The sequence below is a fragment of the Sphingomonas sp. NFR04 genome, from assembly GCF_900114095.1.
Taxonomy (GTDB): Bacteria; Pseudomonadota; Alphaproteobacteria; order Sphingomonadales; family Sphingomonadaceae; genus Sphingomonas.
The window spans coordinates 395,805-451,267 of sequence record NZ_FORV01000003.1; the positions used below are offsets into that span (position 1 = coordinate 395,805).

Sequence of the window (55,463 nt, forward strand, 5' to 3'; positions counted from 1 at the left end):
TTCGCCGGATCGATCAGCGCCATCGTCTCGGCGGCGCGGCGGATCGCGGCGGCGCTGATCTCGTTGGCATGGGCAAAGGCCGTCGTCTCGCCCGAGACCGCGCGCAGGCCGAAGCCGGACTGCGTGTCATAGGCGGCGGTCTTCAGCCGGCCGTCGTCGAAGCCGAACGCCTCGGACTTGCGATATTGCAGATAGAGCTCGCCATCCTCGGCCTGGCCCAGCGCATCGGCGGTCAGGCGAACGGCAGCGTCGGGATCGAGCCCGTCACGATAGAGGAAGGCGCGGGGATCGGTGGGAATGCTCATTCTGACGATATAGGAGGCGCGTGCGCAGAGTCACGCGCTCCCGCGACGATCAGATGCTGGCGCCTGCCGGATGGTCGGGCAGCTGGCTCTGGTCGGCGCCGTCGGCGGGGCCGCCGATCAGCACGAAGCGGCGGTCGCAATAGCCGCAATCGACATAGCCAGTCTCGTCGATCTGCAGATAGACGCGCGGGTGGCCGAGTGCGGCGGGCAGGCCGGGGCCGGTGCCGTCACAGGCGACGCGGGCGTGGGCGGTGCGGATGACTTCGGGCGGGGCGATCATGCCCTGCGCCTTAGCAAAGCGCGCGGGGGCTCGCAATCGGATGCGCGGGGTCTTAAAGCTGCGCCCCATGACCCAGGCTGCGATCGCGATCGACACTCTCTGCAAGACCTATCAGGGCGGCAAGCGCGCGCTGGACGGCGTGACCTTCGAGGTGCCGCGCGGGCAGATCTTCGGGCTGCTCGGCCCCAATGGCGCCGGCAAGTCGACGCTGATCAACATCCTGGCCGGGCTGGTCAACAAGACCGACGGCAAGGTGTCGATCTGGGGCTTCGACATCGACGCGCACCCGCGCAACGCCAAGGCGAGCATCGGCATCGTCAACCAGGAGATCCTGTTCGATCCCTTCTTCACGCCCAAGGAGACGCTGGAGATCCAGGCGGGCCTGTACGGCGTGGCGAAGGACAAGTTCGACGCGATGGCGCTGCTCCGCGCGGTGCATCTGGAGGACAAGGCCAACGCCTATTCACGCACGCTGTCCGGGGGCATGAAGCGGCGGCTGATGGTCGCCAAGGCGATGGTCCATTCCCCGCCGATCATCGTGCTCGACGAGCCGACCGCGGGCGTGGACGTGGAGCTGCGCCAGCAGCTCTGGGCCTATGTCAAGCAGCTCAACCAGCGCGGCGTGACGGTGGTGCTGACGACGCACTATCTCGAAGAGGCCGAGGAGCTGTGCGACCGCATCGCGATCATCAACCACGGCCAGCTGATCGCCAACAAGCCGACGCGCGAGCTGGTCGGCATGGCGCAGGAAAAGGTGGTCGAGGTGACGGTGGACCGCGACATCGCGGCGGCGCCCGACAATGCCTGCTTCCAGAAGGTGGAGCTGAAGGGCGAGCGGGTGCTGGTGATCACCTACCGCAAGGACCAAGCCAACGCGGGCGAAGTGCTCGGCGCGGTGCAGGCGGCGGGGCTGGGGATCGTCGACGTCTCGACCCGCGAGGCGGACCTGGAGGATGTGTTCCTGAATCTGACGCGGGCGGCGTAAGGGGCTCAGCCTAAGCCTGACGATCTCGCATTTGCATTGGTCGCAGCCTCCGGATTTTACGGGCGGCACCATGGGGCAGGCGTGTTTCGAATGCGCGGAGCTCTGCCGCCGATTCTCGCGAGCCGGCATCCGCCGCGTGTCGCAGCCATCGCCGATAATCGGCTAGATTGTTGCGGTTGAAATTGCTTGCTGCAATATTGGCGGCAGCGCGCTCGTTCCCACTTTTCCAAGCGCGCCGGTACAGGCCCGCAGCACTGAACGGATCCGCGGGTTTTCCGAACCTGCGAAGGCTATCGCCATCCGAAATCCAGTCGGCCAGTTCTATCATGGCATCGGCATGTCGTCGCAACGCGAGATGCCACAGGATCGGCCTCCAAAGTCCGCTCTCGCGTTCATAGCGAATGCGAAGCGCCTTTTCGTACAAGCGGTCTTCTCTCGAAACGTCCACTGTCCGGCGCATCTGAGCATATTCGCACACCGGCCTTGGGCGTACAATTGCCAGGTGCTGGACTACCACTGCCGGATGTTAGCAATTTCAAACTACCGGCGATGTGTCGAGAAGAACGCCCACATCGCCTCGTTGTCCGCTACCCAGACATGGCCGGCGCGATGCTTCACCCGGCCGGCCACGTCCGCGTCGGCGGAGCAGCGGGTAAAGCGCTCTTCCTTCACCTCCGGCGACACCTCGCGCTCCACCGGCCCCACCCGGCACCCGTTCAGGTCTGCCCAGCGGACCAGCGCGGTGTGCATCGTGTACTGCCAATAGCCCGCGCCGCCGCCCTGAATCGGGTTGGTGGTGTCCGCATCGCCGGCGAAGGCCAGTACCGGCATCGGACGCGACGGCGTGCAGGTCGCCGGATCGGGGACGCGCGGCGTTTCCTTCAGCGGGTTGCCCGCGCGCAGGCCGACCACCGGGGCGATTGCGGCGAAGCGATCCGCCGCAACGCAGCCGAGCCACGAGGTCATCCGTCCGCCGCCCGAATAGCCGGTGGCGTAGACGCGGGCGCGATCCACGCAGCCCTTGGCCGCCAGCTGGTCGATCGCGGTCTTCACGAAGACGACGTCGTCGGCATCGTCCGGGCCGGGCACCTTGCCGGTCACCGTCGGCACGCCGGGGATGTTCCACACGAAGCCACCTTCCGCCGGGATGCCGCCATCGGGTGCGGCGAGGAGGAAGCCGTGGCGGTCCGCAGTCGCTTCCAGCTTCGATTGGGCGAGGATGTCGCGGCCCTTGCCGGTGCTGCCGTGGAACACGAACACCAAAGGCAGCCGCGCGGCGCTGCGATCGGCGGGCACATGCACCAGCATCGACCGACCGGTGCCTTCGATCGCTACGGAAGCCGTCGTCCCCGGCGTGCCCAACCGGCACACTGCCGCCTGCGCCGAACCGCTGCCGAACAGCGCCGCCACTCCGATCCACCAGCCCAACCGCATCTGCTTCTCCTCTCGCTAACCCCTTATGCCCAAGGGTAGGGATTGCGGAACCCGCCGCTTGCGCGCTTTAAGCGCCGCAAAGGAGTGCCTCTTTGTCCGACACTACCCACCAAAGCGATGTCCTGGTCCTCGGTTCCGGCGCGGCGGGGCTCACCACCGCGCTCCATTTGGCGGACAAGTTCAAGGTGACGGTGCTGGCCAAGGGCGGCTTTGCCGAGGGCTCGACCGCCTGGGCGCAGGGCGGGATCGCCGCGGTGCTGGAGGACGGCGACACCTTCGAAAGCCATATCGACGACACGATGGTCGCCGGCGCCGGCCTCAACGACCGCGCGACCGTCGAGATGGTAGTCGAGAACGCGCCCGCCGCGATCGAGCGGCTGGTCCAGCTCGGCGTGCCGTTCAACACCGAGGGCAATGCGCTGCACCTCACCCGCGAGGGCGGCCACAGCCACCGCCGCATCGCGCATGTCGACGATGCGACGGGCCTGGCCGTGCAGACCGCGCTGCTCCGCGCGGCGCAGGCGCATCCGAACATCACGCTGGTCCCCGACATGGTGGTGATCGACCTCGCCACCAGTCGGCACGAGCTCCGCTATTCGGGCGCGGGCAATGTCTGGGGCGTCTATGCCTTCAACCGCGCGACCAACCGCGTCGAGCTGTTCACCGCCCGCGCGACCGTGCTGGCGACCGGCGGGGCGGGGCGGACCTATCTCTTCTCCACCGCCCCGCGCGGCGCGACCGGGGACGGGATCGCGATGGCATGGCGCGCGGGTTGCCGCATCTCCAACATGGAGATGATGCAGTTCCACCCGACCTGCCTCTACAATCTCGACGTCAAGAACTTCCTGATCACCGAGGCGGTGCGCGGCGAGGGCGGGCATCTGCTGCTGCCGCCCGAGGCCGGCGACGAGGCGGGTCACCGCTTCATGCCGGATTTCGATGCGCGGCTGGAGCTGGCGCCGCGCGATATCGTCGCCCGCGCCATCGACCATGAGATCAAGCGGCTTGGCCTCGATTATGTGCACCTCGACATCAGCCACATGGGGCCCGAGTTCGTCCAGCACCATTTCCCGACCATCTACCACCGGCTGCTCGATCTCGACATCGACATGACCAAGGCGCCGATCCCGGTGGTCCCCGCCCAGCATTACACCTGCGGCGGCGTGATGATCGATCGGGACGGGCGCACCGACCTGCCGGGGCTCTATGCCGCGGGCGAGGTCAGCCAGTCGGGGCTGCACGGCGCCAATCGCCTGGCGTCCAACTCGCTGCTCGAATGCTTCGTGTTCGGCGAGGCGGTGGCGAATCACATCGGCGCGCATTGGGGTGACCTGCCGCCGCCGCCGGCGATCCGGCCCTGGGACGAGAGCCGGGTGACCGATTCCGACGAGGAAGTCGTCATCAAGCAGAACTGGACTGAGATCCGGCGCTTCATGTGGAACTATGTCGGCATCGTCCGCACCACCAAGCGGCTCGAGCGCGCGGCACACCGGATCAAGCTGCTGCGCGAGGAAGTTGCCGACTATTACGGCCATTTCCGCGTGACCCCCGACCTGATCGAGCTGCGCAACCTGCTGGAGAGCGCCGACCTGATCGTCCGCTCGGCGCTCCACCGCAAGGAGAGCCGCGGCCTGCACTATACGCTCGACTATCCGGAGACGCTGGCGGAGGCGGTCGACACGGTGCTGGTGCCTTGAAATGGCGTCATTTCCTGTCCCGAGAGATGCGCCCTTCTACCCGTCATCCCCGCGGAGGCGGGGATCCATTCGCCTTTGCGGTCGAGGCAGGAGCCGCAGCGGCATGGGCAATGGGTTCCCGCCTGCGCGGGAATGACGAAGGGTGTGGGGTGAGCGTGATCCCACCTTCACGCCTCGTCGCTCCCCCGACTCGCTTCGTCGCATTGCGGGAATCCCTTGCTTTGCCGCCCCTAGGGGCAGACGCATGATGGATGTGGGCAAGAGGTTGGTTGCGGTGCGTAAAATCCGGTTTTCGAAAGTCGAGCGTGCGCTGACCGTGGCGGGGCTTGGGCCCGCGGTGCTGCTGGGCTGCGCCGTGCACGAGCATCCCGAACTCGCCGCCTATCTGCCCGCGCCGAACTATGGCGTGCTGATGCCGATCCCGCGTGCTCAGGCCGCGCCCCGCCCGGAAGTGCCGCCGCCCGCAGGCCTGGTGAATCGCCTCTCGGACATCGCCCATAATTTCGACGGCGTCGTCGGCATTGCGGTGACCAGCGTCGACCGCAACTGGACCGCCTCACAGGGCGGCGCGCGCAAGCTGCCGCAGCAGAGCGTCTCCAAGCTGTGGGTGGCGATGACCGTGCTCGACCAGGTCGACCAGGGCCGGATCAGCCTCAACGACCCGCTCGTCATCACCCGCGCCGATTTCACCCTGTTCCACCAGCCGGTCGCCTCGCTGGTCAAGAGCGACCAGGGCTATCAGAGCACGGTGGGCGAGATCCTGCGCCGCGCGCTGACGATGAGTGACAATACCTGCAACGACAAGCTGCTCCGCCTGGTCGGCGGGCCGCCGGCGGTGCGCTCGTTCATCGCGCGCAATGCGCTGGGCTCGATCCGCTTCGGACCCGGCGAGAAGCTGCTCCAGCTCGGCACCTCGGGGCTGACCGCGTGGAAGCCCGAATATTCGATGGGCAATACCTTCGCGGTCGCCCGCGCCCAGCTGCCGCGCGAGACCCGCGTCGCTGCCTATCAGCGCTACGTCGCCGATCCGCCCGACGGCGCGGCGCCGCTCGCCATCGCAGGTGCGCTCGCCCGGCTGAAGCGCGGCGAGCTGCTGTCTCCGGTCTCGACCCAGTGGCTGATCGCGACGATGCAGGCCTCGCACACCGGCAAGTACCGCCTGCGCGGCGCGCTGCCGCCCGGCTGGCAGCTCGCCCACAAGACCGGCACGGGCCAGGACCTGTTCGGCCGCACCGCCGGCTATAACGACGTGGCGCTGCTCACCGCACCGGACGGCCGCGCCTATGCGCTGGCGGTGATGATCGGCGACACGCCGCGGCCGATCAATGAGCGCCAGCTGCTGATGCAGGGCGTGGTCCGCGCGGTCGTCGCCGAGCATCAGCTGGGCGCCTGAAAACTAGGGCCTAAAACAAGGGCTCCGGCGGGATGACGGCGGCGCACCGCGCTGCTATCTCCCGCCCCATGCCCCATCTCTATCTCGTCGACGGCTCCAGCTACATCTTCCGCGCCTATCACCGGCTGCCGCCGCTGACCAACAAGCATGGCGAGCCGGTGGGGGCGGTTTACGGCTACACCTCGATGCTGTGGAAGCTCGCCGACGAGCTGCACAAGGCCGACGGGCCGACGCACATGGCGGTGATTCTCGACAAGTCCGAGCATACCTTCCGCAACGATCTCTACGACAAATACAAGGCGCACCGCCCGCCCGCGCCCGAGGACCTGGTCCCCCAGTTCCCGATGATCCGCGACGCGACCCGCGCCTTCAGCCTGCCCTGCATCGAGGAGCTGGGCTGGGAGGCCGACGACCTGATCGCCAGCTATACCAAGGCGGCACTGGCCCAGGGCTGGGCGGTGACGATCGTCAGCTCGGACAAGGATCTGATGCAGCTGATGACCGATCCGTCGGTCGACATGCTCGACACGATGAACAACCGGCGCATGGGCCCGGACGACACCCGCGAGAAGTTCGGCGTCGGCCCGGAGAAGCTCGGCGAAGTGCTCGCGCTGATGGGCGATAGCGTCGACAATGTGCCCGGCGTCCCCGGCGTCGGCCCCAAGACCGCCGCCAAGCTGATCCTCGAACATGGCGATCTCGAATCGGTGCTCGCCGCCGCGCCGAGCATGAAGAAGGGCAAGCTGCGCGACAATCTGATCGAGCATGCCGATCTCGCGCGGCTGAGCCACAAGCTGGTGACGCTCGCCTGCGACGTGCCGCTGCCCGAGCCGCTCGACGCGCTGGAGCTGCAGGGGATCCCCGACGCACCGCTCCGCGCGTTCCTCGAGCATCACGGCTTCAAGACGCTGCTCTCGCGCCTGTCTACGGTCGCCGATGCGCCGGTGGAGGTGCACGAGGCGCCCGGCGTCGAGGAGGACCCGCCCTGCAACCATGACGGCTACGAGACCGTCACCGATCTCGATGCGCTCGATCGCTGGATCACCGTCTCGCGCCACCAGGGCTGGGTGGCGATCGACACCGAGACGACCGGGCTGGATGCGACCCAGGCCGATCTCGTCGGGGTCAGCATGGCGCTGGCGCCCAACCTCGCCTGCTATATCCCGCTCGGCCATGGCGGGACGGACATGTTTGCCGAGAAGCCCGAGCAGATCGACCGTGCCGAAGCGCTCGCCCGGCTGAAGCCGCTGCTGGAGGATCCCGCCGTCCTCAAGATCGGGCACAATCTGAAGTACGACATGATCGTGCTCGGCCGCGCCGGCATCCGCGTCGCGCCTTATGACGACACGATCGTGATGAGCTTCGACCTCGACGCCGGCCTGCACGGCCACGGCATGGACGAACTCGCCGCCACCCATCTCGCCCATAGCTGCATCGCCTACAAGGACGTGGTCGGCACCGGAAAGAGCCAGCTGAATTTCGGCCAGGTCGATCTCAAGGCGGCGACCCGCTACGCCGCCGAGGATGCCGATGTCACGCTGCGGCTGTGGCGGCGCCTCAAGCCCCGGCTCGCCTATGAGAGCGTGACGCGGGTGTACGAGAGCGTCGATCGTCCGCTCGTCGCGGTGCTCGCCGAAATGGAGAGCATTGGCATCAAGGTCGATGCCGGGGTGCTGGCCAAGCTCTCGTCCGACTTCGCGCAGCAGATCGCGGCGCTGGAGGAGGAAATCCACGCCATCGCCGGCTTCAAGTTCACCATCGGCAGCCCCAAGCAATTGGGCGACGTGCTGTTCGACAAGATGGGGATCAAGGGCGGCCGAAAGGGCAAGTCGGGCGTCTATTCCACCGACGTCAACGAGCTGGAGCGCATCGCCGCCGACAAGGATTCGCCCGGCCGCGAGATGGTGCTGAAGGTGCTCGACTGGCGCCAGCTGTCCAAGCTCAAGTCGACCTATACCGATGCGCTGCAGGCGCAGATCAACCCGCATACCGGCCGCGTCCATACCAGCTACAGCCTCACCGGCGCGCAGACCGGGCGGCTCTCCTCGACCGATCCGAACCTGCAGAACATCCCGATCCGCACCGAGCTCGGCCGCCAGATCCGCGACGCGTTCGTCGCCGAGCCCGGCAACGTCATCCTGTCGGCCGACTATTCGCAGATCGAGCTGCGGCTGGCTGCGCATATCGCGGACGTGCCGGCGCTGCGTACCGCCTTCGAGAATGGCGACGACATCCACAGCATGACCGCGATGGAGCTGTTCGGCGAAGTGAACCGCGACACGCGCGGGCGCGCCAAGACGATCAACTTCGCGATCCTCTACGGCATCTCGCGCTGGGGCTTGGCCGGCCGGCTCGACGTCACCCCGGACGAGGCGCAGGCGATGATCAGCCGCTATTTCGAGCGCTTCCCCGGCATCAACCGCTACATCGCCGATACCCTGCGCGAAGCGAAGGAGCGCGGCTACACCACCACGTTGTTCGGCCGGAAGACCCACTTCCCGCGGCTCAAGGCGTCCAACCCCAACGAGCGGGCGGGCAGCGAGCGCGCGGCGATCAACGCGCCGATCCAGGGCACCAGCGCCGACATCATCAAGCGTGCCATGGCCCGCATGGTCCCGGCGCTGCGCGAGGCGGGGCTGCACAACGTCCGCATGCTGCTCCAGGTGCACGACGAACTGGTTTTCGAACTACCCGAGGGCGATGTCGAGGCTGCGCGGCCGATCATCGAGCAGGTGATGGCCACCGCCGCCGAACCCGCGATCAAGCTCACCGTGCCGCTGGGCGTGGAGATCGGTGTCGGCCCCAGCTGGGGCGCCGCGCATTGAGCGAGGGGGAAGCGTCCCAAGATATCAACGCGCTTGCCAAGGGCGGGCGCACCAACATGCTGGGCTTCATCATCCGGCTGGTGGCGCGGTTGCCGTTCCTGTTCATCGCCGGGCGCTCCTATGGCCCGGAGATCGTCGGGCGGTACGCGATCGCCGTGCTGGTCATCGAGTTCGTGGCCCTCGTCGCGACGCTCGGGCTCAAGCGGGGGCTGGCGCAGGCGCTGTCGAGCACCGAGCGGCCCCACACCCATGTGGTGTGGGACGCGATGGTGGTCGCCTTCGTCGCGGCGCTGATCGCCAGCGGCATCATGATGGTCTTCCCGCAGGCGATGTTCCCCAACAGCCCCGTGATGGGGCTGGAGCGGTTCCTTTCCGTCGCGGTGATCGCCATCGCGTTGTCCGACGTGTCGCTCTCCGCCTTGGCCTATCGCCACAATATCGGCGCGGCGGTTACCGCGCGGGCGATCATCGAGCCCTGGACGATCAGCATCGCGGCCTATGTCTTCTCCTTCGTCTCGTCGCGCGATGGGCTGCTGATGGCCTATGTGCTGTCGATGAGCGCGGCATTGGTCGCCTCGATCGTGCCGTTCGTGCGCGAATATGGCCTGCCGGTCGGCTGGCGGCCGCAGCCGGCGGCGATCTGGGGGCTGGCGCGGCTCAACGCCCCGCTGGCGGGGGCCGACGCGATCGAATGGGCGACGCGCAACGTCGATCGCTTCATCTTGGGGCTGTTGTTCGCGCCGTCGGTGGTCGGCATCTATTACATGGCGCAGCAGGTCGCCTCGGTGCCGCAGCGGCTCAAATCGAGCTTCGATCCGATCCTCGGGCCAGTGATCACCCAGAGCCTGGCGGCGGGCGACCGCCCGGCGGTCGCGAATCAGGTGCGGCAGGTGGGTTTCTGGATTCTCTGCGCGCAGGCGGGACTTGCAGTGATGTTCTCGATCCCCGCCGAGGGTATCATGGGGCTGCTCGGCCGCGAGTTCGTGATCGGCTCGGCGGTGCTGTGCATCCTGCTCTTTGCCGAGGTGCTCGCCTCGCCCGGCGCGGTGTGCGAGACGGCGCTGATCTACATCGCCCGGCACACCAATCTGGTGATCTCGATCTGCGTATTGATGCTCCAGATCGCCTTGAGCTTCGTGCTGATCTTCGCGGCGCGCGGGCAGGGCTGGCCGGTGCCGGTGCAGTCCGCGGCGCCCGCAGTGGCGCTGGCGCTTTCGCTGACGATCGGCTCGGTGGCCAAGGGCCTGCTGCTCCAGGCCAAGCTCGGCGCGCCGGTGGTGAGCATCCGCCCGAGCTTCTTCGCGGCGATGGCGGTGGCGGGGCTGGTCGGCGCCGCCTTCACCTCGCTGCCGCACCGGTTCGAATGGGCGGAGATGAGCCTGGGCATGCCGGCGATCCTGATCACCTTCCTGTTCGTGATCATCCGCTTCGGCTTCGGGCCCGAGGACCGCGCCCTGTTCCGCAAGGTACCGCGTACCAGCGAGACAGCCTGAGCATTTCCTCCCTCGGCGAAGCCGGGGGAGGGGGACCGCCGCCGCAGGCGGTGGTGGAGGGGGCGCCCTCCACCGTCATTCCCGCGAAAGCGGGAATCCATTCGCCTAAACGTTCGGGAAAAGAACCACAGCTCCAGCGCCAATGGACCCCCGCCTCGCGGGGGTGACGGGTAGTGTGTCGCAACGCCGCGCCTCCATCGGAAGCGCGGTGCGGGTGCCTCAATGCCGGAAGTGGCGCATGCCCGTGAACACCATCGCCAGCCCGGCTTCGTCGGCTGCCGCGATCACTTCATCGTCGCGGATCGAGCCGCCCGGCTGGATCACCGCGGTCGCGCCGGCTTCCACCGCCGCCAGCAGGCCGTCGGCGAAGGGGAAGAAGGCGTCCGAGGCCACGGCCGAGCCGATCGTGCGCGGGGTCGCCCAGCCGGCCTTGTCGGCGGCGTCCTTGGCCTTCCACGCGGCGATGCGGGCGCTTTCCAGCCGGTTCATCTGGCCGGCGCCGACGCCTGCGGTGCTGCCGTCCTTGGCATAGACGATCGCGTTCGACTTGACGTGCTTGGCCACCGTCCAGGCGAACAGGCAGTCTGCCAGTTCCTGCTCGGTCGGCTGGCGCTTGGTGACGACCTTGAGCTGGTCGCGGGTAACGATGCCGTTGTCGCGGCCCTGGACCAGCCAGCCGCCGGCAATCGACTTGGCGAACAGGCCAGCGCGCGCCGGATCGGGCAGCTCGCCGGTGAGCAGCAGGCGGAGGTTCTTCTTCGCCGCGAACAGCGCCAGTGCTTCTTCGTCGGCGTCGGGTGCCACCACCACTTCGGTGAAGATGCCGGTGATCTGCTCGGCGGTCGCCCGGTCGAGCGGCCGGTTGACCGCGATGATGCCGCCGAACGCCGAGACGGTGTCGCAGGCGAACGCCGCGGCATAGGCTTCGGCGAGCGTCGCGCCGCTCGCCACGCCGCAGGGATTGGCGTGCTTGACGATCACCGCGGTCGGCGGGCCATTGCGGAACTCGCTGACCAGCTCGAGCGCCGCATCGGCGTCGTTGTAATTGTTGTAGCTCAGTTCCTTGCCCTGCAGTTGACGAGCCTGGCCGATGCCGCGCGCCGATGCGCCGGTCGCGGCGTAGAAGGCCGCCTGCTGGTGCGGGTTCTCGCCATAGCGCAGCGCCTGGCCACGGCTGAGGGAGATATTGAGCGTCTCGGGGAAGGCCTCGCCCTGGTCGGCAAAGGCGAACCAGCTGGAGATCATCGCGTCATAGGCGGCGGTGGCGGCATAGGCCTTGGCGGCGAATTTGCGGCGCTGCTCCAGCGTGGTGGTGCCGCCCATTACCAGCGCGTAATCGGCAGGATCGGTGACGATCGCCACCGACTCATGATTCTTCGCGGCCGAGCGCACCATCGACGGCCCGCCAATGTCGATATTCTCGATGATCTCGACGCGGTCCGCGCCTTTGGCGACGGTCTGGGCGAAGGGATAGAGGTTCACCACCACGAGATCGATCGGCGCGATCTCGTGCTCGGACATCGAGGCCTGGTGCTCGGGATTGTTGCGCACCGAGAGCAGGCCGCCATGCACCTTGGGGTGCAGCGTCTTCACGCGACCGTCCATCATCTCGGGGAAGCCGGTGAGGTCCGAGATGTCGCGGACCTCCAGGCCAGCGTTGCGGAGCGCCGTGGCGGTGCCGCCGGTCGAGACGAGCTCGACGCCCTGGGCGGCCAGTGCCTGGCCGAGTTCGACGATCCCGGTCTTGTCGGAGACCGAGAGGAGCGCGCGGGTGATCTTGATGTCCATGGCCCGCCCCTCTCCCCAATCGGGGGCGTCGGGGCAAGCCCTATTTGGAGCGCCTATTTAGAACGGTGGAACACCCAATTCACGCTGGCGCCGCCCGCCGGCGTCTCGCCGTGGATCACCAGCTGCTGCGTGGCGTGCGGCCGGCCGCGCGCGTCGATCCACAGGCTCTCCTCGATGGCCAGCGTGCCGCCCTTGGCGCGGAACTGCCAGAGCATGCCCGAGGGCGCGCGCAGGATCGCCCCGTGCCCGTCGGCGGTGGACGACACCTCGACATGCGGCGCGAGGTGGAAGCGAACGGCGAACGACTTTGATTCGATGCGGCGCTTGCCCGAAGGCAGCAGCAGGTCTTCGCCGCGCAGGTCGCGACCATCGTGCGAGAGGGTAAGCTCGCGGCGGTGGAGCAGGCCGAAGCGGCGGACATAGCCGTCCTGCGCCGCCTCGATCCGGCTGGCATGCTCGGTCTCCTGTCGGACCAGCTCGACCTCGCTCACCCCGCGGCCGAGCGTGCCGTCGGCATGGATCGCGGTCGAGTTGCTGTCGTCGAGCGTCAGCGTCGAATGGGCCGCAGTGGTGCGCAGGCCCTGGACGAGCTCGGCGGGGAGCCGCGCATCGGCGGCGCGGCTGCCGCCGCAATTGACGACGATCCGGTCCGGGCCGTCCGAAAGCTCGAAGGCGAGGGTGGAGGCGCAGCCGGTCTGCGCCACCCGTGCGTCCGGCGGCGGCGCGGCGTCGAGGATCAGCACGGTGCCGGCACAGGCGAGCCGCTGATAGCCCCAGTCGCGCGCCTGCTTGAGCGGGCGGGTGCGGACGCCGGTTGCCTCGATCGCCTGCTCGATCCACTCGCCGCTGATCGGCGCGCAGCCCTGCCAGCTGGAGAGCCCGCCATCGCCGTGGCACACGCCGAGCAGTGCCGCGACCATTCGGTTGAGCGCGCCGAGCACGAAGGCGGGCGGCTCGATGCGGCGGGCGGCATAGGTTTCGCAGAGCAGGGTGATCAGCTGGATCGCGTCGAGCTGGCCGTCGGGCGAGCGGCCGACGGTGCCGCCATCCTCATAGACCGAGGCGGTGATCGCGCGGTTGAGCCCCGCTTCGGCAAAGCTGCGGCGCGGGTCCCCGCCCGGCAGCACGAGTCCCGCGACGGTGAGGCCCGCCCAGGCGGCGAGGCGCGGCACGCCGACCGGCACCTTGTCGGCGCTGCGGTCGAGATGCCGGGCGCCGCGGGCAAGCGCGTGCATCACGCCCGAGCGATAGACCTGGTCGGTCGAAGACAGGATCAGCGGCGCGTGCGCCACCCAGGCAAGGATGCGCCGGCCGACCAGATCGGGGCGCCAGGCCGGGTCGGCGACCTGCTCGCCATGGACCTTGAGCCAGCGGCGCATGAGGTCTTCGGCGATCGGCGCGCCCTGCTGCCGGGTGGCGACGCTGGACAGGTCGCGCAGCCAGGCGAAACCCTGGAGATGCTGGGTGAGGGCCGGCGACCAGTCCGGCTTGGCGAAGTCGAGGCTCTCGATCGCGCGGACCTCGCCGCACAGCCGCAGCTCGCCGTCGAGCAGCGCATTGCCGCGCTGCGGATCGCCGAAAAAGGGATCGTCGGCGGCGGTGAGCAGCTTGAGCGGGTGCCGCCCCTTCAGCCGCATCGCATAGAAGGGCGAGCGCCAGGCGAGGCGCTGGAAGCGATCGGCGATGCGGTCGGCCAGTGACAGGCCGCGGTCGCCGCCCACCCGGATCAGCCGCTTGCCTTCCTCGACCCCGTCGGCGGCGGAGTCCGGTGCGGGATCGGTCAAGCCCCGCGCAATGCCGCGATATTGGCGGCGTACTGGCTCGGGCCGCCGGCGAAGGTCGCGGTGCCTGCGACCAGCGCGTTGGCGCCCGCGGCGATCGCCTTGGGCGCGGTCTCGCGGTCGATTCCGCCATCGACTTCGAGGTCGATCGCCCGGCCGCTCGCCTCGATGCGGCGGCGCAGTTCGGTGATCTTGGGCAGCTGGCTCTCGATGAACTTCTGCCCGCCGAAGCCCGGGTTGACGCTCATCACCAGGATGAGGTCGACCAGGTCCATCACATAGTCGACCGCATCGACCGGCGTCGACGGGTTGAGCACCACGCCGGCGCGCTTGCCCAGCGCCTTGATCGTCTGGAGCGTGCGGTGGAGATGGGGGCCGGCCTCGGGATGGACCGAGATCGTGTCCGCGCCCGCCTCGGCAAACGCGGCGAGCATCGGATCGACCGGCGTGATCATCAGATGCACGTCGAAGTTCTTGGCCGAGTGCGGGCGCAGCGCCCTCACCACCGCCGGGCCGATGGTGATGTTGGGCACGAAATGCCCGTCCATCACGTCGACATGGATCCAGTCGGCGCCGGCGGCGTCGATGGCGCGGACTTCCTCGCCGAGCCGCGCGAAATCGGCCGAGAGGATCGAAGGGGCGATGCGGACGGACATGGTCGTCTCCTAGGGAAGGGGCGAGTCGGGCGCAACCGGAGGGGGCGGGTGCCCACCGGTTGCACACTGTTTCTCCACAGACTTATCCACAGCTTGCTGCACAAGCGGGACGAAGGGCCCCGCGCGTGCGATCAGCGGCGGCGGAAGCGGGCGATGAAGAAGCCGTCGAGCCCGCCCTGATCGGCCAGCATGCCCGGCAGCACGCGCACCGAACCGTCCTCGCGCGGCGCAATGCCGGCGGGAAGCTCCTCGGCCGTGGCGGGCACCAGTTCGAACTCCGGATGCGCGGCGAGGAAGGGGGCGAGATGCGCCTCGCCTTCCTTCTGTTCCAGCGAGCAGGTGGCGAAGACCAACGTCCCACCCGGCTTCACCCAGGCGGCGGCGCGATCGAGCAGCTTGGCCTGGAGCTCGGCCATCTCGGTGACCAGCGAGGGGCGGACGCGGTGGAGCACGTCCGGGTGGCGGCGGAAGATGCCGGTGGCGCTGCACGGCGCGTCGAGCAGCACGGCGTCGGCGGGGGCGGCGGGGCTCCACGTCAGCAGGTCGGCGGTGACGATCTGCGCCGAGAGGCCGGTGCGCTCCAGATTTTCACGCAGGCGGGCGAGGCGGTTCTCGGCGACGTCGACCGCGGTCACCTGCCAGCCGGCGGCGGCGAGCTGAAGCGTCTTGCCGCCGGGCGCCGCGCAGAGGTCGAGCGCGGTGCCGGTGCCGGTGCCCGCGCCGATCAGTCGGGCGGGGATCGAGGCGGCGAGGTCCTGCACCCACCAGTCGCCCTCGGCGAAACCGGGGAGATCGGGCACGCTGGTGCCGGGTTCGAGCCGGGCATGGCGCGGGGCGAGGCTGGCGGCGCCTTCCACCGTCACGCCGTCGGTCTTCAGGCTGAGATCGAGCGGGGGCGGCGTGGCGATCGCTTCGCAGGCGGCCTGGACCACCGCGTCGCCCCACAGCGCCTGCCAGCGCAGCGCCACCGGATCTGGGAGCATCGGCACGTCGGGCAAGGTGGCGTTGCCGCGCATCAGCGTGCCGAACACGCCGTGGACCAGCTTGCGCGGTCCGCCATCGACCAGCGGCAGCACCGTCGAGATCGCGGCATGGCCGGGTGTGCCGAGGGCAATCGCCTGGACCAGCGCGATGCGCAGCGCGAAGCGCGCCTTGGCGTCGTCGGGCAGGCGCTGGCGGGTGGCGGAATCGATCAGCGCGTCGAGATCGGGCAGGCGGCGCAGCGCCTCGGCGGCGATGGCATGGGCGAGGCCGCGGTCATTGGGCGCCAGGCCCTGGGCGGCGGAATCGAGCGCCTGTTCGAGCGCGAGGCCGCGGCGCAGCACGGCATCGAGCAGCTTGAGCGCGGCGCGGCGGGCGGGGACGCCGGGGGCGTCGGGCTCGCGCTCGGCCGGGCGGCGGGTGGACGGGCGGGCCATGGTCAGCGCGCTCCCATCGAAAGTTCTGCTCGTTCGTACGCTACCCAACCGTTCACTTGACCATGCTCCTTCGCGGGCCGACATGGGCCGGGCAACCAAGGAAGGCAATCCCGATGGGCAAGCGACCCGACCATGTGCAGCCCCCGGCCTATCTCTCGAAGAGCCCGCCGGTGCCCAAGCCCGAACCGATGCAGCGGCCGGACAAGGACCCGCTGGCAAAGGATCCCGTCCGCTATGGCGACTGGGAGCTGAAGGGCATCGCGATCGATTTCTGAGGGTCTGTCCCCCTCCCGCTTGCGGGAGGGGCTAGGGGTGGGTGCTAGAGGTCAGCCGGCGAGACGGCCGCGATGCGGCACCGCTTCTTCCAAGCCAGTCTTCTGCTTCCCGTCCACACCCTCCCCCTACCCCTCCCGCAAGCGGGAGGGGGGAAGAAGCGATCAGTGCGCCAGCTGGGGATAGGTCGAGCGGAACGCTGCGACCTTGGGCTGGTCCCAGCGCATGATGTAGGGGTGCGTCGGGTGCTTCCAGAAAAAGTCCTGGTGGTACTCCTCGGCCGGGTAGAAGCCGCCTGTCTCGAGCTTCGTGGTGATCGGCTTGGCAAACGCCTTGGCCTGGGTCAGCTGGGCGATATAGGCCGTGGCGACGCGGCGCTGCTCGGCGGTCTGCGGGAAGATCGCGCTGCGATAGCTGGGGCCGCGATCGGGGCCCTGGCCGCCTTTTTGCGTAGGATCGTGCGCGACCGAGAAGAACACCCGCAGCAGCGTGCCGTAGCTCACCCGCGTCGGGTCGTAGACCACCTTCACCGCCTCGGCATGGCCGGTCTTCTCGGTCGAGACCTGGTCATAGGTGGCGGTGTTCGCCGCGCCCCCGGCATAGCCGTTGGTGACCGACTGGACGCCCTTCACCGACTGGAACACCGCCTCCATGCCCCAGAAGCAGCCGCCGGCGAATATCGCGGTCTGCGGCTTCTTCGCCTTGGCGACGTCCATGGCGGGCGGCGGTACCGCGACGGCCTTCACCTTCTCGATGGGAATACCGCCCGCCGCAACCAGCAGCAGGGCGCCGCCGGCAAGGGCGGCAAGGGACAGCGGGAGCTTCAGCGTGTGTCGGGTCATGATACCCCCATATAGGGACGAGGAAGCCCCCGCGTTACAGGTCCCTCAGCGCAGGTCGGCGCAGGCCGTCTGGATGCGGGTGCAGGCTTCGCGGAGCAGCGCCTCGGAGGTCGCATAGCTGATCCGCATCGCCGGCGACAGGCCGAACGCCGCGCCGTGCACCGCCGCCACGCGGGCGTCGTCGAGGAAATAGCCGATCATGTCCTCGTCGGTGGCGATCACCTTGCCCTTGGGCGTGGTCTTGCCGATCAGGCCGCTGAATTCCGGATAGACATAGAAGGCGCCTTCCGGCGTCGGGCAGGTCATGCCGTCGATCTGGTTGAGCATGCCGACGACGAGATCGCGGCGCGTCTGGAAGGCGGCGGCGCGGTCCTTGAGGAAGCTCTGGTCGCCGGTCAGCGCCGCAACGGCCGCTGCCTGGGCGATCGAGCACGGGTTCGAGGTCGACTGCGACTGGAGCTTGGCGATCGCCTTGATCAGCGGCGCCGGGCCGCCGGCGAAGCCGATGCGCCAGCCGGTCATCGCATAGGCCTTGGAGCAGCCGTTGACGGTGAGCGTGCGCTCATAGAGCGACGGGCAGACCTGCGCGATCGTGGCGAATTCGAAGCCGTCGTACAGGATGTGCTCGTACATGTCGTCGGCGAACACCCAGACATGGGGGTGGCGCTCGATCACTTCGCCCAGCGCCTTGAGCTCGGCGGCCGAATAGGCGGCACCGGTGGGGTTGGACGGCGAGTTGAGGATCACCCACTTGGTCTTGGGGGTGATCGCCGCCTCGAGCTGGGCGGGGGTGATCTTGTAGGCCTGCTCGGCGCCGGCGGCGATGAACACGGGGGTGCCGCCCGCGAACTGAACTACGTCAGGATAGCTGACCCAATAGGGTGCGGGGATGATCACCTCGTCGCCGGCTTCCACCGTCGCGACGATCGCGTTGAACAGCGTGTGCTTGCCGCCGACGTTGATCGTGATCTGCTGGGCGGTGTAGTCGAGGCCGTTGTCGCGCTTGAACTTCGCGATCACGGCGTCCTTCAGCTCGGGCGTGCCGTCGACATTGGTGTACTTGGTCTTGCCGTCGCGGATCGCCTGGATCGCGGCTTCCTTGACGAAATCGGGCGTGTCGAAATCGGGCTCGCCCGCGCCCAGGCCGATCACGTCGACGCCGGCACGCTTCAGCTCGAACACGCGGCTGGTCATGGCGAGCGTGGCGGAGGGCTGGATGCGCTGGAGCGCGGCGGAGGTCTGCATGAGTCTGAGCGCCTTTTCCGGGGAAGATGCGCGCCTATAGGTCCGCTTCGGCGCCTTCCGCAACTGTAACGGCTGCAACCAGTCCGCGCAGCGCATTGCCGAGCAGAAATCCATTCGCGAGATCCTCCGGGCGGAGATCGCCTTCCACCGCACGGCCGGTGGCGAGCAGCTCGGCGCGGAGCACGCCGGGGAGCAGGCCGCGGGAGCGGGGCGGGGTCACCAGCACGCCGTCGCGCTCGACGAACAGCGCGGTGAAGCTGCCTTCGGTCAGATAGCCCTCGGCATCGGTGAACAGCACCTCCCAGGTGCCGGCGGCGCGGCGGGGTTCGTCATAAAGGGCGCGCCGCGTGGTCTTGTGCGCGAGGCGGAAATCGTCGCGCGGCACCGAATGGGGTACGATCCGGACCTTTACCGGCGCCGGCGGCGGGGCCGGGGGCGGGGAGATGCCGATCGCCACCGCGCCGGAGGGGCCGAGCAGCAGGCGCACCTTGGCGGCGTCGCGCAGCCGGAAGGTGGCGGCCTGCAGCTCGTTGCGAACGACATGGCGGTCGAAGGGGAAGCCGAAGGTGGCGGCGCTGTCGCGGATCCGCTCGAGATGGCGCTCGAGCAGCAGGATGCCTTCCTCGGGATCGAAGCGCATCGTCTCGACCAGGTCGAAGCCAGGTTCGTCCTTGGTCACGAACGCCCCCTTGGCGCGGCACTCCGCCCATTCACTGTCGGCGTAGGAGTCGGCGACGACGCCCGAGCCGAGGCCGAGGCTGGCGCGGCCGGCGCCGTCGATGGCCAAAGTGCGGATCGCGACGTTGAATTCTGCCCCACCATCGGCATCGATCCTCCCTATCGAACCCGTATAGACGCCGCGGGCATCGGGTTCGACTTCGGCGATCACCTGCATTGCACGGATCTTCGGCGCGCCGGTCACCGATCCGCAGGGGAATAACGCGGCAAGGGCGTCGACGGCTCCGAGGCTTTCGTTCAGGCGCGCGGTGATCGTCGAGGTCATCTGGTGGACGGTGGGATAGGTCTCGACGTGGAAGAGCTGCGGCACCGCGACGCTGCCGGGCGTCGCGACGCGACCGAGATCGTTGCGCATCAGGTCGACGATCATCAGGTTTTCGGCGCGCTGTTTGGGATCCTCGGCGAGGTCGCGGGCGAGGGCCGCGTCGACCGCGGGATCGGAGTCCCGGGGCGCGGTGCCCTTCATCGGGCGGGCGGTGAGGGTGCCGTCCTCCAGCGTGAAGAAGAGTTCGGGCGACAGGCTGAGCAGCCAGTGTTCGCCCGTCGCGACCAGCGCGCCATGGCCCGCCGCCGCGCGGGCGCGGAGCAGCGCGTAGAGCGCCGCGGGGTGGCCGGCGACCGGCACCTCGGCGCGGAAGGTGAGGTTGGCCTGATAGATGTCGCCGGCTTCTATATAGGAGAGCACGCGCGTGAGGGCGGCATCATAGGCGGCGCGGTCGATCTGCGGGCGGGGGCGTCCGGCCCAGGCACCGGCGGGATTGGGGAGCAGTGCGGGGACCGCGTCCGGGGCGAGACGTTGGTGACTGTGGAAAAGGCCGAACCAGAGCAGCGGGCCTTCCGTCTCACGCGCAGGCGCGGCGGGCTCGAGCGCGGCACCGGCTTCATAGGCAAGCCAGCCGGCGGCATCGAGGCCCTCCGCCGCGGCACTGCGCAGCCGGTCCAGCGCCGGCGCGACCTCCGTCAGCCGGTGCGCGACGACGATCTCGACCGGATCCGTATAGAGTCGTGCGCCGCGCCCATCGGCACGCGCGTCGTCGAGCAGGACGAAGGGGGGACGCAAAACCATCAGCCGGTGGAAATGCAGAGCCGCGCCGCGAAGGGCAAGCCTTGGTTGCCGCGCGCGCGCCCGCGGGCTAGCGAAGGCGCATGGCTTCCGATCCCAACGCCGCCCAGCCGCCGCTCCGCGCGGCGATCGTGCCCGTCACGCCGCTCCAGCAGAATTGCACCCTGCTCTGGTGTACCCGCACGATGCGCGGCGCCTTTGTCGACCCGGGCGGTGATCTCGATCGGCTGCGCGCGGCGGCGACCCAGCACGGCGTCACGATCGAGAAGCTGCTGATCACGCACGGCCATATCGACCATTGCGGCTCGGCGGGCATCTTCGCCGAGGAGCTGGGCGTGCCGATCGAGGGCCCGCAAGAGGCCGACCGCTACTGGATCGCCAGGCTGGAGGATGACGGCCGCGCCTATGGCGTGCCCGGCAAGCCGTTCGAGCCGAATCGCTGGCTGGAGCAGGGCAACCAGGTGACGGTCGGCGAACTGGTGCTCGACGTCTATCACTGCCCTGGGCATACGCCGGGGCATGTGGTGTTCCACCATCCCAAGTCGCAGCTGGCGATCGTCGGCGACGTGCTGTTCCAGGGATCGATCGGGCGGACGGACTTCCCGCTGGGCAACCATCAGGACCTGATCGACGCGATCACCACCCGGCTCTGGCCGCTGGGCGACGAAACGGTGTTCATCCCAGGGCATGGCCAGCCGAGCAGTTTCGGCCAGGAGCGGCGCACCAACCCGTTCGTCGCCGATTCGGTGCTCGCGCGCGCCTGACGACTCAATGGAGCGGGTTCGAGCCCGTGTAGCCGAGCCACGCGGCATAGAGGCCGAGCCCGGCGACGATCAGGAAGGTGATTCCTGCGCCGATCTCGCGGCCGCGGCGCCAGCCGTCCATGCCGATACCGTGCACCACGCGGCCGAGCAGATATACCGCGGCCACCACCCAGAGGTACAGGCTGGTGCCCTGGGCCAGCTCGATCAGGCCGATCAGGATCAGCACGAAGGGCGTATATTCGACGAAGTTCATCTGCGCGCGCATGCGCGCGAGGAGGCGCGGGTTGCCGCCATCGCCGGTGAGCACCTTTTCGGCGTGGCGAATCTGGATGACGCGAATCGCCAGCCACAGGTTGAGCAGCGCCGCGGCGCCCGCACTGGTGAGTGTTACCGGCAGAAAAAACATGCGCGTCCCCCTGAAACCAAGGCGCGCAGCCCTGCCACGTGCGGCTTCTGCTTGCAACGCGGAGGAGAATCGCTATACGCGCGGGCTCGCTTCGTGACCTGCCTGCTGGTCCGGCGAGCGGCCGGCCTAGCCGTCGCTTGCCCGAACAACCCTGTGGGCGTATCGCGACTTATTGATTCATTAGCTTGTTGAAGGTGCCGAAATGGCCGTTCCTAAGAGAAAGACCTCGCCGTCGAAGCGCGGCATGCGTCGGTCGCACGATTCGCTGACCGTCGAATCGTTCCAGGAGTGCCCGAACTGCGGCGAACTCAAGCGTCCGCACAATCTGTGCAACGCGTGCGGCCACTATAACGGCCGCGAAATCGTTTCGGTCGAGGGCTGAACGACGTTCCGCAACGGGGGGTTGCCGGCATGACTGTTCCCTCGCGGATCGCCGTCGATGCAATGGGCGGCGATGAGGGGGTCGCCGTCATGCTCGCCGGCGCCGCACGTGCACGTCGCCGCTTCGAGGGGATGGAATTCCTCCTCGTCGGCGACGAGTCGCGCATTCGCGACGGCCTGAAGGCGCATCCGAATCTGGCAGCCGCGTCGGAGATCGTCCACGCGGCCGAAATCGTTGCGTCCGATGCCAAGCCGAGCCAGGCGATTCGCCGCGCCAAGACCACCTCGATGGGCATTGCCATCGATCTGGTGAAGCAGGGGCGTGCCGGCGCGGCCGTGTCCTCGGGCAATACCGGCGCGCTGATGGCGATGGCCAAGCTCTCGCTCCGCACCATGGCGGGGATCGACCGGCCGGCGCTCGCCGCGCTGCTGCCGTCGCTCGGCGACAACGATACGGTGATGCTCGACCTCGGCGCCAATACCGAGGTGGACGAGCGCAACCTTGTCCAGTTCGCGGTGATGGGCGCGGCGTACGCGCGCACCGCGCTGGATCTCGAGCGCCCGCGCGTGGCGCTGCTCAACATCGGCACCGAAGAGATGAAGGGCACCGACAGCATCCGCGACGCTGCCGCCCAGCTGCGTGCGGCCAAGCATCTGCCGCTCGACTTCACCGGCTTCATCGAAGGCAACCGGCTGTCGCGCGGCGATGTCGATGTGATCGTCTGCGACGGTTTCTCGGGCAACATCGCGCTCAAGACCGCCGAGGGCACCGCGCGCTTCGTCGCCGATCTGCTACGCCGCGCGTTCAGTTCCTCGCTGCGCTCCAAAGTAGGCTTCCTCATCTCGAAGCCCGCGACCGAGCTGCTGCGCCACCATCTCGACCCGAACAATCATAATGGTGCCGTTTTCCTCGGGCTCAACGGCATCGTCGTGAAGAGCCATGGCGGCGCGAACGAACTCGGCGTGGACACCGCGATTGGCTTTGCCGCCAAGATGGTGCGCGACGAACTGACTCGGCGTATTGCCGAGGATCTGGGGAACTTCGAGGCCAAGGCCGCGTAAGAGACGGGATAAGAAGGGGTCGCATGACCGTACGTTCGGTGATTCTCGGTACGGGTTCGGCCCTGCCGGCGCAGCGTGTTTCCAACGCGGAGCTGGCGGAGCGCGTCGATACCAGCGATGAATGGATCGTCGAGCGGACCGGCATCCGCTTCCGCCACATCGCCGGGCCGGAGGAAACGACGGGGACGCTTGCCGCCGATGCGGCGCGCGCCGCGCTCGAATCGGCGGGCGTCGAGGCATCCTCGATCGACCTGATCGTGCTCGCCACCGCCACGCCGGACCAGACCTTCCCCGCCACCGCGACGCGCGTCCAGAGTGCGCTCGGCATCCTCGATTGCGTCGCCTTCGACGTGGCGGCGGTTTGCTCGGGCTTTCTCTATGCCGTCCAGGTCGCCGATTCGATGCTGCGTGCGGGCGTCCACCGCCGCGCGCTGGTGATCGGTGCGGAGACCTTCAGCCGCCTGCTCGACTGGGAAGACCGCACCACCTGCGTGCTGTTCGGCGACGGCGCCGGCGCGATCGTGCTCGAGGCGCAGGATACGGACGGGGAGGCGCCGCAGGGCATCCTTTCCACCAAGCTCCATGCCGATGGCCGCTATAACGACCTTCTCTATGTCGATGGCGGGGTGTCCACCACCGGCACCGTCGGCAAGCTGCGGATGAAGGGGCGCGAGGTGTTCCGCCACGCGGTCACCAACCTCGCCTCGGTGATGAACGAATCGCTGGCGATGGCCGGGCTCCAGCCGAGCGACGTCGACTGGGTGGTGCCGCACCAGGCCAACGCCCGCATCCTCGATGCCACCGCGCGCAAGCTCGACCTCGCGCCCGAAAAGGTGATCGTCACCGTGGATCGCCACGCCAACACCTCGGCCGGCTCGGTGCCGCTCGCGCTCGATGCGGCGGTTCGCGACGGGCGTATCCAGCGAGGCGACCTACTCGTTTTGGAAGCGATGGGCGGCGGGTTCACCTGGGGTGCAGCCGTGGTGCGCTTCTAAGCGTTAGAGGCAATATGCCCATTTTGGACGAGTTACGTGTTTTTCCAGAATATGTCTGAGGCGTTACTGGCGCTTCAAGATCATTCTTGATAGCGCGTAACAATCTGATACGGGTAGCCCAGTACACGAAAGGAATTGCCGGAATGAATGCTGCGGGTACGCTGACCAGGGCAGACTTGGCCGAGTCGCTGCATCGCGAAGTGGGGCTGTCGCGCGCCGACGCCTCGCGGATCGTCGAGCAGATCCTGAAGCACATGTGCGAGGCACTGGCGAAGGGCGAGAACGTCAAGATCTCGGGCTTCGGCAGCTTCGTGCTGCGGGACAAGGGCGAGCGGGTCGGCCGCAACCCCAAGACCGGGGTGGAGGTGCCGATCGCACCGCGCCGGGTGCTCACTTTCCGTGCCAGCCAGATGATGCGGGATCGCATCGTCTCAGCCCGCTGAGGCCCGCGATGCCGGCGACCGAAAAGGCCGCCGGTGCGTTGCGGACCATAGGTGAGCTCGCCGCTGAAATCGGCAGGCCGCAGCATATCTTGCGCTATTGGGAAACGCGGTTTCCCCAGCTGAAGCCACTCACCCGTGCGGGCAACCGCCGGTATTATCGACCCGAAGACGTGGCGCTGGTGCGCCGCATCCACCATCTCCTCAGCGAGGAGGGCTATACGATCCGCGGCGTGCAGAAGCTGCTGGCGGAAGAGAAGGCGGCACGCGGCCGAAGCAAGGCCGCCGAGCTGCAGGCGATCCGGGACTCGCTGTCCGACGCCTTGGAAGAAGACCGCTAGAGCGTGAAGCTCTAGGCCTCAGCCATCGGGGCCGAGGCTGGAATCGAGATCGCGCGGACGCACGAACCGGACGAGTTCGGCGTCCGCGCGGGACGCCTCCGCCCAATGCGCAATATCGAAGCGCAGTTCGGCGAGCGTCGCGGTGGGGTATTTCTGCTCGACTTCGTCGCGCAACGGGCTGGCCGCGGACACGCGATCGAGCACCAGCTCCTCCAGCCCCGGATTGTGCCCGGAAAGCAGCACCACCTCGGCGGTATCGGGCAGTGCCTCGATCGCATCGAGCAGCGTGCCGAGCGAGGCGAGATAGAGGCGCTTGTCCCAGGCCGGCGCGATCGTCTCGCCATAGCCGTTGGAGACCTGCGCCAGCGTTTCCTCGACCCGCACCGCCGGCGAGGCGATGGCGTGGTCGAAGCGCAGGCCCTGCGCGCGCAAGTATCGACCCATCGCAACGGCGGCGCGCTGGCCCTTGGGGTTGAGCGGCCGATCGAAATCGCGCGCGACCGGATCGTCCCAACCGGACTTGGCGTGGCGGAGGACGAGAAGGGTCTTCATGCTTCCCCAATGTGGACGCTGGCGGCTTCGCCCGCCTCATGCCGCAAGCCGGCCCCCAAGGAAAGCCGAACCCGCTCGACCGCCTGGTCCAGCGTCGTGCGGGTGATCCGCGTGCCCGGCGGGAAGGCATCGAGCAGCCGCGACGGGGTGGCGGCGGAGAGCAGCACGAAGGCGCCGCGATCGTCGGCGCGGCGGATCAGCCGGCCGAACGCCTGGGCGAGCCGGGCGCGGACGATGCGGTCGTCATAAGCCGATCCCCCGCCGGCCAGTCGGCGCGCGGCGTGGAGCACGCTCGGCTTGGGCCAGGGCACGCCCTCCATCACCACCAGCCGCAGCGAATCGCCGGGCACGTCGACACCGTCGCGCAGCGCATCGGTGCCGATCAGCGAGGCGCGGGGATCGTCGCGGAAGATGTCGACCAGCGTGCCGGTGTCGATCGGGTCGACATGCTGGGCGAGCAGGGGAAGGCCGTCGCGGGCCAGCCGATCGGCGATGCGGGCATGGACAGCGCGGAGCCGGCGGATCGCGGTGAACAATCCCAACGTGCCGCCGCCCGCCGCCGCGATCAGCCGGGCATAGGCATTGGCGAGCGCCGCCATGTCGCCGCGCTTGACGTCGGTGACGATCAGCACCTCGGCCTGGTTGGGATAGTCGAACGGGCTCTTCGCCTCGAAACGCTGGGCGGGGCGCAGCAGATGGACGCTGCCGGAACGCGCCTCGGCCACGTCCCAGTCGCCGCCGGCGCGGAGCGTCGCCGAGGTGACGAGCACGCCGTGCGCGGGCTCCAGCACCGTCTTGGCGAGCGGCTTGGCGGGGTCGAGCCAGTGGCGGTGCAGGCCGATATCGAATTCGCGGCCCTCGACGCGGTCGACCGCCAGCCAGTCGACGAACTCGGGATCGGCCGGGCCGCCGATGCGCGCGATCAGCGCCAGCCAGGCGCCGACCGTGTCCACTCGCCAGCCGAGCGAGGCGATCGCGCCTTCGATGCGGGCCCGCGCCGGGCCGTCCATCCAGTCGGGCGCTTCGGCAAGCACCGCCTCGAGCCGGCGGCCGAGCACCACCATCGGGCGGAGCAGCGCGTCAAGCGCGGCGGTGGCGTTGCCGGCGGCCTCGACCAGCGCGGCATCGGGCTCGGTGAGTTCGGTCTCCAGCCCATAGCCCGCGTCCGCAGAGCCGTTGGTATCGCGGGCATAGACCAGGCCGCGTACGGCGGCGAGCAGCGTTTCGATCGGACCGAACGGCTCGCCTTCGTTCAGCCGCTGGAGCCAGCCGTCGCTGGGCAGCGCGCGGGCGGCGTCGACCGCCTCGGCAATGGCGCGGCCGCCGGCATCGTCATAGCTGGCGACATCAGACAGGCGCGCGGCCAGGCCCCGGCGACGGCCGCGCGAACCCGATTCGGGGCCGGTCAGCCAGCGGCGCAGCTCGATCGATTCCTGGCCCGTCAGCGCGACCGAGAACATCGCGTCGGCGGCGTCGAACAGGTGGTGGCCCTCGTCGAACACATAGCGGGTGGGGCGCGTCTGGTTCTCGCGGCCCCGCGCGGCGTTGACCATCACCAGCGCATGGTTGGCGATGACGATATCGGCATCGGCGCTGGCGCGGGCGGCGCGCTCGATGAAGCATTTCCGATAGTGCGGGCAGCCGGCATAGATGCACTCGCCGCGGCGATCGGTGAGCGCGGTCGATCCGTTGCGGCGGAACAGGGTGGGCAACCAGCCGGGCAGGTCGCCGCCGATCATGTCGCCGTCCGCCGTATACGCCGCCCAGCGCGCGACCAGCTGCGCGAGGATCGCCGCACGCCCGGCGAACCCGCCCTGCAGCGCATCCTCCAGGTTGAGCAGGCAGACATAATTCTCGCGGCCCTTGCGGGTGACGATGCGGGCGCGGCGCTGTTCGGCATCGGGGAACAGCCGCTCGCCTTCGTTGCCGAGCTGGCGCTGCAGCGCCTTGGTGAAGGTGGAGACCCAGACCGGCCCGCCCGATTTCTCCGCCCAGAGCGAGGCGGGGGCGAGATAGCCGAGCGTCTTGCCGATGCCCGTCCCCGCCTCGGCCAGCACCAGATTGGGCGTATCGGGCACGCTGCGCGGGGCGAAGGCCTGGGCGGCGGCTTCGGCATAGTCGCGCTGGCCCTGGCGGCGCTCAGCAGTGGCGCCGGTCAGCCGGGCGAGGCGTTCGGCGACGTCGGCAGAATCGAGCGTGATGGTGCGCGGGGCGGGGCGCGGCGCGCCTTCCTCCCATTCGGGCAGCTTGGAGAAGAGCCAGCGCTCGGCGCGCTCGGGCTTGGCGATGCGTTGGCCCAGCGCAGCGCTCCACGGCCAGCGGAGCCGCCCCAGCGACTGCAGCCCGTGCCACGCGCCCTCGCGCTCGGGCCAGTCGCCCTCGGCGAGCGAGAGCAGCGCGGCGGCGGCATCGCGCAGGAAGGCGGCGACCTGCGCGTCGTCGCTCGGCGGTTCGAGGCCGCAGGCGCGGGCCAGTCCCTTGGCGGTCGGCACCATGAAGCGCGCGGGGCGGAGAAAGGCGAACAGCTCGAGCAGGTCGAGCCCGTTGAGTTCCGGGTGCCCCAGCCGCTGGCCTACAAGTGGCGCGTTGAGCAGCAGCACCGGCGTATCGGCGGCGATCCGGATCGCCTCGCCGCGGCTCAGCCCGCGGGTCCCGTCGGACGTAGCGATCCACACGCCCGAATGGCTGGCGTGGAGGGCGGGATAGGGAAGCGGCGGCAGCATCGGACTGCGCTGCTTGTACACGATGCGTTCCGCTTTGACAGCGGCAATGCGGTGGGCGGTGGGTGCAACATCGACGGTGCTACGGCTACAGGCCCATTTAAACGGCCTTCGTCATTCCCGCGAAGGCGGGGATCCATTTGCCAGGATGCTGGGGGAAAGAGCCGCCGATTCAGCGCCAATGGATCCCCGCCTTCGCGGGAATGACGACATGAAAGAAAAGGTGGGGGCTATTCTCCGGACAGCCAGTCGGCCTCAATCCCCCGGCGTCTCTCGCTTCGCCTGGTCCAGCGTGCGGACCTTGCGTTCGGCCTCCGCGGCATCGCGCGCCTTTTCCCCCTTGGTGCGGCCGAAGCGGGCGCGGTTGGCCTCGGCTTCGGCCTGGGCGGTCGCTTTCGCTCTCGCTTTTCTCGCTTTGTTCAGGTTAAGGATGTCGGCCATAGCTGAGTCTTTCTAGCGCCCCTTCGCGCGGGCGCACCATCGTATATCGGAGTTTTTGCGGCATGGCGGGCAGCGTCAACAAGGTGATCCTCGTCGGCAATCTGGGGCGCGACCCCGAGAGCCGGGCGTTCCAGAACGGCGGCAAGGTGGTCGAGCTGCGCATCGCCACCTCGGAAAGCTGGAAGGATCGCAACAGCGGCGAGCGCAAGGAAAAGACCGAGTGGCACACGGTGAAGATCTTCAGCGAAGGTCTCGCCAACGTTGCCGAGCGCTATCTGCGCAAGGGCAGCAAGGTCTATCTCGAAGGCCAGCTGCAGACCCGCAAGTGGCAGGACCAGAGCGGCGCCGACCGCTATTCGACCGAGATCGTGCTGCAGGGGTTCAACGCGCAGATGGTGTTGCTCGACGGTCCCGGCGGCGGCCAGGGTGCGGGCGCGGGCGGCGGCCGTAGCAGCGGTGGCGACGATTGGGGTGCGGACGATTCGTTCGGCGGCGGCGGTGGTGGTGGCGGCGGCTTCGGCGGCGGTGCCCCGGCCGGTCGCGGCGGCGGTACCTTCAACGGCGGCGGCCAGCGCAGCGGCGGCGCCCCTGCCGGCGGCGGCGGCTTCGGCGGCGGCTTCCCGGACGATCTGGACGACGACGTGCCGTTCTGATCGTCTGTCGACGATTCGAACACGAGGTTGGAAGGGCTCGCGGGTAAACCTGCGGGCCCTTTTTTCGAATCGGCATAGATGGCATGCTGTATCTTGCTCGCGGAGGGGCGCGAGCAGGGGGATCAGCCATGCAAGAGATCATCGACTCGCCGTACAATGTCGGCGACTATGCTGCGCGATTGTTCCAGGAGGGCGTCCGCACCGTCATCCGCTACTATAATATCAAGAATTCCAGCACCTTCCTGTCCAAGTGCCTCACGGCGGCGGAATATGGGAAGCTGGTGGCCGCCGGCCTCGATCTCGCCGTCGTCTTCGAGCAGCGCGGCGGTGCCGGTGGGGCGATCGACGATTTCGGCAACGGCAAGGGCACGCGCGATGCGAAGCGTGCGCTCGAACTTGCCGGAACGGTCGGCCAGCCCAAGGACTCGGCGATCTATTTCGCGGTCGACCATGACTTCGCCCGGCCGGCCGAGCTGGCCCAGATCGAGCACTATTTCCAGGAGGTCAACGCCGCGCTGAACGGGCATTTCCGCGTCGGCGTCTATGGCTCGGGGGCGGTCTGCTCGCATCTCAAGGCCGGCGGCCTGGCGACCCTGTTCTGGCTGCCCGCCTCGATGGGGTGGACCGGATCGAAGGCATTCCTCGCCTCCCAGCAATGGACGCTGTTCCAGAAATTCCAGGGCCTCAGGGGGCCGTTCGGCAATTTCGACTATGACGGCAATCTGGCCAATCCCGCCTTCGCGGATTTCGGGCAGTTCGGCGCGGCACCGGCTGCACCCGTCCGGCGGCCGGAAGACGCAGTTGCGGTGTTCGAGGTCGCGGCGCGCAGCGGCCTTCGGGTCCGCGGCGGTGCGGGCGCGCAGTTCGACGTGGTGCAGAGCCTGCCGCTCGGCGCGGTGGTGCACGGTCTCGGCACCGAGGCGGACTGGGTGCAGGTCGACGTCAATGGCGACGGGGTCGCCGATGGCTATATGGCCCGGCAGTTCCTGAAGCCGCTCTCGGGTGGCCTGCCGCTGCCGGCACCGTCCACCGCGCCGACGACACCGTATGCGGTCGCGCAAGCGGAGCTCGCGCTGGGCGTGAAGGAAACGCCTGGCCGGCAGGACAATCCGCGGATCGTCCTCTACCACAGCACCACCAAGGGCGGGGAAGCGCCCGACGAGACGGCATGGTGCTCCTCCTTCGTCAATTACTGCGTCGAGAAGGCGGGGATGCAAGGCACCGACAGCAAATGGGCGCGCAGCTGGCACGATAGTGGCTGGGGGCACGACGTCACCAGCAATCCGCAGCCCGGCGACATCGTCGTGTGGAGCCGCAAGTCGCCCTCGGTCGATGGCGGCCATGTCGGCTTCTTCGTCGGCCAGGACGGCAAGGACCGGATCCGCGTGCTCGGCGGCAACCAGGGCAACCGGGTGTGCATCACCAGCTATCCGGTGGACGGATCGGTGGGCCAGACCAAGTACAAGCTGCTGTCGATCCGCCGCTGAGCCCCGACCCTGCGCGCCGTGCGCTCAGCCTTCGGGGTGCGCGCGCGGCGCCGGGCAGGGGCGCCAGAGTTCGAGCGATCGCTCCTCCCACCAGAAGGTCATGCGCGGCAGCGGCGTGCGGCAATAGCCGCCGCGATGCGCTGCCAGCCACCGCGCCGGGGCGGAAGGCGCGAACAGCGGCAGCACCGGGGCGACGAACCAGACACGTGCCCGCTCCCGCTCGGTCAGCCGCGACCAGACGACGTCGGGCCAGGTCGCGGTCGCCGGGTTGAGCCAGAGCAGCACCGGCGCCTTCGCCCCCAGTGCGGCGGCGACGCCGGGGCCGGTGCCGGACAGGTCGACCAGCAGCGCGCCAGCCGCCTTGCCCTGGGTGCCGTTGAGGAAGTCGGCGGTCTCCTGGTCGACCAGCAGCGGGCTGCCGGTGAGCGGGTGGCGTACCGGGATCGTCTGCGCGAAGATCGAGTCGGGCAGGCTGTAGGGCGCCGCTGCCGCCGCGAGCAGCAGCAGCGGCGGTGCGGCAAGGCTCAGCAGCGTTGCGGCGGCCCGGCGCCAGCGGAGGGGATCGTCGCTGGCGAGGCGGAACAGCGCGACCAGCGGGAAGGTCATGCTGAAATCGAGCTGCGCCCATTGGTTGTTGAAGGTGCCCAGTGCCACCGCGAATGGCGCGACCAGGAGCAGCGCGAGCAGTAGCAGGTCGCGCCGGGCAAAGAGCGCCGCATAGCCGGTCGCGATCAGCAGCAGCGCGAGCCCCGGGAATTCGGGGATGCCGCCGTCCAGCGTGTCGGGGATGGTCGACGCCAGATTGGCCAGGCCGAACGCCATGGCGCCATGGCCGAGCCAGTCAGCCCAGCGGGTGCGTCGCAACGCCAGCGCGCCGAGTGCGGCAAGCGCCGCCGCCCAGAGCAGCGGCGGCACCGCGGCCCAGTCGCCCAGCACCTTGATCGGCAGGTGCGTCGGCGTGTTGGGAAGTGCCAGAATATGCTGGCTCGCCGCGATCCGTGCGAGCAGGCCCGGGATGCGAGGTAGCGGCAGGAACAGCGCGATCAGCAGCATGGCCAGCGCCATCGCGCCGAGCAGTGCGATGCTCCGCCCGCGATTCCGCCGGAACGACCATGCGGCCAGGGCGACCGCCAACACGCTGCCCAGTGCGAACAGTGGCGGCTTGGCGAAGGCCGCGGCGCAGAGCCCGCAGGCGATCGCCAGGCTTGCCGCGGCGCGCACGGGAATAGCGCCGGCGCGCAGGAGCGTCGCTACCCCGGCCAGCACCAGCATCGCGCCGACATTCGCGGCGGAATTGTAGCTGGGGGTGACGATCCACGGAAAATAGATGACCAGCGCCGCCGCCGCGCCGAACGTCGCGAAGGGCAGGCGCAGTGCGCCTTCGGGGGCGAGCTGCCGGCCCAGCAACGCGCCCGCCGCCGCGGTGATCGCAAAGCCGACCAGCCGGTAGCGCGCCACATCGCCGCCGAGCAGCGCATAGAGCGGATGCAGCAGATAGCCGAAGGGTTGGTAGAGCAGCGCATAGGCCTCGGGATCGCGTGCCCAGACGAGGTAGAAGATCTCGTCGGTCAGATCGATGCCGCGCCCGGCGCCATAGACCAGCAGTCCGCCGCAGAAGAGCAATGCGAGCGCGGCACCGGCCAGCGCCAGCCCGGCGGACGACAATCGAACCATGCTTTCGGCAATTCCCCAAGGCGGGCCTTGGCGGCCCAGGACCTCGCTAGCAGCGCTGATCCGCCGCACCAAGGGGCGGGAGCAAAGCGCGTGGCGGGCCGTTCCTATGCCAAGCGCCGGTGCGAGGTCGACCGGTCGGAAAAGGGGCCAGGATGCATCGTCGTCGTCACACCATCGCGCGCGCCACGCTGCTCGGCGCATTCGTGCTGCTCGCGGGCTGCGGCCGCGGCGGCGGCGAGCAGACGACCGACGATCCAGTGGGACAGAATGTCGCGTCCGCAGCGGCGGCGGGGGTGCCGGCGAACGTCTCGGCGGCGATCGACTGCAGCAACAAGCCCGATTTCGTCCCGGTCTATGCCAATGCGACGATTCTCAGCTGCACCGCCGCGCCCGATGGGCTGCCAGGGCGGCATGTCAGCGGCAATCTGGTCTACGAGACCGACGCCCCGGAAAAGCAAGTGCTCGGCTGGTCGCGTGCCCAGGCCAATGCCTCGGGCCTGAAATATCGCCGCGAAACGGGCTTCAGCTACGAAGCGGGCGAGGAAAGCGAACGCAGCCTGCGGGTGGTGGTGGAGAGCCATATCGGCCGCACCCGCGTCTCGATCAACTGGGGCCAGAAGGCGCCCTGAGTCGCGTCAGGCGGCGCGGCTTTCCAGGCCGCGCAGCCAGGCGCGGGCGGCCTTTTGTGCCTCGATGATCTCGCGCGCGGTCATGTCCTCGGCGATGTCGGCGCGGCAGGCCTGGGCCTCGGTGCTGCCGGTCATCGCGGCGATGTTGAACCACTTGTGCGCCTCGACCAAGTCGATCGTCACGCCCTCGGCCCCGCTCGAATAGACGATACCAAGATCGAAACAGGCATCGGCACTACCCCGCGCCGCATCGCGCAGCCGGCTTTCGACCAGAAAACGCGCACTCTTTTCGCTATTCGCCATTGTTCCATCACCCCGGATTCGGCTTGTTTGCTGCAGCCGAATTTGGGGGGGTAAGGACAACAAAAGGTTAAGCGGCTTAACCGTATTAGTTCATAGCACGGGGATATTGTCGATCAGCCGGGTACCCCCGATCCGCGCGGCGGCGAGCAGCCGCATCGGCCGGCCCTCCACCGGCGCACCGAGCGACTCGGCATCGACCAGCGCGACATAATCGACGTCGAACCCGGCCGCGGCCAGCGATTCCTGCGCCTGGGCAAGCGCCGCCTCGCGGTCGCCGCCCTCGCCGATCGTCTTCGCAGCGGCGCCGAGCGCGCGCGGCAGTGCCACCGCGCGGGCGCGGTCCTCGGGCATCAGATAGGCGTTGCGGGAGGAGAGGGCGAGACCGTCGTCCTCGCGCTGGGTCGGCACACCCTGGATCTCGATGGGCATGTCCAGGTCCATGACCATGCGGCGGATCACCTGGAGCTGCTGCCAGTCCTTTTCGCCGAACAGCGCGATATCGGGCTGCACCTGGTGGAAGAGCTTGCTGACGACCGTGGCGACGCCGTCGAAATGCCCGGGGCGGTGCGCACCGTCGAGCGGCTCGCTTACCCCGGCAACACGCACGCTGGTGGCGAAGCCTTCGGGGTACATGATCTCGGGCGTCGGCATCCACAGCAGGTCGACGCCCGCCGTGGTCAGCAGCCGCGAATCGGCCTGTTCACGTCGTGGATACTTTGCCAAGTCCTCATTTGGTCCGAACTGGATCGGATTGACGAAGATCGATACGATCACCCGGGTGCCGGCGCGCTTGGCCGCCTCGACCAGCGCCATATGCCCGTCATGCAGCGCGCCCATGGTGGGCACGAAGGCCAGCCGGGCGCCTTCACCGCGGAAGGCGTCCAGCGCCTGGCGAAGATCGTCGATCTGGCGAACGGTTTGCACGCTTGGGCACTTTCGATATGAACGGAAGCGGGGCCTTCTATGGGGGGGAGGCCGCCCGATCAAGTGAAGGAATAGCTGCGTTGAATCAGCCCGCCAAACGACTGCATGTGCTGGTTTTTGCCAATGAAAAAGGCGGCACGGGCAAGTCGACCACCGCGGTGCACGCGGCGATCGCGCTGGCGGCGAAGGGCGCGCGTGTCGCCTGTTTCGATTTGGATCACCGCCAGCGGACGATGGGTCGCTACCTCGACAATCGCCGTGCGACCGTGCGCCGAGTGGGCCGCGATCTGCCGATGCCGGTCTACGAGACGCATGATGGCGAGAGCATGGACTTTTTCACCGAAACGCTCGATCGACTCGGCGAAGGCGCCGACTTCCTGGTGATCGACACCCCCGGCCGCGACGACAAGTTCGCGCGGATCTCGGTGACCAATGCCGACACGCTGGTCACCCCGATGAACGACAGCTTCGTCGACTTCGACCTGATCGGCCAGGTTGATCCGGACAGCTTCCGCGTGACGCGCCCCAGCTTCTATTCGGAGATGATCTGGGAATCGCGCAAGCGCCGTGCCAAGGCCGACGGCGAGACGATCGACTGGGTCGTGCTGCGCAACCGCATGCAGCATATCGAGGCACGCAACATGCGGCGCGTTTCCGAGGCGATCGACCAGCTTTCGAAGCGCGTCGGCTTCCGGGTGATTTCGGGGCTTTCCGAGCGCGTGATCTATCGCGAGCTGTTCCCGCAGGGACTGACCATGCTCGATTCGCGCGAATTCGGCGAGATGGGGCTGAGCCATGTCGCGGCGCGGCAAGAACTGCGCGAGATGATGGCCGGCCTCGCGCTGCCCGACGTCAACGCACCGCTGTTCGCCTGATGGCGAAGCTCCTCATCGCAGCGGCGTTGCTCTACATCCTGTGGCGCTGGCTGCAGCCGAAGAAGAAGGTGCCCGTCGCGCCGCCGCCCCGGCTCGGCGAGAGCGAAGCACGGGCGATCCTCGGCGTCGATGCGGCGGCGGGACCCGACGAGATTCGCGCGGCGCACCGCCGGCTCGTCTCGGCGCTGCACCCCGACAAGGGCGGCTCGGCCGAGCTGACGCGCCGGATCAATATGGCCCGCGATACGTTGCTGCGGGGCTGAGGTCCGTCCTCGTCACGTAACATTTGCCTGCGACGATGTTGCAGTGCAAAATATTAACCTATTCGTGCCTCGGGCCGCTTGAAACTTCGTTTCGAGTCGCGGAAGAGGCGCGCATCTTTACCTTCGGGAGGGCTTACATGACGCACCGTTTCGATCCGACGTCGCTGCGCGAATACGACATCCGCGGAATCGTGGGGAAGACGCTGGGTCCGGACGACGCCCGTGCGATCGGCCGCGGCTTTGCCACGCTGCTGCGCCGCGCCGGCGGCCGCCGGGTGGCGGTGGGCCGGGACGGCCGCATCTCCTCGCCGATGCTCGAGGCCGCGCTGATCGAGGGCCTGACCGCCTCGGGCTGCGACGTGGTGCGCACCGGCATGGGCCCGACGCCAATGCTATATTATGCCGAGGCAACGCTGGAGGTGGATGGCGGCATCCAGATTACCGGCAGCCATAATCCCGGCAACTATAACGGCTTCAAGATGGTGTTCCAGCACCGTTCGTTCTTCGGTCAGGACATCCAGACGCTGGGCAAGATGGCGGCGGAAGGCGATTGGGACGAGGGCGACGGCACCGAGACGGTGACCGATGCCGACATCGAGGACCTCTATGTCAGCCGCTTGATCGCGGGCTATGCCGGCGGTTCGTACAAGATCGGCTGGGACGCGGGCAACGGCGCCGCCGGCCCGGTGATCGAGAAGCTCGTCAAGCTGCTGCCGGGTGAGCACCATACGCTGTTCACCGATGTGGACGGTAATTTCCCCAACCATCATCCCGATCCTACCGAAGAGAAGAATCTCGCCGATCTGAAGAAGCTGGTCGCCGAGAAGAACCTCGATTTCGGTCTCGCTTTCGACGGCGACGGCGACCGCCTGGGCGCGATCGACGGCCAGGGCCGGGTGGTGTGGGGCGACCAGCTGCTCGCCATCCTCGCCGAACCGGTGCTGCGCATCGATCCGGGCGCGACGATCATCGCCGACGTCAAGGCCAGCCAGGCGCTGTACGACCGGATCGCCGAGCTGGGCGGCAAGCCGGTGATGTGGAAGACCGGCCACAGCCTGATCAAGACCAAGATGAAGGAAACCGGCGCCCCGCTCGCGGGCGAGATGAGCGGCCACATCTTCTTCGCGCAGGACTATTACGGCTTCGACGACGCCCAGTACGCCGCGATCCGCCTGATCCAGGCGATCCACGTGATCGGCAAGTCGCTCACCCAGATCAAGGACGAGATGCCGGCGATGGTCAACACGCCGGAGATGCGCTTCCAGGTCGACGAGAGCCGCAAGTTCCCGGTGGTCGAGGAAGTGCTCGATCGGCTCGAGGCGGACGGTGCCCAAGTCGACCGCACCGACGGCGCGCGGGTCAACACTGAGGACGGCTGGTGGCTGCTGCGCGCGTCGAACACCCAGGACGTGCTCGTCGCCCGCGCCGAGGCGAAGGACCAGGAAGGCCTGGATCGCCTGATGGCGCAGATCGACGACCAGCTCGGCAAGAGCGGCATCGTCCGCGGCGAGCAGGCGGCGCATTGATATGGCTTCCCTCTCCGCATCGGGGAGAGGGAGGGACTGATGTAGAAGTTGGGGAGGGCTCTCGCAGCCTTCCCCCGTCATCCCCGCGAAAGCGGGGATCCATTGGCGCTGAAGCTGCGGTTCCTTCCCCCAGCGCCGAGGGCAATGGATTTCCGCCTTCGCGGGAATGACAACAAGGAGGCTGGGCTGGTTAGCCCGCCACGATCTCCGCAACGCCGAATGCCCCGCGCTGATAGTCGGCATAGGCCTGGTGGATTTCCTGCACGCTGTTCATCACGAACGGGCCATGCGCGACCACCGGTTCGGGGATCGGCGCGGCGTGGCCGAACAGGATCAATGCGGGTTCGTCGGCGGTGAGCGTCAGCGTGTCGCCCGCCGACAGGGTCGCGAGGTGCCAGTTGGGCAGCGCGCGATCGCCCAGCTTCACGCTCCCGCGCACCGCGTAGAGGAACAGGTCGCGGTCCTTGAGCCCGTCGAAGCGCAGCGTCGCGCCCGCCGCCAGCTCGGCCCAGCACAGGAACACGCCGGTGAGCGACTCGATCGGGCCGGTGCGGCCGCCGAAATCGCCCGAGACGAGGTGCACCGTCGCGCCGTCCCCCGCCGCCACGGCGGGAAATGCGTCCGCCTGCAGCCCGACATAGCGCGGCGCGGTCATCTTGAGGCGGCTCGGCAGGTTCACCCAGAGCTGGAGGATCTCCATCGGCCCGCCGGCCTGCTTGAACTCAGCCGGCGAGACCTCGGCATGGACGATGCCGCGGCCCGCCGTCATCCACTGCACGCCGCCGGCGCGGATGATGCTCTCGTGCCCCGCCGAGTCGGTGTGGGCGAGCGAGCCCTCCAGGATGAAGGTTACCGTCTCGAAGCCGCGATGCGGGTGCGGGCCGAAGGGCAGGCCGCGATTATTGGCGGAGTAGGTCTGCGGCCCGTGATGGTTGAGGAACAGGAAGGCGCCGATCTGCTCCAGCCCCGGGCCCGGCACCGGGCGGCGGGTGACCAGATCGCCGATATCGTCGCGATACGCCGCGTGGGTGGCGAGCAGGGTAACGTCGGTCATCGATCGTGCCTCAACAGAAAGACGGCGTGTTCCGCCAGGAGATTGGCGAGCCCCGAGCCTGTCTGCTGGTCGCCGGAGAGGAACCAGGCGCCCTCGATGGCGATGCCGCGTTCCTTCACCAGTGCGCGGAAATCGTCGACGGTGACATGGTGGATGTTGGGCGTCGCATACCAGGCGATCGGCAGCAGCCGCGTGACCGGCATCCGCCCGCCGAACAGCAGCGAGGCGCGCACCCGCCAATGCGCGAAATTGGGGAAGGAGACAAAGGCGTGGCGGCCGATCCGCAGCAGCTGCTCCAGCACCCAGTCCGGCCGCCTCGTGGTCTGCAGCGTCTGGCTGAGGATGGCATAGTCGAAGCTGTCGTCGGGATAGTCGGCAAGGTCGGTATCGGCATCGCCCTGGATCACCGACAGGCCGCGCCCAACCGCGGCGGCGACATTGGTCGGCTCCAGCTCCAGCCCGCGCGCGTCGCAGCCGCGGTCGTTGCGCAGCGCCGCCATCAGCGCGCCGTCGCCGCAGCCGACATCGAGGATGCGCGCGCCGCGGTCCACATGGGATGCGATGATCGCGAGGTCGGGGCGAAGGCTCATGCGCGTTCTCCCGCGGCGAGAAAGCCGCCGATCACGCGGTCGAGTTCGGGGCTCTCCAGCAGGAAGGCGTCGTGGCCGAAGGGCGAGCTGAGCTCGACGAAGCTGGCCGGTGCCCCGGCGGCGTTGAGCGCATGGGCGATGCTGCGCGATTCCGCGGTGGGGTAGAGCCAGTCGGTGTCGAAGCTCACCACGCAGAACCGCGCCTGGGACGCGCGGAAGGCGTTGGCGAGCAGCCCGCCATGTTCCTCGGCAAGGTCGAAATAATCCAGGGCTCGCGTAATGTAGAGATAGGAGTTGGCGTCGAACCGGTCGACAAAGGCCAGTCCCTGGTGGCGCAGATAGCTCTCCACCTGGAAGTCGGCGTCGAAGCCGAAGGTCTTGGTCTCTCGGCCCTGGAGCTTGCGGCCGAACTTGGCGGTGAGGCCCGCCTCCGACAGATAGGTGATGTGCGCCGCCATCCGTGCGACCGCCAAGCCGGCCGCGGGCGGGTCCTGCGTCTCGTAATAGGCCCCGCCGCGCCACTTCGGGTCGGCCATGATCGCCTGGCGGCCGACTTCGTGGAAGGCGATGTTCTGCGCCGAATGCCGCGCGGCCGAGGCGATCACCACCGCGGCGCGGACGCGCTCCGGAAAGGTCGCCGCCCAGCTGAGCGCCTGCATGCCCCCCATCGAGCCGCCGACCACCGCGAACAGCCGGTCGATACCGAGATGGTCGAGCAGCATGGCCTGCGCGCGGACCATGTCGCGGATGGTGATCACCGGGAACTGCATGCCCCAGGGCTGTCGGGTCGCCGGGTTGATCGTCGCGGGTCCGGAGGAGCCGAGGCAGCTGCCGAGCACGTTCGAGCAGATCACGAACCAGCGATTGGTGTCGATCGGCTTGCCTGGGCCGACCATGCGCGCCCACCAGCCGGGCTTGCCGGTGACCGGATGTTCGGAGGCGAGATGCTGGTCGCCGGTCAGCGCGTGGCAGACCAGGATGGCGTTGCTCGCTTGCGGGTTGAGCGTGCCATAGGTCTCGTAGGCGATGTCGACCGGCGAGAACAGCACGCCGCCGTCGAGGCGCAGCGGCCCCGGCAGCGTTACCGAGCGGCGAAGGCCGAAACGCGGATCATCGGACATATCCGGCGGTTAGGCGGAGCGAGCCGCACGTTCAAGCGTCTCCCGCCATTCCTCCCCGGGCGAAGCTCGGGGAGGGGGACCGCGCTGCGCAGCAGCGTGGTGGAGGGGCCGCCGCGCACGCGGCGGTATCCTGCGCTCGCAACGAGCCCCGCGCCTCGCGGCGCGGCCCCTCCACCCTTCGCTACGCGAACGGTCCCCCTCCCCTGCGGTGCAGGGGAGGATCGGCTGCTTCCCTGCCGCGCCGTCCCCCTCCCCGTGCCGGGGAGGAACGAAGGGGCTGCTTGCCAATCGGCTGCCATTCCGCCAATCCCCGGCCCCATGAACGCACCCGTCCCCAAGCCCTGGGTGATGGCCATCGCCCCCTATGTCCCGGGCCGCGCCACCACCGATTCGGGCAAGCCCGCCGCCAAGCTCTCGTCCAACGAGAATCCCTTCGGCACGCCCCAGGCCGCGCGCGACGCCTATGCCGCCACTGCGACCGAGCTGGAGCGCTATCCCGATGCCGGCGCCGTCGCGCTGCGCGAGGCGCTGGGCGCGCATTACGGGGTGGAGCCCGAGCGGATCGTCTACGGCACCGGCTCGGACGAGGTGCTACACCTTGCCGCCGGCGCGTTCGCGGGCGTGGGCGACGAGATCATCTATGTCCGCTATGGCTTTGCGGTGTACGACATCGCCGCGAGGCGTGTCGGCGCAACGCCGGTGGTGGCGCCCGACCGCGACTATGCGACCGATGTCGACGCGATCCTCGCCTGCGTGACCGAGAAGACCAAGCTCGTCTTCCTGGCGAACCCGAACAACCCGACAGGCACCTACACGGCGCGCGAGGAGATCGCCCGCCTGCACGCGGCACTGCCCAAAACCGTGCTGCTGGTGCTTGATCAGGCCTATACCGAATATCTCGATCCCGAGGACGATGACGGCGGGCTGGAGCTCGCCCGCACCCAGCACAACGTGCTGGTGACGCGCACCTTCTCCAAGATCTTCGGCCTCGCCTCGGAGCGGGTGGGCTGGGGCTATGCGCACCCCGACATCATCGCCGCGATGCACCGCATCCGCGCGCCGTTTGCGTTCAGCATCGGCGCAGGCCGTGCCGCGATCGCGGCGCTGGGCGACAAGGCGTTCGTCGAGCACAGCCGTGCGCACAATGCCCAGTGGCGCCAGTGGTTCGCCGACGAGATCGCCAGCATGGGCAACAAGGGTGTCCGCGCGGTGCCCTCCAAGGCCAACTTCCAGCTCGTCCTGTTCGAGGGCGAGGTGACCGGGGAGCAGGCCTATAAGCACCTCATGGAGGACGGCTATATCGTCCGTTGGCTCCCCGGCCAGGGCCTGCCGCACGGGCTGCGCATCACCATCGGCACCGAGGACGAGATCAAGGGCGTGGCGGCCTCGCTGCGCCGCGTGCTCGGCGCCTGATGCTGCCCTTCGCGCGCGTCACCATTATCGGCCTCGGGCTGATCGGCTCGTCGATCGCCCGCGGCGTCCGCCAGCACATGCCGAGCGTGCGGGTGACCGGCTATGACGCCGATCCGACCGTGCGCGAGACGGCGGTGGCGATCGACCTGTGCGATGACGTGGCAGACAGCGCCGGCACCGCGGTAATCGACGCCGACCTGGTGATCCTCTGCGTGCCGGTGGGTGCGATGGGCGCGGTGGCGGCCGAGTTCGCCGCCGATCTGCCGGCTGACGCGATCGTCAGCGATGTCGGCTCGTCCAAGCTGAGCGTGATCGAGGCGGTGCGTGCGGCGCTGCCGGACGCGACCTTCATCCCGGCCCACCCGGTGGCGGGTACCGAGAATAGCGGGCCCACCGCCGGCTTCGCCTCGCTGTTCCACCACCGCTGGTGCATCGTCACGCCCCCCGAGGGCAGCGACCCGCTGGCGGTGGAGCGGGTGAGCGAATTCTGGCGGCGGCTGGGCGCGAATGTCGAGACGATGGAGCCGGGGCATCATGACCGCGTGCTCGCGGTGACCAGCCATCTGCCCCACCTGATCGCCTACACGATCGTCGGCACCGCGTCGGACCTGGAGGAAGTCACCCAGTCCGAAGTGATCAAATATTCGGCCGGCGGCTTCCGCGATTTCACCCGCATCGCCGCGTCCGATCCGACGATGTGGCGCGACGTGTTCCTGAGCAACCGCGAGGCGGTGCTGGACATGCTCCAGCGTTTCACCGAGGATCTGACCGCGCTCCAGCGCGCGATCCGCTGGGGTAAGGGCGACGAGCTGTTCGAGCTGTTCAGCCGGACCCGGGCGATCCGCCGCTCGATCATCGATCAGGGGCAGGACGATGCTCGGCCGGACTTCGGGCGGTCGCACGAATAGGGGTGAGGGCGCCGGACCCAGCGTCCGTCCACACTATCGTCATTCCCGCGAAGGCGGGAATCCATTTGCCAGGACGTTTGGAGAAAGAACCGCGGTTCCAGCGCCAATGGATCCCCGCCTTCGCGGGGATGACAAAGGGTGGGGTGCGGGAGGCGCCTCAGCCCCCGGTCACCGGGCGCTGCGGCTCGCGCGACACCATCTGCGCGCTCTGCCGCTGGCAGGCGGCCTGCACGACGGGATAATCGACATCGGCGGCGCGACGAAGCGCGGCTTCCATGGCTTCCTGGCAGGCGACCTGCGACGTATAGCGGGCGGGTTCGAGGCGAACCTGGCGGCAGGCCTGCGCATCGTCGCTGCAGCCCATGATCGCCAGTACGTAGAGCAGTTGGTCCATGGCAGATGACCTCCTGCCCGATTCAACGGACAGACCTCCGGGCTGTTCCCGTGGTTGCGTCGCGCGTGCCCGCGTCCCAGATTAGGGCGGATGCCTCCCGAAACCTCGTCCGCCACGCTCGATCGGCCCATGCTCGGCACGATGAAGCGCTTTCTGCCGTATCTGTGGCCGCGGCATGCGCCGGGGCTGCGGATCCGGATCGTGCTCGCGCTGCTGCTCGTGCTCTGCTCGAAGCTGGTGCAGGTCTATGGCGCGCCGTTCGCGTTGCAGGGCGCGATCGACCGGATGGCCTCGGGCCCGCGCGACGCGGTGTGGCTGATCGTCGCGCTCGTCACCGGCTATGCCGCCGCGCGGCTGGGAACGGTGCTGTTCGACAATCTGCGCAACGCGGTGTTCGAGCGGGTGGGGCAGGACGCGACGCGGCGGCTGGCCTCGGACGTGTTCCGCCACCTCCACCAGCTGTCCTTACGCTTCCACCTCAACCGGCGCACCGGCGCGGTGACCAAGGTGGTCGAGCGCGGCACCAAGAGCATCGACACGATGCTCTATTTTCTGCTGTTCAACATCGCGCCGACGATCCTCGAGCTCGGCATGGTGCTCGGCATCTTCGGCACGCGCTTCGGCTGGTGGCTGGTCGCCGGCACGCTGGCGATGGTGGTGATCTACATCGCCTTCACCCGCTGGGTGACCGACTGGCGCTCGAAGCTGCGCGAGCAGATGAACGACCTGGATACCGGCGCCGTCGCCCACGCGGTCGACTCGCTGCTCAACTTCGAAACCGTCAAATATTTCAACGCCGAAGCCCGCGAGAGCGCGCGCTACGACAGGGCGATGACGGCGTATATGAACGCCGCCGTCACCAGCGAGAACTCGCTTGCCTGGCTCAATATCGGCCAGGCGGTGATCACCAATTTGATGCTCGCCGCCGGCATGGCACTGGTGGTGTTCGGCTGGTCCACCGGGCGCTTCACGCCGGGCGATGTGGTGCTGGTGTCGACGCTGCTCAGCCAGCTGTTCCGCCCGCTGGACATGCTCGGCTGGGTCTATCGCACGATCCGCCAGGGCGTGATCGACATGGGCGCGATGTTCGACCTGCTCGATACCGGCGCCGAGGTGAAGGATTCTGGCGACGCGCAGCCGCTCGCGATCGCGCAGGGGCATGTGCGCTTCGAGGGCGTGCAGTTCGGCTACGACGCCGATCGCCAGATCCTCAAGGGCATCGATCTCGACATCCCGGCGGGCGCCACCTTCGCGGTGGTCGGCCCCTCGGGGGCAGGCAAGTCGACCCTCGCGCGGCTGATGTACCGCTTCTACGACGTGACCGGCGGGCGCATCACCATCGACGGGCAGGACATCCGCGCGGTGACGCAAGCCAGCCTCCGCGCCGCGATCGGGATCGTCCCGCAGGACACGGTGCTGTTCAACGAGACGATCGGCTACAACATCGCCTATGGCCGCGAGGGTGCCACGCCCGAGGAGATCGCCGAGGCGGTGCGCGGCGCCTCGATCGCCAACTTCATCCAGGCGCTGCCCGACGGGCTCGACACGCGGGTGGGCGAGCGCGGGCTCAAGCTCTCCGGCGGCGAGAAGCAGCGCGTCGCGATCGCCCGGACATTGGTGAAGAACCCGCCGATCCTGATCCTCGACGAAGCGACCAGCGCGCTCGACAGCCGTACCGAGGCGGACATCCAGGCGACGCTCGAGTCGATCGAGCAGGGCCGCACGACCATCGTCATCGCGCACCGGCTGTCGACCGTGGTCCATGCCGATCGGATCGTCGTGCTGGAGGCGGGCCGCGTGGTCGAGCAGGGCACCCATGCCGAGCTGCTGCGCGAAGGCGGCATCTACGCCGAGATGTGGGCGCGGCAGGCGCAGGAGCGCGAAGAGGGCGAGGCGCCCGTCGCGGAGTAGACTGCGACAAAGCGTTCTAATATATCGATGGATTGAGTAGAGCTGTCAGGCTAGCATTGCGCTTCCTCCAGACCGGAGCGTCAGATGCGCGTCCTGCTCTTCTTCTCTACGATCGCCGCTTCGCTACTGTTCCTTTCGCTCGCGGCTGCCGCTCGCCCGGCGGAAACGGTCGCGGAAGGCGTGTTTCGTTTCTGGAAGCCCAGCGATGGGGTGGTGGCCTGGACCTCGGCAGGCGTTCGCATCCGGATCGAGCCCGCGCCCTGCCGCACCCCGCCGCAGACCGAGGGCTGCAGCTTCGATCATGTGAACAACCAGCCCTTGGTGACGGTCACGGCACCGGGCCAGCCGGACTATCGGACGCTGGGGGACTCGCAATCCTCCTTCTACCGGATCGCCGTCGCCCGCCTGCAGCCTGGCGATGGTCGTCCGGGTATCGTCCTCGAGAACCAGTCGGGCGGGTCCGGGGGCGATGTTCGCGAGCAGATCCTGCTTCCCGATGGCAGCACCTATCATGAGCAATTCCTGCCCGGGCATCTGCAAGGGGAGCTGCCGGCCCGGCTGTCCGATCTTTCGGGCGACGGCGCCGTCGATTTCGTGCTGGGGGACGGGTCCTTCGATGGCGCGTTCGGGTGCAACGCCTGCACGCCGCGACCGCCCATGGTGCTCAGCTTCCGGAACGGCGTGGCCATCGATGTATCGCGCGAGCGTGCCTATGCCGACGTGTTCCGGCGCGCCTTGCCTGACTTGCGAGACCGCTGCTTCGATCGGCACGAGCGCTATCGCAACGGCAGCTGCGCGGCTTATGTCGCAACGGCGGCGCGGCTGGGGCAGGTTTCCACTGCGTGGAAGGCCATGCTTCACCACTATAACCGCGAGGGTATCGACATCTGGCGGGGTTGTGCGGCCTCCGTGCCGCGCGGGAACGCCGGCGCCGACCAACGCTGTTTTCGCACGTTCCCCCAGTCTCTGGCAGCCTTTCTGCGCAAGACCGAGTATATGCGCTGACAAGGTCGAGGAGGGCAGATGCGGATAGCGTTCGGATTGGCAGGCATGGGCGTGCTCGGGCTGGCCGGATGGTCGGCCTGGGCGGGGCGCAAGGCCGAGGAGCTGGCGCCGGCGGAGGGCCGCTTCGTCGATGTCGACGGCGCAAGGCTGCATATCGTCGAGCTGGGGCCGGAGAACGCGGCCGGGCCGGCGATCGTGATGATCCACGGGATCATGGCCCAGCTGCGCAACTTCAGCCACTCGTTGGCCGGGCGGCTGGCGAAGGACCACCGCGTGATCCTGGTCGATCGCCCCGGCTGGGGCTATTCGCGGCTGACCGGTCCGCGACCCGATCTCGCGCGGCAGGGCCGGATGATCGCGGAGGCGATCGAAACGCTGGGGCTGGAGAAGCCGTTGGTCGTCGGCCATTCGATGGGCGGGGCGGTGGCGCTGGCGCTCGCCACCGAGCGGCCCGACGTGCCCGCGGCGCTCGCCTTGATCGCCCCGCTTACCCAGATCGTCGACCAGCCGCCGGCGGTGTTTCGCGGTCTGATGGCGCCGCCGGGCGTCCGCGAGCTGCTCGCCTGGACGATCGCGGTGCCGATGGCCGTGGCATTCGGCAAGCAAGGGGCGGAGGCGGTGTTCGCGCCCGATCCGGTGCCCGCGGACTTCGCCACCGCCGGTGGTGGGGCGCTGTCGGCGCGCGCGTCCGCCTACCAGATGGGCAGCTTCGAGATCCGCATGGCGCAGCAGGCGATGCCGCCGCTGATCGCGCGCTACGGCGAGATCCGGGTGCCGGTGTCGATCCTCTATGGCCGGCAGGACGCGCTGCTCGATCCGGCGCTGCACGGCGAGCGGACGGCAGCGGAGATCGCGGGGGGCAGGTGCACGCTGATCGACGGCGGCCACATGCTGCCGCTGACGCATGCGGACGCAACGGAGGCGTGGCTGCGCGGGGTGTTGGCAGGGATAGGGTAGGTGGCCACCCTCACCCCCCCACCGCCTGCGGCGGCGGGTCCCCTCCCTTCCCCAAGGGGAGAGGGCGCTAAACTCCCTCTCCCCTTGGGAGAGGGAGGGAGCCGCGAAGCGGCGGAAGGGTGAGGGGGACTTGCCCGTTACTTCGCCTCTGCGATCAGCTTGGCAGCCTGGTTACCCGCCCAGTCGAACTCGCCCGAGACGCGCCACACTTCCTTGCCGGTGGAATCGTACAGGATCGTCGTCGGCAGGTTGACGGCCAGCTGCACGCTGAACGCGGTGTCGGTATCCAGATAGGGCTTCAGGTTCTTGTACCCGTTCTTCTGGAAGAACGGGCCGACGACCTCCATCCCCTTCAGGTCCTGGCTGAGCGGCAGCACCACGAGCTTGTCGCCCATTTTGCCCGCCAGCGCGTCGAGCGTCGGCATCTCCTTGATGCACGGCGCGCACCAGGTCGCCCACAGGTTGAGCAGCACCGGCTTGCCCTTGAAGGTGGCCAGCGTCGTCTTCTTGCCCGCCGCATCGGTGAAGCCGATCGTCGGCGCCGCCTCGCCCTTGTGGCTGCGGTCGACCGTGCCGCCCGGCGCGGGTGCAGCGGCGTTTGCCGTCGCGCTTGTTTCGTTCGCTTGCTGAGAAGGCTGCGATTGCTTATCGCACGCGCCCAGTGCGAGGGCGCCCAGAAGGAGAAGACCGATCACCGAGCGCAAGGACAGCTCCAATTCCATGTGGGGAGGGCGCTTCGCCGAAGGCCCGTCCGCGGTGATGCGCGAGATAAACGCCTCGATCCCCTTCGACAAGCGGATGTGGCAGCAGGATCTGCGCGGCTCCAAGGCGCATGTCGCGATGCTGGGCCAGCAGGGGATCGTCGGGGCCGAGGACGCCGCGACGATCGGCGCGGGGCTCGACCAGGTCGCCGAGGAGTTCGCCGCGAACGGCGTGCCCGAGGATCTGGCGCTCGAAGACATCCACATGCTTTCCGAGAGCCGGCTGGCTGCGGCCATCGGTCCCGTCGCGGGCCGCCTCCACACCGCGCGCTCGCGCAACGACCAGGTCGCGACTGACTTCCGCCTCTGGGTGCGCGACGCGGTCGACCAGGCCGACGCGGCGCTGGGCGCACTGCAGGATGCGCTGCTTGCCCGCGCCGAGCAGCATGCGGACAGCGTGATGCCGGGCTTCACGCACCTCCAGGTCGCGCAGCCGGTGACGCTGGGCCACCATCTGATGGCCTATTTCGAGATGTTCGCGCGCGATCGCTCGCGGCTCCAGGACGCCCGCACCCGCATGAACCTGTGCCCGCTGGGCTCGGCGGCCCTGGCCGGCACCGGCTTCAACCTCGATCGCGAGGCGACGGCCAAGGCGCTCGGCTTTGACGGCCCGACGCGCAACTCGCTCGATTCGGTGTCGGACCGCGACTTCGCGCTCGATTACCTCACGGCCGCCGCGCAGTGCAGCCTCCACCTCAGCCGCCTGGCCGAGGAATTCGTGATTTGGGCGAGCCAGCCCTTCGGTTTCGTCGCCCTGTCCGATCAATGGTCCACCGGCAGTTCGATCATGCCGCAGAAGCGCAATCCCGATGCGGCCGAGCTGGTCCGCGGCCATTCGGGCCGGATCAGCGGCGCGCTGTTCAGCCTGATGATGACGATGAAGGGCCTGCCGCTCGCCTATTCGAAGGACATGCAGGACGACAAGCCGCCGGTGTTCGAGGCGCACGACCTGCTCGGCCTCAGCATCGCGGCGATGACCGGCATGGTCGAGAGCGCGACCTTCCGGCTGGAGCGGATGCGCGCGGCGGCGGAAGCCGGCTTCTCGACCGCGACCGACCTGGCCGACTGGCTGGTCCGCGAAGGCGGCATCCCCTTCCGCGAGGCGCACCACATCACGGGGCGCGCGGTGGCGAAGGCCGAAGCCGAGGGCATCCGGCTCGACCAGCTGTCGATCAAAGCGCTCCAGGAAATCGATGCACGGATCGACGAACGTGTGTACGGCGTTCTCAGCGTCGACGCATCGGTGAACAGCCGTACCAGCTTCGGCGGCACGGCACCGTCGCGGGTTCGCGCGGCGATAGCAGCGGCTCGGAAGGGCCGTGAGGAGGAAGCATGAGGAAGCGACTGCTGCTCGTCGTACCGGCCCTGGGGCTGGCACTGAGCGGTTGCGGCGTGCGCGAGGCCCTGGCCCCGCCGCCGGGGGCATCGCTGCCGGTGGCGCCGTACGGCGCCGCGGCGACGCCCACGCCTCCCGATCTTCTCAAACCCACGGCACAGACTCGCCCCGCGCGCAGCGACGACCTGATCCAGGCGTCCGAAGCGCGGCGGAGCGACGAGTTCGACCTGCCACCCAACTGATTTTGGCGGCCTTAAGCGCCGCACCAGAGGCTCATGACCGATTTCTCGATGATCGACGGCGAACTGCACGTCGAATCGCTGCCCCTCGCGCGCATCGCCGCCGAGGTGGGTACGCCCGTCTATGTCTATTCGACCGAACGCTTCCAGGCCAATGCCCGCGCCTTTCGCGACGCGCTGAAGCCGCTGGGGCGCATCCACCTCGCCTTCGCGATCAAGGCCAACCCCAACCTGGCGGTGCTCAAGCTGCTGGCGAACGAGGGCTTTGGCGCCGATGTCGTCTCGGGCGGCGAGATGGCGCGCGCGCTGGCGGCGGGCGTGGCGCCCAAGGACATCGTCTTCTCCGGCGTCGGCAAGACCCGCCGCGAGCTGGTGAAGGGGCTGGAGGCCGGGATCGGCCAGTTCAATCTCGAGCTGGTCGAGGAAGGCGAAGTGCTGGCGGCACTCGCGGCCGAGCGCGGCCTTACCGCGCGCGCGGCCCTGCGGGTGAACCCCGATGTGGATGCCGGCACGCACGAGAAGATCTCGACCGGCAAGGCCGAGAACAAGTTCGGCCTGCCGATCGGCGAGGCACCGGCGATCTTCAACCGGCTGGGAAACCTCCCCGGCCTCGATCTGCACGGCATCGCGGTGCATATCGGAAGCCAGCTGCTCGGCCTCGCGCCGCTGGAGGCCGCGTTCGAGCGTGTCGGCCGGCTGCTCGCCGAACTGCGCGGCAACGGTCACACCATCACCCATGTCGATCTCGGCGGCGGCCTGGGCGTCGCTTATCGCCCGGGCGAGGTGCCGCCGACGCCGGAAGCCTATGCCGAGATGGTTGCGCGGGTGACCAAGGACTGGGACGTCGAGCTGATGTTCGAGCCCGGTCGCACCATCGCGGGCAGCGCGGGCGTGCTGGTCACGGAAGTGCTGTGGGTGAAGCCGGGGCAGGTCCATCCCTGGGTGGTGGTCGACGCCGCGATGAACGACCTCGCCCGCGTGGCGCTGTACGATGCCTATCACGGCTTCGCGGCGGTGAAGCCGAATGGCGAGCGTTTCGTCGCAAACGTCGCCGGCCCGGTGTGCGAAAGCACCGACGTGTTCGTGAAGGCGCGCGAGATCGACGCAGTGAAAGCGGGCGACCTCGCCGTGCTGGAAACCGCGGGTGCCTACGGCGCGACGATGGCCAGCACCTATAACAGCCGCCCGCTGGTGCCCGAGGTGCTGGTGTCGGGCGATCGCTATGCCATCGTCGCCGGCCGGATCTCCGCCGAGGAGATCATGGCCGCCGAGCAGGTGCCGGACTGGCTGAAGTGACGCTCGCCGCGCTGCCCCTGTTCGTGAAGCTGGCGGGGCGGCCGGTGATTCTCGTCGGCGAGGGCGAGCCGGCGAACGCCAAGCGTCGCCTGCTCGACCGCGCCGGCGCGCAGGTGGTGGGCGAAGGCGATACCGCCGCGCTCGCCATCGTCGCACTCGACGAGCCCGAGGACGTGGTCGCACGGCTGAAGGCACGGGGCGTGCTGGTCAATTGCGTCGACCGGCCCGAACTGTGCGACTTCACGCTGCCGGCGATCGTCGACCGCGATCCGGTGCTGATCGCGATCGGCACCGGCGGGGTCTCGGCGGGGCTGGCGGCGGCGCTGCGGCAGCGGCTGGAGGCGCTGTTGCCCGCGACCCTCGGCGCGCTCGCCACGGGGCTGGGTCGCAGCCGGTCAGCGATGAAGGCGCGCTGGCCCGATGCCGGTGCGCGGCGCCGAGCGCTGGCGGATGCTCTGGGGGAGGGCGGGATGCTCGACCTGCTGGCGAGCGACGGCGATGTCGATCGCTGGTTGGCCGAGGGGGCCGCGCCGCAAGCGCAACTCGTCACGCTGAGGCTGACCTCGCCCGATCCGGAGGAGCTCACGCTGCGTCACGCCCGGCTGCTTGCGCAGGCCGATCGGCTTTTCCATCTAGGCGACGTGCCCGACGCCATCCTCAACCGCGCGCGCGCCGATGCCGCGCGCATCCTCGCCCGTCCCCCCGCCGATCCCGGCGAAGGCCTGTCGCTTTGGCTGGAGATGGCGGCTTGAGCGGCTTTGCCTATGTCGTGCACGACGGCAAGGTCGAGCAGCCGACGATGCGCGCCGCGCTCGACCAGCGCGGCGGGCTCACCTGGATCCACCTCACCACCAATGACGAGCGTGCCCAGCTCTGGCTCGGCGGCGAGGCCAAACTGTCGCCCTACATCATCGACTCGCTGACCGCGACCGAGACGCGGCCGCGCTGCGACGCGGTGGGCGACGGCGCGGTGATCAACCTGCGCGGGCTCTCGTCCGAGGCGACGACCGCCTCCGATCCGCTCGCGTCGATCCGCATCTATGCGATGGGCGGCTGCGTCTTCTCGGTGACGCGCAAGCCCCTGACCGCGCTCCAGCCGGTGCGCCAGGAAGTGGAAACCGGCAAGATCCTTGATCCCGGCGACCTGATCGCGGCCTTCGCGCAGGCGATTACCGAGGAACTGGACCCGGTGGTCGCGGAACTCGGCGACTCGCTCGACGATTGCGAGGAGCAGATCTCCGGCCACCGCGCCTTCGAGCTGCGGCGGATGGTCAACAAGGTGCGGGTTCAGGCGATCGGCTATCGGCGCTTCCTCAACCCCCAGCGCGCGGCGATCGAGAAGCTGGCGGGCCTGCCCGGCGACTGGCTGCGCGAGGACGACCGGCTGCACCTCTCCGCCGCCGCCGATCGCGCCGCGCGCATGGCGGAAGAGGTGGAAAGCATCCGCGAGCGCGCCGCGCTGACCCATGAAACGCTCACCGACCTGCGCGGCGAGCTGCTCGACCAACGCTCGCTGGTGATCGCCATCGTCGCGATGGTGTTCCTGCCGCTGACCTTCCTCACCGGTCTGCTGGGCATGAACGTCGACGGCATCCCCTATGCGCACGAGCCCTGGGCGTTCTGGGGCGTGGTGGGGGTTTGCACGATGATGGCGCTGGGGATTGCCGGCTACTTCGTGCGGCGGCACTGGTTCGAGTGACCAGCCCTTAGCCGCCATCCCGGCGAAAGCCGGGATCCATTCGCCACTCCGTTGCAGCAGGAGTCGTAACGGCAACCCCAATGGATTCCGGCTTTCGCCGGAATGACGGTTGAAAGCTTAGCGCCCCAAAAACTCGAAGATCTGCCCGACCATTAGGTCCAGCGATTTCTGGCAATTGGTCTCCACATCCGGCGTCTCCACCGTGTTGACTGCAATCCCCATCGGCGTCGGCCAGCCGCGCAATGCGTGGGTGATCGTGCGCAGCGCCTGCAGCGTCGCGACCGACGCCTGCCATCCGGCGGCGGTGGCGATCAGGCCGACCGGCATCCCGTCGAAATACACGCGGTCGTCGCGGCTGAGCAGCTCGACATAATCTAGTGCCGTCTTCACCAGCCCGGACAGCGTGCCGTGATAGCCCGGCGAACCGATGATCACCGCGTCGGCGCTGCGCAGCGTCTCGACGAAGCGCATCACCTTCGCGTCGGTATCGCCATGCTCGGGCCCGAAATGCGGGAAGACGATGTCGGGTCCGGTGAGCAGCGTCGTGCGCGCGCCGCGCGCCTCGGCGCGGGCGAGGGCGGCGGCGAGCAGGCGGCCGGTGCTGGACTGGGCGCGCAGCGTTCCACCCAGCGCGACGATGTGAGGCGTGTGCATGGTCCCTCGCTAGAGCAAGCCAGCGCTGGGCGCCAGCTTGCGCGGTCATTCGGGTTTGCCGCCCGGCTTCCATTCCGGCTTGGCGTCGCTGTTGGCCAGCGCATGCAGCGGCTCGACCAGCGACTGGATCGCGCGGGTCATGAAGGCGATGTCGATGTTTGCCACCGTATCGTCCTTGCTGTGATAGGTCGGCACCACCGCCCAGCCCGAAATGGTGTGGGCGACCACGCCCTTCTTCGCGAGCGAGTAGTTGTCCGAGCGCTGGAAGAAGTTCTGCTCCGGATAGGGATCGCCGGTGACCAGCGCGCCATGGCCTTTCAGCGTCTCGCCCAGCGTCGAGCGCTCATAGCCGGTCATCATCATCGTGCCGGCGGGCAGCTTGGGATCCTGCGCGCCGATCATCTCGACTTCGACATTGGCGACGATCTGGTCGAGCGGCACCGGCGGGTGCGCGCCGAAATAGGTCGAGCCATAGCCGCCGATTTCTTCCGCGCCATAGGCGACGAACAGGATGCCGCGCTTGGCCTTGCCCTTGGCCGCGAGGGTGCGGGCGAGTTCGAGCACCGCGGTGGTGCCCGAGGCGTCGTCATTGGCGCCGTGCATCACCGTGCCGTCGCCCTGGACGCCCAGATGGTCGAGATGGGCGCTGAGCAGCAGCACGCCGGCCTTCGGATCGGAACCCGGCAGCCAGCCGATCGCGTTGGTGGTGGTCGCGACCGTCTCTTCCGCCGGGACGGTCAGCGACACCTTGGCGTCCTTCTGCGCCGCCAGCGCATCAAAGGCGGCAGCGGGCAGCACGACGATCGACGGTGCCGGTTCGCGCGGCTCCCCGCGCAGCCCGCCGGGCAGGCGCGGTTCGCCGTGGAGGCCCTTGATCATCGCCTGGGTATCGGCGCTCTCGCGGATCAGCAGCAGCCGCGGCGTCTTGAACGAGCGTGCCAGCCGGTAGAGCTGCATGACCGGCATGTCGCCGACGATCAGCATCACCGGCGCGGGCGCCATCTTGGACATTGCCTTGGCGGGGGTGAGGCGCGCCACGCCTTCGCTGCCGGTGCCGTCGCCGACCAGCAGCACCGCGCCCGGCACCGGCGCGCCGTTGGCGGTCAGCGTGATCGGCGCCTTGAGCTTGAGCCGGACGATCTCGGCTTTCTGGAGATAGCCGTCCATGCCCGGCGCGGGCTGGAGGCCGAAGCCGCGGAACTGGGCGGCGACATAGGCGGCGGCGATCGCCTCGTCGGGCGTGGCGCTGCCGCGGCCGCGGAGTTCGTCGCCGGCGAGGAAGGTCTCGTGCGCGCGGACCCAGTCTGCGCTCACCTGTGCCTGCGCCGGCACCGCCAGCACGCTCGCGGCGGCCCATGCCGCCAGCAGCAATCCACGCTTCATTCGCCATCCCCCGTTCGGTTCGTGCCGGGTGATGGGCCAAGCGGGCGCGGCGCGCAACCGGCGCCGCGCCCGCCGGCACTCAGAAGAACAGCTTGCGGATGCTGAGGGTCACCGCGCGGCCGGTGGGATCGAGCAGGTCGGGCTGGTAGTTTAGCGGCACCGCGCCGGTCTGGTCGGTCACCCGCTGGCGGCTGTTGAGGAGGTTGGTGACGCCCAGGCTCACCCGCGTGCCGCGCAGCCAGGGATGCGCGCGCACCAGCTTGAACTGGCGCCCGAGGTCCGCGAACACGCGCAGGTTGAACGTGCCGAGATCGCCGAAGTTGAGCTGGTTCGTGTTGTTCAGCCCGGTATAGACGCTGGTGCTGCTCTGCCATTTGAAGCCGAGCCGCATGCCGACGCCGTCCTTGGTGAAGCCCGCCTGGGCATCGATCTGGTGCGCCGGCTGGCCGCCATTGTTGCCCGCAGCGTCGCCATGCAGCAGGTCGAGGATGGGGACGCCGTCGCGGATCTTGATCTGATCCTTGAAATACCAGGTGTGGTAGAGGCTGAACTGCAGTCGGCCGGCGAGCGCACCGTTCGGTCCGCCGAAGCGACCACGGCCGCCGCCGCCCGGACCACCACCGCCCGGCCCCCCACCGCCCGGCCCCGCAGCGGGACGCGCCGGCGGCGGACCGAACAGGCTGCCGCCGCCCGGCGGACGCTGCCCATTCTGGCCCTGGCCGAACATTCGCGCCTGGCCTTCCGCCGGCAGCGGCTTGCCCGCGGCGATCGCATCGGCGCGCTCCTTCTCGCGCTGGGCGCGCATCGCCGCGATCTTCTTCTCGAGCGACGACTTGATCGGCACCGACAGGTTGAAGCCCCAGCGCAGCTGCTTGGTGTCGTTCTCGGCGAAGTTCACTGCGCGATTGTCGATGCTCACCAGGTCGCCGTCGGGATCCCGCACGAAACGATCGGGGAAGGCCGCCTCGATCGCCGCGGTGGCGGCGGGGAAGGTCGCGATGTCGTTGCGGATGCGGCTGGTGACATAGTCGGCGCGGATCGAGAGGTCGGTCTTCTCGAGCGGGCGCAGTTCCAGCCCGAGCTTCATCACGTGGCGCTTCTCCGCCTGGAGCGTTGGATTGCCGCCGGTGATGGTGGTGACGGTCACCGTCTGGCCGGTGCGATAGTCGAACACGCGGGTGTTCGGGCTGGAGACGATCGGGCCGCCGAGCTGGCTGGTGGTCGGCGCATCCTCGGCGTCGGTCCAGGAGGCGAGCAGCCGCACCGGCTTGAATGGCGACCAGTTCACGCCGTAGCCGGTGGTGGTCAGCGTGCCGAAGTCCGACAGGTGCTGGACGGCGACGTTGCCGTTGATCGTCAGGTCACCCAGCGGCTGAAGCACGTCCTTGCGGCGGCTGGCGATCGGCAGGTCGACATTGAGCTGGGTGCTGGCGATGTTGCGCGAGAGCGAGGCGTCGGTCGCGACGCCGTTGCGGAAGCCGGTGCTGTCGAAGCCGCTGAGGCTACCGCCGATCCGCAGCGAGGTGGAAACCTCGCCGGCCGGCAGCGAGAACAGGGGGCCGCGCAGCAGCGCGTCGATTGTGCCGGTGTTCGAGGTGGAGTTGCCGCGATCGGCCGGGCGTGCTGCGCCGAGCGAATCGAAGCCGCGATCGGTGATCGTCTTGCTCTCCACGCGATCGTAATTGCCGGTAAGCGACCAGCTCCAGCTGTTGCTCCACGGCAGTTCGTCACCGTTGAGCGTCGTGCCGAAATGCGAGGTGATCGTGCGGCTGCTGGCGGTGAGCGGGCTGGGCTCGGCGGTCAGCGCCAGCGGCGCCGCGCTCTGCGAGAGGGCGAGCCCCCGCAGCGCCTCGCTCTGCAGTACCTCCAGCGTGCCGTTGAACGTCGCGCCGACCTTCTCGCTCAGGTTGCGCGCATAGCTGCCGTTGATGTTGAGATCCTGGCTGGGGGCAACCAGCGTACGATAGGGCGCCTGGTTGACGCCACTGCCGTCGTTGAACGTCGCCTGCACGTTGCGCTCGCTCTCCAGCAGCGCCGAATTGCCCTGGTACTTCACGTCGAGATTGACGCGGCGATCGCGGTTGATCTTG

54 protein-coding genes (2 of these 54 cut by a window edge) are annotated in these 55,463 nt (G+C 68.6%); 28 read left to right on the forward strand and 26 right to left on the reverse strand.

The annotated features are described in order from the left end of the window. Window positions 1-305 carry the 5' portion of a metalloprotease TldD gene (gene tldD / locus BM009_RS11785; protein ID WP_093296354.1) on the reverse strand. The gene continues 1,123 nt to the left of window position 1, outside the view, so 305 of the gene's 1,428 nt are visible here — the first part of the coding sequence; it begins with the start codon at window positions 303-305; its stop codon lies off the left edge, out of view. Window positions 306-354: 49 nt separating this feature from the next. Further along, the gene (locus BM009_RS11790; RefSeq protein ID WP_084582405.1) at window positions 355-585 is read right to left on the reverse strand and encodes a zinc-finger domain-containing protein; all 231 of its coding nucleotides are present in this window, start codon (window positions 583-585) and stop codon (window positions 355-357) included. A 67-nt stretch (window positions 586-652) separates the two neighbouring features. Here BM009_RS11790 and BM009_RS11795 point away from each other — a divergent pair, with 67 nt between their 5' ends. Beyond that, window positions 653-1,570, forward strand: a complete 918-nt coding sequence (locus BM009_RS11795; RefSeq protein ID WP_093296355.1) for an ABC transporter ATP-binding protein — start codon at window positions 653-655, stop codon at window positions 1,568-1,570. 10 nt (window positions 1,571-1,580) lie between these two features. On the opposite strand, the gene BM009_RS22600 is transcribed toward BM009_RS11795, so the two are convergent. Next, window positions 1,581-1,994, reverse strand: a complete 414-nt coding sequence (locus tag BM009_RS22600; RefSeq protein ID WP_175487990.1) for an SEL1-like repeat protein — start codon at window positions 1,992-1,994, stop codon at window positions 1,581-1,583. Window positions 1,995-2,110: 116 nt separating this feature from the next. Next, window positions 2,111-3,004, reverse strand: coding sequence for a CE1 family esterase (locus BM009_RS11800; RefSeq protein WP_093296357.1), 894 nt, complete (start codon window positions 3,002-3,004; stop codon window positions 2,111-2,113). Window positions 3,005-3,096: 92 nt separating this feature from the next. On the opposite strand from BM009_RS11800, the gene nadB reads away from it, so the two are divergent. The 4 genes from nadB to BM009_RS11820 all read left to right on the forward strand — a co-directional run bounded on the left by nadB (window position 3,097) and on the right by BM009_RS11820 (window position 10,412). Continuing rightward, window positions 3,097-4,701 (forward strand): L-aspartate oxidase, encoded by a 1,605-nt coding sequence (gene nadB, locus BM009_RS11805; protein WP_093296358.1) that lies wholly within the window; start codon window positions 3,097-3,099, stop codon window positions 4,699-4,701. Between the two features lie 283 nt (window positions 4,702-4,984). Then, window positions 4,985-6,094, forward strand: a complete 1,110-nt coding sequence (locus BM009_RS11810; RefSeq protein WP_254772271.1) for a serine hydrolase — start codon at window positions 4,985-4,987, stop codon at window positions 6,092-6,094. Between the two features lie 68 nt (window positions 6,095-6,162). Beyond that, window positions 6,163-8,919 carry a DNA polymerase I gene (gene polA, locus BM009_RS11815; RefSeq protein ID WP_093296360.1) on the forward strand — a complete coding sequence of 919 codons (2,757 nt, stop codon included), beginning with the start codon at window positions 6,163-6,165 and terminating at the stop codon, window positions 8,917-8,919. Between the two features lie 56 nt (window positions 8,920-8,975). Next, window positions 8,976-10,412, forward strand: a complete 1,437-nt coding sequence (locus BM009_RS11820; RefSeq protein WP_254772272.1) for a lipopolysaccharide biosynthesis protein — start codon at window positions 8,976-8,978, stop codon at window positions 10,410-10,412. A gap of 219 nt (window positions 10,413-10,631) precedes the next feature. Here BM009_RS11820 and purH read toward each other — a convergent pair whose 3' ends face one another. The 4 genes from purH to BM009_RS11840 all read right to left on the reverse strand — a co-directional run bounded on the left by purH (window position 10,632) and on the right by BM009_RS11840 (window position 16,055). Next, window positions 10,632-12,200, reverse strand: a complete 1,569-nt coding sequence (gene purH, locus BM009_RS11825; protein ID WP_093296363.1) for a bifunctional phosphoribosylaminoimidazolecarboxamide formyltransferase/IMP cyclohydrolase — start codon at window positions 12,198-12,200, stop codon at window positions 10,632-10,634. Between the two features lie 53 nt (window positions 12,201-12,253). Then, the gene (locus BM009_RS11830; protein ID WP_093296364.1) at window positions 12,254-13,984 is read right to left on the reverse strand and encodes a heparinase II/III family protein; all 1,731 of its coding nucleotides are present in this window, start codon (window positions 13,982-13,984) and stop codon (window positions 12,254-12,256) included. Beyond that, entirely contained in the window at window positions 13,981-14,637 is a 657-nt protein-coding gene (rpe, locus tag BM009_RS11835; protein ID WP_093296366.1) for a ribulose-phosphate 3-epimerase, read from the reverse strand. The genes BM009_RS11830 and rpe overlap by 4 nt, the downstream gene beginning before the upstream one ends. 131 nt (window positions 14,638-14,768) lie before the next feature. Beyond that, window positions 14,769-16,055, reverse strand: a complete 1,287-nt coding sequence (locus BM009_RS11840; protein WP_093296367.1) for an RsmB/NOP family class I SAM-dependent RNA methyltransferase — start codon at window positions 16,053-16,055, stop codon at window positions 14,769-14,771. Between the two features lie 113 nt (window positions 16,056-16,168). Between BM009_RS11840 and BM009_RS11845 the strand changes: the two genes are divergently transcribed. Next, window positions 16,169-16,330, forward strand: a complete 162-nt coding sequence (locus tag BM009_RS11845; RefSeq protein WP_093296369.1) for a DUF1674 domain-containing protein — start codon at window positions 16,169-16,171, stop codon at window positions 16,328-16,330. Between the two features lie 162 nt (window positions 16,331-16,492). Here the strand turns inward: BM009_RS11845 and msrA are convergent, their stop codons facing one another. From msrA to pabB, 3 genes are read right to left on the reverse strand one after another with little or no spacing between them, the layout of a single operon-like run. After that, on the reverse strand, window positions 16,493-17,170 hold the full coding sequence (gene msrA, locus BM009_RS11850) for a peptide-methionine (S)-S-oxide reductase MsrA (RefSeq protein ID WP_093296371.1): 678 nt from the start codon (window positions 17,168-17,170) through the stop codon (window positions 16,493-16,495). Window positions 17,171-17,215: 45 nt separating this feature from the next. Then, the gene (locus BM009_RS11855; RefSeq protein ID WP_093296372.1) at window positions 17,216-18,415 is read right to left on the reverse strand and encodes a pyridoxal phosphate-dependent aminotransferase; all 1,200 of its coding nucleotides are present in this window, start codon (window positions 18,413-18,415) and stop codon (window positions 17,216-17,218) included. A 34-nt stretch (window positions 18,416-18,449) separates the two neighbouring features. Next, window positions 18,450-20,219, reverse strand: coding sequence for an aminodeoxychorismate synthase component I (gene pabB, locus BM009_RS11860; protein ID WP_175487991.1), 1,770 nt, complete (start codon window positions 20,217-20,219; stop codon window positions 18,450-18,452). An 80-nt stretch (window positions 20,220-20,299) separates the two neighbouring features. On the opposite strand from pabB, the gene BM009_RS11865 reads away from it, so the two are divergent. Continuing rightward, window positions 20,300-20,980, forward strand: coding sequence for an MBL fold metallo-hydrolase (locus BM009_RS11865; protein WP_093296374.1), 681 nt, complete (start codon window positions 20,300-20,302; stop codon window positions 20,978-20,980). Between the two features lie 4 nt (window positions 20,981-20,984). Here the strand turns inward: BM009_RS11865 and BM009_RS11870 are convergent, their stop codons facing one another. Further along, window positions 20,985-21,386, reverse strand: a complete 402-nt coding sequence (locus tag BM009_RS11870; RefSeq protein ID WP_093296375.1) for an MAPEG family protein — start codon at window positions 21,384-21,386, stop codon at window positions 20,985-20,987. Window positions 21,387-21,588: 202 nt separating this feature from the next. On the opposite strand from BM009_RS11870, the gene rpmF reads away from it, so the two are divergent. From rpmF to BM009_RS11895, 5 genes are all read left to right on the forward strand, one after another. Next, window positions 21,589-21,768 carry a 50S ribosomal protein L32 gene (rpmF, locus tag BM009_RS11875; RefSeq protein ID WP_064310610.1) on the forward strand — a complete coding sequence of 60 codons (180 nt, stop codon included), beginning with the start codon at window positions 21,589-21,591 and terminating at the stop codon, window positions 21,766-21,768. Between the two features lie 29 nt (window positions 21,769-21,797). Continuing rightward, a complete protein-coding gene (gene plsX / locus BM009_RS11880) occupies window positions 21,798-22,829 on the forward strand; it encodes a phosphate acyltransferase PlsX (RefSeq protein WP_093296377.1) in 1,032 nt (343 codons plus the stop codon). 23 nt (window positions 22,830-22,852) lie between these two features. Next, window positions 22,853-23,824, forward strand: coding sequence for a beta-ketoacyl-ACP synthase III (locus BM009_RS11885; protein WP_093296378.1), 972 nt, complete (start codon window positions 22,853-22,855; stop codon window positions 23,822-23,824). 134 nt (window positions 23,825-23,958) lie between these two features. Further along, a complete protein-coding gene (locus tag BM009_RS11890; RefSeq protein WP_277600087.1) occupies window positions 23,959-24,267 on the forward strand; it encodes an integration host factor subunit alpha in 309 nt (102 codons plus the stop codon). An 8-nt stretch (window positions 24,268-24,275) separates the two neighbouring features. Next, window positions 24,276-24,605, forward strand: coding sequence for a MerR family transcriptional regulator (locus BM009_RS11895; protein ID WP_093296381.1), 330 nt, complete (start codon window positions 24,276-24,278; stop codon window positions 24,603-24,605). An 18-nt stretch (window positions 24,606-24,623) separates the two neighbouring features. Here BM009_RS11895 and BM009_RS11900 read toward each other — a convergent pair whose 3' ends face one another. The 3 genes from BM009_RS11900 to BM009_RS11910 form a co-directional block, all read right to left on the reverse strand. Next, window positions 24,624-25,157 (reverse strand): SixA phosphatase family protein, encoded by a 534-nt coding sequence (locus tag BM009_RS11900; RefSeq protein ID WP_093296383.1) that lies wholly within the window; start codon window positions 25,155-25,157, stop codon window positions 24,624-24,626. After that, complete coding sequence (locus BM009_RS11905; protein WP_093296601.1) at window positions 25,154-27,880, reverse strand: ATP-dependent DNA helicase; 2,727 nt, start codon at window positions 27,878-27,880, stop codon at window positions 25,154-25,156. Before BM009_RS11905 ends, BM009_RS11900 begins: the two co-directional genes overlap by 4 nt. A gap of 252 nt (window positions 27,881-28,132) precedes the next feature. Continuing rightward, window positions 28,133-28,318: a DUF4169 family protein gene (locus tag BM009_RS11910; protein WP_093296384.1), complete on the reverse strand. Its 186-nt coding sequence runs from the start codon at window positions 28,316-28,318 to the stop codon at window positions 28,133-28,135. Between the two features lie 62 nt (window positions 28,319-28,380). On the opposite strand from BM009_RS11910, the gene ssb reads away from it, so the two are divergent. Beyond that, a complete protein-coding gene (gene ssb / locus BM009_RS11915) occupies window positions 28,381-28,971 on the forward strand; it encodes a single-stranded DNA-binding protein (RefSeq protein WP_093296386.1) in 591 nt (196 codons plus the stop codon). A 128-nt stretch (window positions 28,972-29,099) separates the two neighbouring features. Then, complete coding sequence (locus tag BM009_RS11920) at window positions 29,100-30,458, forward strand: TIGR02594 family protein (protein WP_175487992.1); 1,359 nt, start codon at window positions 29,100-29,102, stop codon at window positions 30,456-30,458. Window positions 30,459-30,482: 24 nt separating this feature from the next. Here BM009_RS11920 and BM009_RS11925 read toward each other — a convergent pair whose 3' ends face one another. Beyond that, the gene (locus BM009_RS11925; RefSeq protein ID WP_139216604.1) at window positions 30,483-32,132 is read right to left on the reverse strand and encodes a US12 family protein; all 1,650 of its coding nucleotides are present in this window, start codon (window positions 32,130-32,132) and stop codon (window positions 30,483-30,485) included. A 152-nt stretch (window positions 32,133-32,284) separates the two neighbouring features. Between BM009_RS11925 and BM009_RS11930 the strand changes: the two genes are divergently transcribed. After that, window positions 32,285-32,761 (forward strand): hypothetical protein, encoded by a 477-nt coding sequence (locus BM009_RS11930; RefSeq protein WP_093296390.1) that lies wholly within the window; start codon window positions 32,285-32,287, stop codon window positions 32,759-32,761. A 6-nt stretch (window positions 32,762-32,767) separates the two neighbouring features. Here the strand turns inward: BM009_RS11930 and BM009_RS11935 are convergent, their stop codons facing one another. Both BM009_RS11935 and panC read right to left on the reverse strand, forming a co-directional pair. Next, complete coding sequence (locus BM009_RS11935; protein WP_093296391.1) at window positions 32,768-33,064, reverse strand: SEL1-like repeat protein; 297 nt, start codon at window positions 33,062-33,064, stop codon at window positions 32,768-32,770. Window positions 33,065-33,154: 90 nt separating this feature from the next. Then, complete coding sequence (gene panC / locus BM009_RS11940; RefSeq protein ID WP_093296393.1) at window positions 33,155-33,988, reverse strand: pantoate--beta-alanine ligase; 834 nt, start codon at window positions 33,986-33,988, stop codon at window positions 33,155-33,157. A gap of 80 nt (window positions 33,989-34,068) precedes the next feature. Here panC and BM009_RS11945 point away from each other — a divergent pair, with 80 nt between their 5' ends. The 3 genes from BM009_RS11945 (at window position 34,069) to pgmG (ending at window position 36,652) form a co-directional block, all read left to right on the forward strand. After that, window positions 34,069-34,863: a division plane positioning ATPase MipZ gene (locus tag BM009_RS11945; protein ID WP_093296394.1), complete on the forward strand. Its 795-nt coding sequence runs from the start codon at window positions 34,069-34,071 to the stop codon at window positions 34,861-34,863. Then, window positions 34,863-35,126 carry a J domain-containing protein gene (locus tag BM009_RS11950; protein WP_093296396.1) on the forward strand — a complete coding sequence of 88 codons (264 nt, stop codon included), beginning with the start codon at window positions 34,863-34,865 and terminating at the stop codon, window positions 35,124-35,126. Before BM009_RS11945 ends, BM009_RS11950 begins: the two co-directional genes overlap by 1 nt. Window positions 35,127-35,263: 137 nt before the next feature. Then, on the forward strand, window positions 35,264-36,652 hold the full coding sequence (gene pgmG / locus BM009_RS11955) for a phosphoglucomutase/phosphomannomutase PgmG (RefSeq protein WP_093296397.1): 1,389 nt from the start codon (window positions 35,264-35,266) through the stop codon (window positions 36,650-36,652). A gap of 190 nt (window positions 36,653-36,842) precedes the next feature. Here pgmG and BM009_RS11960 read toward each other — a convergent pair whose 3' ends face one another. Genes BM009_RS11960 through BM009_RS11970 form a run of 3 tightly spaced genes read right to left on the reverse strand, consistent with a single transcriptional unit; the run spans window position 36,843 to window position 39,417 of the window. Then, on the reverse strand, window positions 36,843-37,706 hold the full coding sequence (locus tag BM009_RS11960; protein ID WP_093296399.1) for a pirin family protein: 864 nt from the start codon (window positions 37,704-37,706) through the stop codon (window positions 36,843-36,845). Next, window positions 37,703-38,296: a methionine biosynthesis protein MetW gene (gene metW / locus BM009_RS11965; RefSeq protein ID WP_093296400.1), complete on the reverse strand. Its 594-nt coding sequence runs from the start codon at window positions 38,294-38,296 to the stop codon at window positions 37,703-37,705. The genes BM009_RS11960 and metW overlap by 4 nt, the downstream gene beginning before the upstream one ends. Beyond that, window positions 38,293-39,417, reverse strand: a complete 1,125-nt coding sequence (locus BM009_RS11970) for a homoserine O-acetyltransferase MetX (RefSeq protein WP_093296402.1) — start codon at window positions 39,415-39,417, stop codon at window positions 38,293-38,295. The genes metW and BM009_RS11970 overlap by 4 nt, the downstream gene beginning before the upstream one ends. Before the next feature lie 318 nt (window positions 39,418-39,735). On the opposite strand from BM009_RS11970, the gene hisC reads away from it, so the two are divergent. Together hisC and BM009_RS11980 are read left to right on the forward strand one after the other, a co-directional pair. Further along, window positions 39,736-40,830: a histidinol-phosphate transaminase gene (hisC, locus tag BM009_RS11975; protein WP_093296403.1), complete on the forward strand. Its 1,095-nt coding sequence runs from the start codon at window positions 39,736-39,738 to the stop codon at window positions 40,828-40,830. Then, on the forward strand, window positions 40,830-41,738 hold the full coding sequence (locus BM009_RS11980; protein ID WP_093296405.1) for a prephenate/arogenate dehydrogenase family protein: 909 nt from the start codon (window positions 40,830-40,832) through the stop codon (window positions 41,736-41,738). Before hisC ends, BM009_RS11980 begins: the two co-directional genes overlap by 1 nt. A gap of 157 nt (window positions 41,739-41,895) precedes the next feature. On the opposite strand, the gene BM009_RS11985 is transcribed toward BM009_RS11980, so the two are convergent. Further along, entirely contained in the window at window positions 41,896-42,132 is a 237-nt protein-coding gene (locus BM009_RS11985; protein ID WP_093296406.1) for a hypothetical protein, read from the reverse strand. A gap of 90 nt (window positions 42,133-42,222) precedes the next feature. Here BM009_RS11985 and BM009_RS11990 point away from each other — a divergent pair, with 90 nt between their 5' ends. The 3 genes from BM009_RS11990 (at window position 42,223) to BM009_RS12000 (ending at window position 46,005) form a co-directional block, all read left to right on the forward strand. Next, window positions 42,223-44,043 (forward strand): ABCB family ABC transporter ATP-binding protein/permease, encoded by a 1,821-nt coding sequence (locus BM009_RS11990; RefSeq protein WP_175487993.1) that lies wholly within the window; start codon window positions 42,223-42,225, stop codon window positions 44,041-44,043. Window positions 44,044-44,127: 84 nt separating this feature from the next. Next, window positions 44,128-45,048, forward strand: a complete 921-nt coding sequence (locus BM009_RS11995; RefSeq protein WP_093296408.1) for a hypothetical protein — start codon at window positions 44,128-44,130, stop codon at window positions 45,046-45,048. Window positions 45,049-45,066: 18 nt separating this feature from the next. Next, on the forward strand, window positions 45,067-46,005 hold the full coding sequence (locus tag BM009_RS12000) for an alpha/beta fold hydrolase (RefSeq protein WP_093296409.1): 939 nt from the start codon (window positions 45,067-45,069) through the stop codon (window positions 46,003-46,005). 137 nt (window positions 46,006-46,142) lie between these two features. Here the strand turns inward: BM009_RS12000 and BM009_RS12005 are convergent, their stop codons facing one another. Then, window positions 46,143-46,727 (reverse strand): TlpA family protein disulfide reductase, encoded by a 585-nt coding sequence (locus BM009_RS12005; protein WP_093296411.1) that lies wholly within the window; start codon window positions 46,725-46,727, stop codon window positions 46,143-46,145. On the opposite strand from BM009_RS12005, the gene argH reads away from it, so the two are divergent. From argH to BM009_RS12030, 5 genes are read left to right on the forward strand one after another with little or no spacing between them, the layout of a single operon-like run. Then, on the forward strand, window positions 46,726-48,102 hold the full coding sequence (gene argH / locus BM009_RS12010; RefSeq protein ID WP_093296412.1) for an argininosuccinate lyase: 1,377 nt from the start codon (window positions 46,726-46,728) through the stop codon (window positions 48,100-48,102). The genes BM009_RS12005 and argH overlap by 2 nt on opposite strands. Next, window positions 48,099-48,344 (forward strand): hypothetical protein, encoded by a 246-nt coding sequence (locus BM009_RS12015; protein ID WP_093296414.1) that lies wholly within the window; start codon window positions 48,099-48,101, stop codon window positions 48,342-48,344. Before argH ends, BM009_RS12015 begins: the two co-directional genes overlap by 4 nt. Window positions 48,345-48,377: 33 nt before the next feature. Beyond that, entirely contained in the window at window positions 48,378-49,637 is a 1,260-nt protein-coding gene (lysA, locus tag BM009_RS12020) for a diaminopimelate decarboxylase (RefSeq protein WP_093296415.1), read from the forward strand. Beyond that, window positions 49,634-50,389 (forward strand): precorrin-2 dehydrogenase/sirohydrochlorin ferrochelatase family protein, encoded by a 756-nt coding sequence (locus BM009_RS12025; RefSeq protein ID WP_093296417.1) that lies wholly within the window; start codon window positions 49,634-49,636, stop codon window positions 50,387-50,389. Before lysA ends, BM009_RS12025 begins: the two co-directional genes overlap by 4 nt. Continuing rightward, the gene (locus tag BM009_RS12030; RefSeq protein ID WP_093296418.1) at window positions 50,386-51,336 is read left to right on the forward strand and encodes a zinc transporter ZntB; all 951 of its coding nucleotides are present in this window, start codon (window positions 50,386-50,388) and stop codon (window positions 51,334-51,336) included. The genes BM009_RS12025 and BM009_RS12030 overlap by 4 nt, the downstream gene beginning before the upstream one ends. Before the next feature lie 117 nt (window positions 51,337-51,453). On the opposite strand, the gene BM009_RS12035 is transcribed toward BM009_RS12030, so the two are convergent. The 3 genes from BM009_RS12035 to BM009_RS12045 all read right to left on the reverse strand — a co-directional run. Then, on the reverse strand, window positions 51,454-51,990 hold the full coding sequence (locus BM009_RS12035; protein WP_093296420.1) for an NADPH-dependent FMN reductase: 537 nt from the start codon (window positions 51,988-51,990) through the stop codon (window positions 51,454-51,456). Between the two features lie 45 nt (window positions 51,991-52,035). After that, complete coding sequence (locus BM009_RS12040) at window positions 52,036-53,373, reverse strand: M28 family metallopeptidase (protein ID WP_093296421.1); 1,338 nt, start codon at window positions 53,371-53,373, stop codon at window positions 52,036-52,038. Window positions 53,374-53,452: 79 nt separating this feature from the next. Continuing rightward, window positions 53,453-55,463, reverse strand: partial view of a TonB-dependent receptor gene (locus BM009_RS12045; RefSeq protein WP_093296422.1) — the 3' portion only. Its footprint extends 560 nt past the window's final position; the window shows 2,011 of its 2,571 coding nt (coding positions 561-2,571); the start codon falls outside the window, past its right edge — the gene reads right to left on this strand; it ends in the stop codon at window positions 53,453-53,455.

What these genes read in the sequence shown, in the direction of transcription:
- BM009_RS11855 (WP_093296372.1), bottom strand. Translation starts at nt 18,415, where the DNA reads ATGCAGACCTCCGCCGCGCTCCAGCGCATCCAGCCCTCCGCCACGCTC.
- BM009_RS12035 (WP_093296420.1), bottom strand. Translation starts at nt 51,990, where the DNA reads ATGCACACGCCTCACATCGTCGCGCTGGGTGGAACGCTGCGCGCCCAG.
- lysA (WP_093296415.1), top strand. Translation starts at nt 48,378, where the DNA reads ATGACCGATTTCTCGATGATCGACGGCGAACTGCACGTCGAATCGCTG.
- BM009_RS12015 (WP_093296414.1), top strand. Translation starts at nt 48,099, where the DNA reads ATGAGGAAGCGACTGCTGCTCGTCGTACCGGCCCTGGGGCTGGCACTG.
- pabB (WP_175487991.1), bottom strand. Translation starts at nt 20,219, where the DNA reads ATGGTTTTGCGTCCCCCCTTCGTCCTGCTCGACGACGCGCGTGCCGAT.
- plsX (WP_093296377.1), top strand. Translation starts at nt 21,798, where the DNA reads ATGACTGTTCCCTCGCGGATCGCCGTCGATGCAATGGGCGGCGATGAG.
- argH (WP_093296412.1), top strand. Translation starts at nt 46,726, where the DNA reads ATGTGGGGAGGGCGCTTCGCCGAAGGCCCGTCCGCGGTGATGCGCGAG.
- BM009_RS11800 (WP_093296357.1), bottom strand. Translation starts at nt 3,004, where the DNA reads ATGCGGTTGGGCTGGTGGATCGGAGTGGCGGCGCTGTTCGGCAGCGGT.
- BM009_RS11960 (WP_093296399.1), bottom strand. Translation starts at nt 37,706, where the DNA reads ATGACCGACGTTACCCTGCTCGCCACCCACGCGGCGTATCGCGACGAT.
- BM009_RS11925 (WP_139216604.1), bottom strand. Translation starts at nt 32,132, where the DNA reads ATGGTTCGATTGTCGTCCGCCGGGCTGGCGCTGGCCGGTGCCGCGCTC.
- hisC (WP_093296403.1), top strand. Translation starts at nt 39,736, where the DNA reads ATGAACGCACCCGTCCCCAAGCCCTGGGTGATGGCCATCGCCCCCTAT.
- BM009_RS12000 (WP_093296409.1), top strand. Translation starts at nt 45,067, where the DNA reads ATGCGGATAGCGTTCGGATTGGCAGGCATGGGCGTGCTCGGGCTGGCC.
- BM009_RS11865 (WP_093296374.1), top strand. Translation starts at nt 20,300, where the DNA reads ATGGCTTCCGATCCCAACGCCGCCCAGCCGCCGCTCCGCGCGGCGATC.
- BM009_RS11910 (WP_093296384.1), bottom strand. Translation starts at nt 28,318, where the DNA reads ATGGCCGACATCCTTAACCTGAACAAAGCGAGAAAAGCGAGAGCGAAA.
- BM009_RS11840 (WP_093296367.1), bottom strand. Translation starts at nt 16,055, where the DNA reads ATGGCCCGCCCGTCCACCCGCCGCCCGGCCGAGCGCGAGCCCGACGCC.
- BM009_RS12005 (WP_093296411.1), bottom strand. Translation starts at nt 46,727, where the DNA reads ATGGAATTGGAGCTGTCCTTGCGCTCGGTGATCGGTCTTCTCCTTCTG.
- rpmF (WP_064310610.1), top strand. Translation starts at nt 21,589, where the DNA reads ATGGCCGTTCCTAAGAGAAAGACCTCGCCGTCGAAGCGCGGCATGCGT.
- BM009_RS11895 (WP_093296381.1), top strand. Translation starts at nt 24,276, where the DNA reads ATGCCGGCGACCGAAAAGGCCGCCGGTGCGTTGCGGACCATAGGTGAG.
- BM009_RS11795 (WP_093296355.1), top strand. Translation starts at nt 653, where the DNA reads ATGACCCAGGCTGCGATCGCGATCGACACTCTCTGCAAGACCTATCAG.
- BM009_RS11905 (WP_093296601.1), bottom strand. Translation starts at nt 27,880, where the DNA reads ATGCTGCCGCCGCTTCCCTATCCCGCCCTCCACGCCAGCCATTCGGGC.
- BM009_RS11980 (WP_093296405.1), top strand. Translation starts at nt 40,830, where the DNA reads ATGCTGCCCTTCGCGCGCGTCACCATTATCGGCCTCGGGCTGATCGGC.
- purH (WP_093296363.1), bottom strand. Translation starts at nt 12,200, where the DNA reads ATGGACATCAAGATCACCCGCGCGCTCCTCTCGGTCTCCGACAAGACC.
- pgmG (WP_093296397.1), top strand. Translation starts at nt 35,264, where the DNA reads ATGACGCACCGTTTCGATCCGACGTCGCTGCGCGAATACGACATCCGC.
- metW (WP_093296400.1), bottom strand. Translation starts at nt 38,296, where the DNA reads ATGAGCCTTCGCCCCGACCTCGCGATCATCGCATCCCATGTGGACCGC.
- BM009_RS11885 (WP_093296378.1), top strand. Translation starts at nt 22,853, where the DNA reads ATGACCGTACGTTCGGTGATTCTCGGTACGGGTTCGGCCCTGCCGGCG.
- BM009_RS12040 (WP_093296421.1), bottom strand. Translation starts at nt 53,373, where the DNA reads ATGAAGCGTGGATTGCTGCTGGCGGCATGGGCCGCCGCGAGCGTGCTG.
- msrA (WP_093296371.1), bottom strand. Translation starts at nt 17,170, where the DNA reads ATGACCCGACACACGCTGAAGCTCCCGCTGTCCCTTGCCGCCCTTGCC.
- BM009_RS11845 (WP_093296369.1), top strand. Translation starts at nt 16,169, where the DNA reads ATGGGCAAGCGACCCGACCATGTGCAGCCCCCGGCCTATCTCTCGAAG.
- BM009_RS11995 (WP_093296408.1), top strand. Translation starts at nt 44,128, where the DNA reads ATGCGCGTCCTGCTCTTCTTCTCTACGATCGCCGCTTCGCTACTGTTC.
- BM009_RS11990 (WP_175487993.1), top strand. Translation starts at nt 42,223, where the DNA reads ATGCCTCCCGAAACCTCGTCCGCCACGCTCGATCGGCCCATGCTCGGC.
- BM009_RS11920 (WP_175487992.1), top strand. Translation starts at nt 29,100, where the DNA reads ATGCAAGAGATCATCGACTCGCCGTACAATGTCGGCGACTATGCTGCG.
- BM009_RS11820 (WP_254772272.1), top strand. Translation starts at nt 8,976, where the DNA reads ATGCTGGGCTTCATCATCCGGCTGGTGGCGCGGTTGCCGTTCCTGTTC.
- BM009_RS11930 (WP_093296390.1), top strand. Translation starts at nt 32,285, where the DNA reads ATGCATCGTCGTCGTCACACCATCGCGCGCGCCACGCTGCTCGGCGCA.
- BM009_RS11970 (WP_093296402.1), bottom strand. Translation starts at nt 39,417, where the DNA reads ATGTCCGATGATCCGCGTTTCGGCCTTCGCCGCTCGGTAACGCTGCCG.
- rpe (WP_093296366.1), bottom strand. Translation starts at nt 14,637, where the DNA reads ATGTCCGTCCGCATCGCCCCTTCGATCCTCTCGGCCGATTTCGCGCGG.
- BM009_RS11935 (WP_093296391.1), bottom strand. Translation starts at nt 33,064, where the DNA reads ATGGCGAATAGCGAAAAGAGTGCGCGTTTTCTGGTCGAAAGCCGGCTG.
- ssb (WP_093296386.1), top strand. Translation starts at nt 28,381, where the DNA reads ATGGCGGGCAGCGTCAACAAGGTGATCCTCGTCGGCAATCTGGGGCGC.
- BM009_RS11985 (WP_093296406.1), bottom strand. Translation starts at nt 42,132, where the DNA reads ATGGACCAACTGCTCTACGTACTGGCGATCATGGGCTGCAGCGACGAT.
- BM009_RS11870 (WP_093296375.1), bottom strand. Translation starts at nt 21,386, where the DNA reads ATGTTTTTTCTGCCGGTAACACTCACCAGTGCGGGCGCCGCGGCGCTG.
- BM009_RS11950 (WP_093296396.1), top strand. Translation starts at nt 34,863, where the DNA reads ATGGCGAAGCTCCTCATCGCAGCGGCGTTGCTCTACATCCTGTGGCGC.
- BM009_RS11900 (WP_093296383.1), bottom strand. Translation starts at nt 25,157, where the DNA reads ATGAAGACCCTTCTCGTCCTCCGCCACGCCAAGTCCGGTTGGGACGAT.
- polA (WP_093296360.1), top strand. Translation starts at nt 6,163, where the DNA reads ATGCCCCATCTCTATCTCGTCGACGGCTCCAGCTACATCTTCCGCGCC.
- BM009_RS11790 (WP_084582405.1), bottom strand. Translation starts at nt 585, where the DNA reads ATGATCGCCCCGCCCGAAGTCATCCGCACCGCCCACGCCCGCGTCGCC.